The sequence below is a fragment of the Sphingobium bisphenolivorans genome (assembly GCF_000412635.1).
GTDB classification, from domain to species: domain Bacteria; phylum Pseudomonadota; class Alphaproteobacteria; order Sphingomonadales; family Sphingomonadaceae; genus Sphingobium; species Sphingobium bisphenolivorans.
The window spans coordinates 1-54,744 of the sequence record NZ_ASTG01000018.1; the positions used below are offsets into that span (position 1 = coordinate 1).

Here is a 54,744-nt window from a genome sequence, read left to right on the forward strand (position 1 = left end):
GTGATCGCTGCACCATAGCTCGGCGCTTTGTCGGTATTGAGCGTGGCAGGCTTTTCCCAGTGCTTCAGGCCTCGCAGGGCCTTGCCCAGGAACCGCTTCGCTGCCTTGGCGCTGCGGGTCGGCGACAGGTAGAAATCGATCGTGTCGCCCCGCTTGTCGACTGCCCGGTACAGGTAGGTCCACTTGCCCCGCACCTTGACGTAGGTTTCATCCAGGCGCCAGCTCGGATCAAAGCCACGCCGCCAGAACCAGCGCAGCCGCTTCTCCATCTCCGGGGCGTAGCACTGGACCCAGCGATAGATCGTCGTATGGTCGACCGAAATGCCGCGTTCCGCCAGCATTTCCTCAAGGTCGCGATAGCTGATCGGATAGCGACAATACCAGCGCACCGCCCACAGGATCACATCACCCTGGAAATGGCGCCACTTGAAATCCGTCATCGTTCCGTCCGTCCAATCTCCGCCAAGCATGCTCAAGCTTCACGATTTTTGCAACAGAGCCCCGGCGACAGCGCCGCGGGCCTTGATCCCCAAGTGGCGGTCGCCTTCAGCTTCCGCGCCGTGTCGCAATAACGGGCGATGGATTTGCCCGAGCAGTTCTGCCAAAGCGGCGCCATGGACGGCAGGCAGTCAACCAGCGCGCGCATTGAGGACGGGGTCTTCCTGGGCTTCGTCCTGGTGGTCTCGATCGCCTTCGCCCTCGTCATCGAGCCGTTCTTCGCCGCTATATTATGGGGCGTGATCGCTGCGATCCTCTTCGCGCCGCTCAATCAGCGGCTGATGCGGGCGGTGCCGGGACGGCGGAACAGCACCGCAGCGCTGACGCTGCTGCTGATCATCGCGCTGGTGATCGTGCCGGCCATCATCCTCGCGATCGCGCTGGTGCAGGAAGCGACCATCTTCTACGCCAAGGTGCAGTCGGGCGAGATCAACTTCGCCCATATGTTCGCACTGGTTCTGGCCAGCCTGCCTGGCTGGGCTGTCGCCTTTCTGGAGCGGCTGGGAATCACCAACTTCGCCGCCGTACGCGAGATGCTGAGCGAAGGAATTGCATCAAGCTTCCGCCTGGTGGCGGCGCAGGCGCTGCAGATCGGGCAGAGCGCGTTCAGCTTCCTGATGGCGCTGGGCGTCATGCTGTATCTCACCTTCTTCCTGCTGCGTGACGGCCCGAAGCTGGCGGCCATGGTGGATCGGGCCGCGCCGATGCGCAGCAGCTACCGTCGCGCGCTGATGGACCAGTTCGTCATCGTCACACGCGCGACGATCAAGGGCAGCATCGTCGTCGCCATCGTGCAGGGGCTGATCGGCGGGCTCGCTTTCTGGGCGCTGGGCATTCCGGGCGCGCTGCTGTGGGGCGTGCTGATGGGCGCCTTCTCCCTGATCCCGGCCGTGGGTACGGCGCTGGTGTGGGCGCCGGTTGCGATCTACCTGCTTGCGACGGGCGCGCTGGCGAAGGGGCTGATCCTGATCTTCTGCGGCATGTTCGTGATCGGCATGGTGGACAATATCCTGCGGCCGATCCTGGTCGGGCGGGATACGCGCATCCCCGACTATGTCGTGCTGATCACGACGCTGGGCGGGATCGACCTGTTCGGCTTCAACGGCATCATCATCGGCCCGGTGATCGCCGCGCTGTTCATCGCGACCTGGAATATCGTGACCAAGATGCGGCAGGGGGATGACGGGCTGGAGGGGCCGTTGACCGAGTAGGGTCGGACCGAAGAGCTAGATTTCCTCCAGCGCGGCGCTGGCTTCCATCCAGATCTCCTCGGCGCTTTCCAGCTTCTTCTCCACCTCGGCGCGCTTCACCATGAGCTGGGTCATGGTCATCTTCGCCTCCGCGCCGGACGCGGATTTGGGGTCGAACAGGGCCTGATCGATCCTGCTGCGCTCCGCGCTGAGGGTCGCCATTTCCTTTTCCGCCTTGCTGACGGCGTTCTTCGCCGCCTTCTGCTTCTCGCGCCACTCGGCCGCGTTGCGCTTTTCCGCCTTGCGATCGACCTTGGGCGCGTCGCCGCCCGAGCCGTTACCGTCCGCCTTGCGCAGGATGATGTCGGTATAATCCTCCAGGCTGCCCTCGAAGGGCTGGGCCGTGCCGCCGTCGACCAGCACGAGGCGGTCGGCGACCAGCTCTATCATGTGGCGGTCGTGGGAGACGATCACCACCGCCCCCGAATATTCGTTGAGCGCCTGCACCAACGCCTCGCGGCTGTCGACGTCCAAGTGGTTGGTCGGTTCATCGAGGATGAGGAGGTGCGGCGCGTCGCGGGTGATGAGCGCGAGGGCGAGGCGCGCCCTCTCCCCGCCCGACATGGAGCCGACCTTCTGCGTGGCGCGCTCGCCGGAGAAGCCGAAGCGGCCGAGCTGGGCGCGGACGGCGGCCGGCGTCGCTCCCTTCATCACGCGGCTCATATGTTCGAGCGGCGTGTCGGTAACGTCGAGTTCCTCCACCTGATATTGGGTGAAATAGCCGACATTCATCTTGGCCGAACTGTTGATCGCGCCTTCCATAGGCTTCAGCTGCGCGGCGATCAGGCGGGCGAGCGTGGTCTTGCCGTTGCCGTTGCGGCCGAGCAGCGCGAGCCGGTCGTCGGGATCGATGCGCAGGTTGACGCGCCGCAGGATCGGCGTGTCATCATAACCGACCGCCGCCATGTCCATCGTGATGAGCGGCGGGCGCAGCTCGGGCGGGCTGGGGAAGCCGAAATGGAGCGTGGGGTCCTCGATCGCGGCGGCGATAGGCTGCATCTTCGCCAGCGCCTTGGCGCGCGACTGGGCCTGTTTCGCGGTCGAAGCGCGGGCCGAGTTGCGGGCGACATAGTCCTGAAGCTTCTCGCGCTCGGCCTGCTGCTTGGCGCGAGCGGCCTCCTGCTGGGCGAGGCGTTCGGCGCGCTGGCGCTCGAACGCGTCATAGCCGCCGGGATAGAGGGTGACCTTTCCTCCCTCGAGGTGGAGGATGTAATCGACCACATTGTTGAGCAGGTCGCGCTCATGGCTGATCACCACCACGGTGCCGCGATAGCTTTTGAGGAAATTTTCGAGCCACAGCGTCGCTTCGAGATCGAGGTGGTTCGATGGTTCGTCGAGCAGCAGCAGGTCGGGGTTGGAGAAGAGCAAGGCCGCGAGTGCCACGCGCATCTTCCAGCCGCCCGAATAGCTGTCGAGCGGGCGGCCCTGCATTTCCTCATCGAAGCCGAGGCCGACCAGGATGCGGGCGGCGCGCGCCGGCGCGGTATAGGCGTCGATGGCGTTCAGCCGCTCATAGATATGGCCGAGGCGGTCGGGGTCCTCGGTATGCTCCGCCTCCGCCATCAGTGCGGCGCGTTCCTTGTCGGCCTCCAGCACCGTGTCGAAGGGGGTGGCGATGCCGCTGGGCGCTTCCTGCGCGATATAGCCGAGGCGCGTGTCGCGCGGCATGTCGCAGTTGCCCTCGTCGGGGTCTAACTGGCCGATCATTACCTTCATCAGCGTCGATTTGCCCGCGCCGTTGCGGCCGATGAGGCCGACCCGGCTGCGCGGCGGCAGCGCGGCGCTGGCGCGATCAAGGATGGTGCGGCCGCCAAGGCGCACGGTGATGCCGTTGAGATTAAGCATGGGCAGCCCCCCTAGCAGAGCGGATCGGCCTTGTCAGCGCCGAGAAACCTTCAAGTCCAACCGCAAAATGCGGCGAACCGATGTTTCTCACCTCTTACCCGCAACAATATTCAGCGTGGCGTAAGCCGCGCGGCGGCAAATCATCTGCCTAAGATCCCGCTAGGGGGAATTTTCCGGGAGGTTCCATGTTCAAGACCATCCTCACATCTGCGTCGCTGACGGCCGCAGCAATAGCGGGCATCGCTGCGTCGCCCGCGATGGCGCAGAGCCATTATCAATATACCGAGCGCTATGATGGCGATGATGGCAGCTATTATCGCAGCGAAACCTATCATGAGGAGGATGGCGATCGCGGCTACGACCGGGGCTATCGCGACTATGATCGGCGCCCTGTCCATTATCAGGACGGCTATGAGCGCGACGAATATGTGCGCGAGCGCCCGGTGCATCGCGCCCGGCCGCGCTACACCAATTGCTCTTCCGGGACGACCGGCACGGTGGTCGGGGGCGTGCTCGGCGGGCTGCTGGGGCGAGAGATCGGGCGCGGCGGTCGCTGGAACCGGCCGAGCACGACCGGCCTGATCCTGGGCGCGGGCGCGGGCGCGCTGGCCGGCCGGGCGATCGAGCAGGATGGCTGCCGCTGAGATTTGGATGCAATCAGACTGTGTTCCTGCGGGAGCAGGAGCACGTCAGCGGGCAACCGCTTCCGCCGCATAGAGGGTGAACTGGGCGTGCAAGCCGTCGGTGGACGACTGGCCGACCCAGAGGTCGAACGCCCCCGGTTCGGCGATGATGCGGTTGCCTGATCCCACAAATTGCAGGTCGGTGCGGGAGAGGGAGAAGCGGACCGTTTTGCTCTCGCCGGGCCCCAGCGTGACGCGTTCGATGCGCTTGAGTTCGCGGATCGGACGGGTCCGGCTGGCGACGCGGTCGCGGATATAGAGTTGCACCACTTCGCTGCCTTTGCGCTTTCCCTTGTTGGTGAGGCGGGTGGTGATTTCTATGGCCCGATCCCAGCGCAGCGCCGTGTCGGACAGCTTCAGATTGTCGAGTACGAATTCCGAATAGCTGAGGCCATGGCCGAAGGGAAAGCGGGCGCTGTTGTCGGTGGTCGTGTAGCGCGCCTTATATTCGATATTGCTGTCCACCACCGGACGCCCGGTGGATTTGCGGTCGTAGAAGAAAGGCTCCTGCCCCGACTCCCACGGGAAGCTGACCGGTAATTTGCCGCTCGGGTTCTCGCGCCCGAACAGGATGTCGGCGATGGCATGGCCAGTCTGCGACCCCAGGAACCAGGTGGCGAGGATCGCCTGCGCGTTCGCCACGCCGTCATGCAGCGCCAGTGCGCGGCCGTGGCGCAGGAGCACGATCACGGGCTTGCCGATGGCGGTGACGGCCTGCGCCAGCGCCTGCTGCGGCGGCGGGATTTCGATCACGGTGCGGGACTGCGCCTCGCCCGACATGTCCTGCGATTCGCCGAGGGCAAGTATGACGATGTCTGCGGCCTGGGCGGCCTCCACCGCCTGCGCAATACCGCCGTCGATCGGACCGAGGATCTCGCTGCCTTTGGCAACGATCAGCTGCGCCGGGTCAGGCATGGCGGCGCGCAGCCCGGCGGCGACATCGACGCCCTTGCCCTTTTCCGCATAGAAGGCCCATGGTCCGTAGAGGTTCGCGCGATCCTCCCCGAACGGGCCGATCAGAGCGATCTTCTGCCCCTTTGCGGGATCGAGCGGCAACAACCCCTCATTGCGCAGCAGGACGATCGAACGGGCGGCCGCTTCCCGCGACAGGGCCTGAAGGGCGGGCGCGCCGACGCGGGCCTTCTCCATATCTTCGTTGAGCGAGCGCCAGGGATTGTCGAACAGGCCGATGGCGGTCTTCACATAGAGGATGCGGCGGACCGCAACATCGACCGTCTCCATCGGCACCGCGCCGCTCTTCACCAGATCGGGAATGTGGCGGATATAGAGGCCGCTCTGCATCGACATGTCGACGCCGGCGAGAACGGCAAGGCGGGCCGCGTCCCGCTCATCCTCGGCAAAGCCGTGGGCGATCAGTTCCTCGTCGGCCGTATAGTCGGAAAAGACGAAACCGCGGAACTTCATCTCACCGCGTAGCAAGTCGGTCAGCAGATCGCGGTCGGCGGTGGCGGGCACGCCATTAATCTCGCTGAACGCCGCCATGGTGGTGAGCGCGCCCGCCGCGAAGGCTGAGCCGAAGGGCGGCAAATGGGTTTCGCGCAGCGTCTCTTCGGAAATGTCGACGCTGCCATATTCAAGGCCGGCGGCGACCGCGCCATAGGCGGCGAAATGCTTGGGGCAGGCGAGCAAGCTGTCGTCGCGGCGCAGGTCGCGCCCCTGAAAGCCGCGCACCCGGGCGGCGGCAAGCAGGGAGCCGAGATAGACATCCTCTCCCGCCCCCTCGACGACGCGGCCCCAGCGCTGGTCACGGGCGACGTCGACCATCGGAGCGAAGGTCAGGTGCAGGCCGGCCGCCGTGGCTTCGCTCGCCATCGCGCGGGCGGTGCGTTCGGCAAGCGCGGGGTCGAAGGTGGCGGCTTCGGCGATCGGGACCGGGAAAATAGTGCGGAGGCCATGGATGACGTCGCCCGCGAACAGCAGGGGGATGCCGAGCCGGCTGTCCTTGACCGCGATCTGCTGCGCGCGGCGGGCGCCGGCCACGCCGATCCCGTTGAACAGGCAGCCCACCCGCCCTTTGCGGACTTCATCGGCCAGCTGCCTTTCATTCTGGATGCCGACCTGTGGATTGGGCGGGTTGTAGGGGCGGAAACTGTCGGTGAGGCAGGTCATCTGCCCGGCCTTCTCCTCCACCGTCATCCGCGCGATGAGTGCGTCCACCCGCTCGACCTCAGCCGCGGCCAGAGCGCGGCGCGGCAGAGGGAGAGTGAAGACACCCGCAAGGGCTGCGGCAAGGACGGAGCGGCGATCGATGCTCATCAAGGGGAATGTATCAGAATCTGGATGAAAGGCACTTATCCGGTTGGCGTGGGCGATGGCGCAACCGCGGAGAGGCGGGTCGGGGTCTGGGGTCGGTGAATGTCGACCTCCAGCTTAACTCGCGCCCTGCGCCATGCTGAACCTGTTTCAGCATCCATTTCGCGTCACGAGCGGAATAGGCATCAAGGCTCGACGGATGCTATGGATGCGCGCGATTTTCTTAAGCCGGCGCGAACAGCTTCGTGCCCATGACGCCGACGACGATCAGCGCCATGAAACAGGCCTGCACGCCGCTCACCCGATCGCCGAACAGGATCATTCCGCCGATGATGACGCCCACGGCGCCAAGGCCGGTCCAGATCGCATAGGCCGTCCCGGCGGGCAGCCCCTTCATTGCCAGCGCCAACAGACCCATGTTGACGAAGCTGAGTATGATCGGCACGGACGATGCCTGCCAGCTGCCAACCGTCGCGGCCCATTTGAGGCTCAAGGCCCAGCAGATTTCGGTAAACACGGCGATGCCGAGGATGAGCCACGCCATAGCGCGATCCCTTCTTCCTGCGGGCTCGGTCGAGGCAGGCGCGCGGGCCGGAAACCCGTAAGAGGCGGCGCGCCGGATCGCTTCCCTGGGAAGCGATGGTGGACAGGGCTGGATTCGAACCAGCGTACGGGAAACCCGGGCAGATTTACAGTCTGCTGCCTTTAACCACTCGGCCACCTGTCCAGTCGCCTAACCGTAGTCGGGGAAGCCCCGATCGGCTGGAGGGCGCTCCAATGACGAAAGGAGACTTGCCTGTCAATGGCCTCATGTGAAAAGAGCGGCCCATGAAAAGAGGAAATCGCACCGGAAAGGCCAAAGGGACCTTTCCCCGCTTCTATGGGCGCCATGCCGTCATCGCCGCCCTGGCCAATCCGGACCGGGTCGTCCGCAAGATCTGGGGCACGCGCGACGCGCTGAACGCGCTCGACCTGCCGCCGGTCCTGCCCATCGTCTATGCCGATGTCGCTGATCTCGGCCGCATGGTCCCGTCCGACGCACCTCATCAGGGGATCGTCGCGGAGGTCGAGCCGCTGGAAGATGTCTGGCTGGGCGACGCTCTGGAGGCAGGCGCGGATGATAACAGGCCCGTGCTGGTGCTGGATCAGGTGACCGATCCGCATAATGTCGGCGCGATCCTGCGTTCGGCGGCGGCATTTGACGCACTCTGCATCGTGACGCAGGATCGCCATGCGCCGCCCGAATCAGGCGTGCTCGCACGAACGGCGTCGGGCGCGCTGGAGATCGTGCCCTGGGTACGGGTAGTGAACCTCGCCCGGGCGCTCGACGAGATCGCAGAGGCGGGCTATTGGCGCATCGGCCTTGACGGCGGGGCCGACCAGACGCTGGGTGAGGCGATCGGCACCTCACGCGTGGCACTGGTGTTGGGGGCCGAGGGCGAAGGGCTGCGCCACAACAGCATGGCGCATTGCGACATCCTTGCTAAACTGCCGATCAGCCCGCGGATGGAGAGCCTGAACGTATCCAACGCCGCGGCGATCGCCCTTTACGCGGCTGCCAGCCGGTAGCCGCTTGAAGGACCGAACGACCAGGGGGATAATATGGCTGGTTTTCTGCGGGCCGCGGCTGCTCTGGCGACCAGCCTTACGCTCTCCGCCTGCCTGGTGACGCCGGGCAAGTTCGAATCCGCGCTCGACATCAGGGCGGATCGCAGCTTCAGCTTCACTTACGCGGGCGAGATACTGGCGTCGGACATCGGTGAAGGGCTGGGCTCCCTGCCCGGCACTGACGATCCCATCAAAGGCGCCGAACCCCAGACGAGCGGGGACAGCGCGCTGCGCATTGCGCTGGCGAAGAAGGCTGAGGAAGAGCGCTTCGATGTCAAGCAGGGCAAGGGCGACGACGCGCAGATGCAAGCGATCGCAACGGCGCTGAGCAAGGAGAGGGGCTTCCGCTCGGCGCGTTATGTGGGCGAGCACCGGTTCGAGATCGATTATGCGATCAGCGGCAAGCTGACCCACGCCTTTCTCTTCCCCTTCAACAGCGACGCGGAAATCGTGCTGCCCTTCGTCGCGGTGGAATTGCGCAATGACGATCGGGTGCGGGTGAGAGCGCCCGGCTATTCCAGCGGCTTCGACAAGAGCCGCGGACCGGCAGGCGGCGGGAGCGCGAGGGATAATGCCGCCAAGGCGCTCGACGGCGTCTTCACGCTCACCACCGATGCCGAGATCGTGAGCCAGAATCAGGAGGATGGCACGCGCGACATCCCCTTGGGCAAGCAGATCGTCTGGCGCGTGACGCCGCAGACCAGCGAAGCGCCCGCCGCCACTTTGAGGCTCAAGCCATAAGGCGGGCGGGCGAAAAAGCGGTCAGTCTTCCGGCGCGATGGTGATCCGCAGGCCGTCCAGCGCCTCATTGAAGGTCAGCTGGCAAGACAGGCGGCTGGTTTCGTTGCGGTGGTCCGAGCTGTCGAGCAGGTCGTTCTCGTCATCGCTGGCGGCCGGCAGCTTGTCGGCGAACGCGGGATCGACATAGACGTGGCAGGTCGCGCAGGAGCAGCAGCCTCCGCACAGCGCCAGCAGCTCGTCAAAGCCCTTGTCGCGGATGATTTCCATGACCGACAGGCCGTTATCACCTTCAACCGCCTGCTCTTCGCCCGAACGGTTGACCACAATCAGTTTCGCCATGTACCCAGGTCCCTCATACTTGCCGCAGGTCAATACGGACCGGCTGCGGGAAATCAAGGGCCGGCAGCGATTTCATGGTAACAACCGCAGAACAATTGCGCGCCGGCATCGATGCAATCGCGGCGATCGAGCCCGGCTTTGCCGCTGCGCTGGGCCGCGTCGGCTATCCCCTGCCCCGCGTCCGGGCACCAGGCTACGAAACCCTGCTACGGACGATCGTTGGTCAGCAAGTCAGCGTCGCTGCCGCGGCGGCGGTATGGCGGAGGCTGGAGGAGGAACTGGGCGAAGGGTGCGCGCCTGAAACGCTGCTGGCGCGGGACTATGACGCGTTGCGCGCCTGTGGCCTGTCGCGCCAGAAACAGGGCTATGCACGCAGTCTAGCCGAACTGGTGGCGAGCGGCACGATCGATCTGCATGCCCTCCCGGCGGACGATGAGGAAGCGATCGACCTCCTGACCCGGATCAAGGGGATCGGGCGATGGTCGGCGGAAATCTATCTGCTGTTCGCGGAAGGACGGCCGGATATCTGGCCGGCCGGCGATCTCGCCGTGCAGGTTGAAGTCGGGCGCATATTGGGCCTGCCCGAGCGGCCCAGCGAGAAGATGACGCGCAGCCTCGCCGAACGCTGGCGCCCCCATCGCGGCGCGGCGGCGATCATGGCTTGGCATCATTATAACACGGAGGTCCTATAATCCCATGTCCCCGCCCCATGCCCGCTATATCGTCCTGGAACATGAGGGCGTGTGGAAGATCAATCTCGACAATCGTTACTTCGGTCCTTTCAGCGCAAAGGAGGCGGCTGTTGCGAGCGCAACCGATACGGCGCGCAAGGCAAGCGAGGGCGGTTACCCTGCGTCGGTGCTGCTGATGCGGGGCACGGAGTTCGACATTTTGTGGACCAGCGTGACAGAGTAACGCCTTCCCCCCTGTCATCGCCGCCGTGCGGCGCGGCAAAGTTTTTTTCGCGGCTGCGGGAACCGCTTGCTTGCTGGGGTATTTACCTCCTCCAGTTGCGTGGGCCGAGGGATGAGCAAAAAGGTTCTTATCGTCGAAGACGAAATTTTCGTCGCGCTGGAAATCGAGCATATCGTCGAAGATGCGGGATTCACTGTTGGCGCCATTGCGGCCGACCGTGAAGCCGCGCTGGAGGCCGCCAGCGATTGCGATATCGCTCTGGTCGATCTCAACCTGCGCGACGGTCCCACCGGTCCCGGCATCGGCATGGAACTAGCCAGCCAATATGGTATTCGCGTCATCTATGTGACGGCCAATCCCGCGCAGATCGGCTCGGCCTCCGCAGCCGCGCTGGGCGTCATCACCAAGCCGTTTCGCGCTCAAAGCATCATGGCGACGCTGCAACTCGCCGCGACAGAAAGCCCGGAACTGGAAGCGGCGGAAATCGCCGGCTTTACGCCTTTTCCGCCGTCGTCCGGCTCATGGAGCCAACTGGAATCCAGAGGGTAAGGCCCAGACCTTTCGGCCGCCACTCGCGGCTCATCCGGCCACCCAGTTGGCGCTCGACGCTCAACTGCATCAGGCGGCTGCCAAAGCCCTGAAATTTGGTCGGGCCTATAGGGGGACCACCCTCTTCCAGCCATTCGATTCGATAGTCCCCGCCCTCCCGCTGCACGGACAGATGGACGCGGCCTCGGAGGGTAGACAGCGCGCCATATTTAGCCGCGTTGGTAGCCAGTTCGTGGAAAAGCAGCGCAAGAGGGGTCGCCGACCGGTCGTCGATCGCCGGATCTTCACCCGAGAACAGGATGCGGGGCCCCTGCGCATCCCGATAGGGAATGAAAATCTGCTCTAATATGCCGCGCAGCCGACCCTCGCCATCAGGGATCTGTGAGAGGTTATTATGCGGCCGGACGAAGTCATGCGCTCGGCCGAGCGCCATGATCCGGTCGCGCAGATCGTCCGCCACCGCGCGGATCTCGGGATGCTCGCGAGCAGAAAGGCCGATGAGGCCGGAGATCACCGAGAAGATATTCTTGATACGATGGGACAGTTCGTGCGCGATGACCTCCCGCTCCTCCACCATCGCAATCTGGTCGTTGATGTCGGTGCAGGTGCCGATCCATCGCGTGATACGCCCCTCCGCATCCCGGATCGGCAGGGCGCGGCCAAGCGTCCAGCGATAGGCGCCGCTATGGTGCCGCAGGCGATATTCGATTTCGTAGGGCTCGCCTGTTTCGAGGCTCTGCTGCCAGCGTTCCCGCGCCCGCTGTTGATCGTCGGGGTGGAAGATGCCGTTCCAGCCGTCACCATCGGTGGACCCGAGCGGCACGCCGGTAAACTCATACCAGCGGGCGTTGAAATAATCATGATAGCCGTCCGGCAGTGTCGACCAGACCATCTGCGGCATGGTGTCGGCAAGCGTGCGAAACAGGCGGTCGCTGTCCGCCACCGCCTGCGCATCCTGGTGTTGCTGAGCGATGAGGTCGCGGTCGCGCCGCCGTCCCTCCAGTTCCGCCATAACCTGCCGCGCGAGTAGCAAAAGGCCTTGCCGTTGGAGCGCACTCAGGTCCGGTCGGGGCTTGTCGCTGATGACGCAGAGTGCGCCCAACGCAATGCCCTCATGACCGATCAGCGGGACTCCCGCGTAGAAGCGAATGAAGGGTGGTCCGGTCACCAGCGGATTCTGCGCGAAACGCGAGTCAAGGGAAGCATCGGACACGACGAAGATGGCATCGCTCAACATCGCCTGCGTACAGAAGGAGATGCTGCGCGGTGTTTCTTCGGCATCGGTGCCCGTGCGGGCGAGAAAGCGCTGTCGATCCCCGTCGACAATGCCCACCAGGGCAATGGGAGCCTCGCATAAGGCGCACGCGAACGCCGTAACCTGGTCGAGCGTCGTGAAGCCGCCGGCATCGAGATCATAGCGCGCGATCAGCGCCGCGCGATCCGTCTCAAGTCCGGGCCTGTCAGCCATCGCTGACACGCTCGATATCGGCGCCGACGGCCGAGAGCTTCTCCTCCAGCCGTTCATAGCCGCGGTCGAGATGATAGACGCGGTTGACCTGCGTCTCGCCCTCCGCCGCCAACCCTGCGAGGATGAGGCTCATCGAGGCGCGCAGGTCGGTCGCCATGACCGGTGCGCCGACCAGCCGATCGACCCCGCGTACGACGGCCGTGCGCCCATTGACGCCGATGTCGGCGCCCATGCGCGCCAGTTCGGGCACATGCATGTAGCGGTTTTCGAAGATCGTCTCGGTCAGCACCGAGGCGCCGTCCGCCTTGGTCAGCATCGCCATGAACTGCGCCTGCATGTCCGTCGGGAAGGCGGGGAAGGGCGCGGTCGAGAGCGTCAGCGGGCGCAGCTTGCCATCGGCCGACACCCTGATGCCGTCCTTCAGTTCCTCGACATGGACGCCCGCGTCCCGCAAGGCCGCGAGGATCGCGTGCATGTCGTCGGCACAGGCCCCCGCCAGTTCCAGCGAGCCGCCCGTGATCGCAGCGGCGCAGGCATAGCTGCCCGCCTCGATCCGGTCGGGCATGACGCTGTAGGTCGCGCCGTGCAGCCTGCCGCGGCCGTGGATGGTCAGCTTGTCCGATCCGACGCCTTCAATATCGGCGCCCATTGCGATCAGCAGCTTGCAAAGATCGACGATCTCCGGCTCCCGCGCGGCATTCTCAAGGACGCAACTGCCCTTGGCGAGGACCGCCGCCATGATCGCGTTTTCCGTCGCGCCGACCGACACGACGGGGAAGGTGTAGATGCCGCCCGGCAGGCCGCCATCGGGCGCGCTGGCGCGGACATAGCCGGCGTTGATCTCTATGATCGCGCCGAATGCTTCCAGCGCCTTCAGGTGGAGGTCGATCGGCCGGTTGCCGATGGCGCAGCCGCCGGGGAGCGAAACCCGCGCTTCGCCAGCCCGGGCCAGCAGCGGCCCCAAAACCAGGATGGAGGCGCGCATCTTGCGGACGATGTCATACGGCGCTTCGGTAGAGGTGATACGGCCCGCGCGGAGCGTCATGACCCGGCCGAAATCCTCCGGCCGTGCGCCTTCGATCATGGTCGAGGCGCCAAGCTGGTTGAGCAGGTGACCAAAACTGTCCACGTCGGCCAAGCGCGGCAGGTTGCGCAGCGTTACCGGTTCGTCCGTCAGCAGCGCGCAAGGCAGCAGCGTCAATGCGGCGTTCTTCGCGCCGGAAATGGGGAGGCGGCCTTGCAGCACTTTGCCGCCGCGAATGTGAATGCGGTCCATCGGCTGGGTCTTAACGTTAATTACGCTTCACGCAAGGCGGCAAGGGCACGGCGGAGGGTGTGCAGCGATCCCGCAACGTCGGGGCGAGCAAAGATTTGCACCTCTACTGACATGAAATTGATCGAGTTTAGTGCAGCCCCCAAAAATGCAGCCAAAAGGCCCGTGGGGCGTTTTGCCACCGTAACGACAATTTGAGATGAAGGTGCTGTTGGTGGCGACAAGTTGTTTCGCGGACAAGCTGGCCAAGCATGTGCCGCTTTCCGATGCGGAAAAGGGAGCGCTTGCCAAGCTTGAGGAGAATCCGCGCAAGGTGAAGCGTGGCGGAATGATCCAGCGGGTGAATGACACGATCACCGAATTGTTCGTGCTGCGCGAAGGCCGGGTGATGAGCTTCGTCATCTTGCCCGACGGCAGCCGCCAGATTTTACGCGTCTATTTTCCCGGCGACTTCATCGGCTCGGCCAGCACCATCTACAGCAAGGCACCCGAATCGCTGATCGCGCTCACGGATTCGGTCATCTGCCCCTTCGACAAGAATGCACTCCGCCGTTTGCTGGAGGAATTTCCGCGTGTTGCTGCCCTGCTGTTCCTGCTGTCCAATGCCGAGCGCGTATCGCTGACGGACCGGCTCGCGTCGCTGGGTCGCACATCGGCCAAGGCGCGGGTCGCCGCCTTCCTGCTCGATATCTTCGATCGGCTGCGGATCACGGACGATGGCATCGTCGACAGCTTCGACCTCAAGCTGACGCAGGAAGAAATCGGCGATGCGATCGGCCTCACTTCAGTCCATGTGAACCGCATGATCCGGCAGATGGAGCAGGAAGGGCTGATCAGCCGGTCGAACGGACGGATCACGCTGCTGGACATGGCGCGGCTGGAAGAGATCGGCCATTACACGAACCGGCACAAGGATATGGACCTGGATTGGATACCAGGGCTGAGCTGAGCCTATCTGCGGTTCGGCGTGCTCCTGCGCACACAGGGTTACGCGAGAAGTTCCACGTCCCAATAAAGCCAGTCGTGCCAGCTTTCATGCAGATAGTTGGGCGGGAAGGCGCGGCCGTTTTCCAGCAATTGCCAGCTGGTCGGGCGGATCGGGATCTCGTGCAGATGCATATGCGCCTCCCGCGGCGTGCGCCCGCCCTTCTTGAGGTTGCATGGCGAGCAAGCCGTCGCGACATTTTCCCAAGTCGTCCGGCCACCAGCCCGGCGCGGAATGACATGATCGAAGGTCAGGTCGTGGGTCGATCCGCAATATTGACAGGCGAACTTGTCGCGCAAAAACAGGTTGAAACGGGTGAAGGCAGGATGCTCCGAGGGCTTCACATATTGTTTGAGCGCGATGACGGAGGGAATCTTCATCTGGAGGCTGGGACTGTGCACCTCCCGCTCATAGCTGGCGACGATGTCGACCCGATCCAAAAAGACCGCCTTGATGGCGGTCTGCCAAGGCCAGAGGCTCAAGGGATAATAGCTGAGCGGCGTATAGTCGGCGTTCAGAACCAGCGCCGGGCAGCTTTCCGGATGTGGTATCAGGTCGGGATGGTACATAAGAACCCTTCAACCCCTTGGGCCACGCTCTGATCCACCAGTAACGTGACGGCAGCATGACAGCATTAACCACCCCCGCCCGTCAAGGGCCTGTATGACAGAGGCAGCTGAACCACAGCATATAGTAACTCGCTTCGCGCCAAGCCCCACCGGTAGATTGCATGTCGGGCATGGCTGGTCCGCGCTGATGGCCTGGGACATGGCGCGTGCTCATGGCGGCGTGTTTCGGCTGCGCGTCGAGGATATCGACGGCACCCGCAGCAGGCCGGAACATGTCGCCGGGATTGTCGAGGATCTGCAATGGCTTGGCTTGGACTGGGACGGCGACATCATTTTCCAGTCGCGGCGATTGGGCCAATATGACGCGGCCCTCAAGCGACTGAAGGAGATGGGGCTCACCTATCCCTGCTTCTGCACGCGCGCGGACATCGCGGCGAGCGGCAGCGCGCCGCATGGAGCCGAAGGACCGGTTTACCCGGGCACATGCAGGCGACTGAGCGGCGAGGAACGGCAAGGGCGCATCGCGGCGGGAGAGCCGCATGCCTGGCGCATCGACATGGCGCGGGCGACAGCTCAGGCCGGTCCGCTGGCATGGCAAGCCGGCACATTCCCGTTCGGCAAGCCTGGGGAAACCTCGATCGTCGCCGCTCATCCGATCACGGCGGGCGACGTGGTGCTGGCGCGCAAGGATGCGCCGGCGAGCTACCATCTCTCCTGCACGCTAGATGATGCCGCGATGGGCGTCACCCATGTACTGCGTGGAGCAGACCTGCGCACAGCCACCGACATCCACCGGCTGATCCAGACCCTGCTCGCCCTGCCTACCCCCATTTACATCCACCATCCGCTGCTGGTCGACGCAGAGGGGCGGCGGCTCGCCAAGCGGAGCGGGTCGATCGCGCTGGCAGATCTGCGTGCCCATGGCGCCGATCCGGCACAGCTTGCCGCCGATTTGCGCGCCGGACGCTTCCCCATTGGCATTTCAGTCGCACAGGCCTAGATTTCCATTCATGAACACCGTGCTCGTCATCGCCCTGATCCTCGCCATGGGCGCCACATTGTTCGCGCTGATCCGCGGCATCATCGCCTTCCTTCAGGCGGCCAAGGAAGAACTCAACGCGCCCGATGGCGTCCCGCGACCATCCAGCCTGAAGCAGAACAAGATGATGATGAACCGCATCCTGTTCCAGGCGGCTGCCGTCATCATCGTCGCGATCCTGCTGTTGATGAAGAGCAACGGCTGATCCGCCGATGGTCAAGCTCAACAAGATCTACACCCGCACGGGCGACGCGGGCACCACGGGACTCGTCGACGGATCGCGCCTGCCCAAATATGCGCCGCGCATGCAGGCGGTCGGCGACGTCGATGAGGCGAACAGCGCCATCGGGCTCGCTATCGTGGCCATGGGGAGCACGACGGAAGCGCAATCGCTGACGGTCATCCAGAATGATCTTTTCGACCTGGGCGCCGATCTCGCCACCCCTTTGCCGGAGGGCGCAGACGAGCCATGGGCGTTGCGTATCGTCGCCAGTCAGGTCAAGCGGCTGGAAGACGAGATCGACGTCATGAATGCAGAGCTGCAACCGCTCGACAGCTTCATTCTTCCGGGCGGATCGGCGGCCGCTGCCGCGGTGCATCTGGCGCGAGCCGTCACCCGGCGGGCCGAACGGAGCGCGACTGCGGCGGCAGCGGAGGTGGGGTTGAACCCGCAGGCGCTCGCCTATCTCAATCGGCTCTCCGACCTGCTATTCGTGCTCGCCCGCCGGCTGAACGGCAATGGCGCCGGCGACGTCAAATGGGTGCCAGGCGCGTCTCGCTAACGCGGTGTTAGGGGCGGTCCGCACCCGTTAACCTTCTTCCTTCATCCCGGCTTTACCCGGACGCCCAATTTTGCACCGTTCCTCCAGAGCGGGCGCCCGGATGCACCTTGATTTCGCAAGTTCCGCCGATTTGGCGCGCCCGCTGCGCTTGCGGCTGCTCGCGCTCTGCTGCCTGGCGAGCCATCTGCCGCTGCTATTCTACATGGGCTGGGGTCTTGCGACCGGCCGCGTCGCATCGGCAGAAATCATCATCCTGCTGCTCGGCAGCTGGGCGGGCGCTGCCATCCTGCTGCGCGGGATCGCGGCGCTGATGAACCGGAGCGACAACGAGGAGCGGCATCAGGGGCTGTTCGCGGTTATGCGCCAGATCGTCGCACGGCGGGACCGGATGAGCGAGCCAGTCAGCCTGCCGTTGGAAGATGCGCTCACCGGCCTGCCCAACCGGCGCGGCTTTCTGGCGCGGCTGGACGCATTGCCGGCCGAGCAGAGGCAGGGGTGCATCGCGCTCGTCGCCGTCGACCGGCTGGCCGATCACGCGCTTGACGGCGGGGCGGGGGACACATTGTTGCAGGCGTTCGGCCACCGCCTGTCCTCGCGCATTCGCCGCATCGACCTGATCGCCCGCTGGGACAGCGAGGAGTTCGCCATCTTCTATCCCGACGCGATCGAGGATGAAGCCAGCTGGTCGCTGGCGCGGATCGCCGCGCAGCTTCGGCACGAACCCCTGACGGCGACCGATGGCGAGCCCCTCACCTTCTCGGCGGGGCTTTGCCGCTGGCGTGGCGAGCCGATCGCGGCCGCCATCTACAAGGCCAAGGCGGCGCTCGCCAACGCGAGCAATTCCGGTGGCGATCAGGTGCAGCGTGCCGGAAGCGCGTCGCTGCGCGTCTCTGCCCGTTTCTGACCGGCTTTTCGGAACATTAGCGCCATTCCGGCGCTTCTTTGCTGCGAGAGCGATACAAACGCATCGAAGGGCAAGATGGTCAGAAGCCGGACAGCATTGAACCAGAATGAGCTGTTGGGCCGCTACCGGGAGGTTCGAGCGCTCAGCGAAGCGCTCGCTTCCCCCCTTTCCGACGCGGACGCAACGGTGCAGTCGATGCCCGACGCCTCGCCGGCCAAATGGCATCTGGCGCATGTCACCTGGTTTTTCGAGACCTTCGTGCTGCGCGACCATGTCGAATGGTACAGGCCGTTCGATCCGCGCTACGCCTTCCTGTTCAACAGCTATTATGAGGCGGAAGGGCCGCGGCATGCCCGACCCCTGCGTGGCATGCTAACGCGTCCCAGCCTGGAGGACATTCGCGCCTACCGCGCCCATGTTGATACGGCGCTGGCCACGGCGCTGCCGATGCTGCCGCCAGAGGCGCAGGCCATGGTGCTCCTGGGGCTGCATCATGAGCAGCAGCATCAGGAATTGCTGCTGACCGATATCCTGCACCTGCTTTCGCTCAATCCGCTGGAGCCGGCGCTCTACGACGCCGCCAACGACCTGCCCGCGCCGGTGCCAGGGCCGCTGCACTGGATCGAAGGGCGGCAGGGGCTGGTCGAGATCGGCGACGATGGCAGAACGGATTTCGCCTTCGATTGCGAAGGGCCGCGCCACAAGGCGCTGCTGCATCCCCATGCACTGGCGCACCGTTTGATCACAAATGGCGAATGGACCAGCTTCATCGAGGAAGGCGGCTATGGCGACCCTTCGCATTGGCTGTCCGACGGATGGGATTGGGTACAGGCGGGCGGCATAGTGGCGCCGCTTTACTGGCAACGCACCGATCAGGGCTGGACCCGATTCGGGCTCGACGGCCGCAAGCCGGTCAACCCTGCAGCACCTGTCGGGCATATCAGCTTTTATGAGGCGGACGCCTATGCGCGCTGGGCGGGCGCAAGGCTGCCCACAGAGGCTGAATGGGAGAGCGCCGCGCAGAATGTCGCGCCGACCAGCGGCAACCAGTTGGACGATGGAGCCTGCCCCCGTACCCGCGCGGCCGACAGCGGCTCCGCCCTGACGCAGATGTTTGGCGATGCGTGGGAATGGACCGGCAGCGCCTACCGCCCGCATCCCGGCTTCCACCCTGTAGAGGGAGCGGTGGGCGAATATAATGGCAAGTTCATGTCCGGCCAGTTCGTACTGAAAGGCGGCAGCTGCGCCACGCCGCGCGGCCATATGCGGCCGAGCTATCGTAATTTCTTCCACCCCCATCAGCGCTGGCAGTTTACCGGACTGCGGCTGGCGAAGGACCTGTAGAGCCATGTTGCTGACGCAAGATCCGCCACGGGCCGGTCATGAGATCGACCCTGCCTTTCGCCGCGACATATTGGACGGGCTGTCGCATATCCCCAAGGCTACGCCGCCGCTCTGGTTCTATGACCGGCGCGGGTCGGAGCTGTTCGAGGCGATCACGGACCTGCCCGAATATTATCCGACACGAACGGAGACGGCCCTGCTGGAGCGGTGTGGGGACGAATTTGCCGAAGCGATCGGGCCGGGCCGCGCGGTGATCGAATTCGGCGCGGGCAGCGCGCGCAAGACGCCGCATCTGCTCCGCGCTGTCGATCCCGCCGCTTATGTGCCGATCGACATCAGCGGCGACTTCCTGCACCTGAGCAGCCGCGCGCTGTCCTCCGCCTTCCCGGACCTTCCGGTGCTGCCTCTGGTCGGGGATTTTCATCAGGAGCTCACGCTGCCCGCTGCGATCGCAGGACAGCCGCGACTGGGTTTCTTCCCCGGCTCGACGGTCGGTAATATGGAGCCGGATGCCGCAGTCAATCTGCTACGCGCCATGCGGCGCCTGTTGGAGGATGGGGCCATGCTGCTGATCGGCATGGACCGAATCAAGGACGAGCGCCGCCTGATCGCCGCCTATGACGATGCGGCCGGCGTGACGGCCGATTTCAACCTCAACCTTGTCGCGCGGATCAATCGCGAGCTCGACGGCGACCTGCCGCTGGACGGCTTCGCGCACCGGGCGATCTGGAACGATGACAAGGCGCGGATCGAGATGCACCTGCAGGCCGTGCGCCCGCTGCATTTTCACGTCGCGGGCCAATGTTTCAACATGGCCGCGGGGGAGACGATCCATACCGAAAGCAGCCACAAATATGGTCCGCGCGATGCCCGGCTGCTGCTGCGGGCTGGCGGCTGGGAGCCTGTGCGCGAATGGAGCGACGAAGAAGGGCTGTTCTCGTTGATCCTGGCAGAGGCCGCATAAGCGCTATTCCGTCACCCTGGCGGACCAGGTCGTGATCCAGTGCCAGGCGCCGCGGCATTCGCCCATGGCACTGGCTTCGGCGAGCCGGAATGCCTTTCCGTCCCAGACATAGGATTCGCTGCCGCCGCAATCACCCAGGCCCCGTCCTTTTGCATAGCTTTGCAGCGTCGAGGTGAGCGGCGCCCAGTCGACATTCACCAGCATGGGATGGGCGGCATCCTCGCTCCAACCCGGCTGATAGTCGAAGCTGGCGAAGCGAAACGCCCGCCGGCCCGCTATCCCGGTCGCGATCACCGGCACGGACGAGAAATTATAGGCGCCAGCGCCGCACGGAACGAGCACCAAAACCCCCGTTTTGGAGAGCCGATGCAGTTCGGGCGGGGCGGCGTCCTTCATCTCGTCGGCGCAGCCGGTGAACTTGCCCAGCGCGGCCAGTTCCTCGCGCCACAGGGCGGGCGGCTCGGCGCCCTTGGCGATGAGGGCGCGGCGGATCGAGGGCGTCGCTGGCGCGGCACGGGAAACGCTGCGGGCGAGCGGCCCGGTCGCAACCAGAGCGGCCATCGTGCCCGCCCTGCCCTGCCGCGCGTCCATATAGCGAAGCGCGGCTGCGGAGCCGGCAAGCGACGGACGGGCGATAGGTTTCGTCGCGGCGCGCACTTCCAGGGTCGTGCCGCGAGCCATGGCGAAAGCGAGCGCCGCGGCCTGCGGGCCCTGGAGGCTCGTTTCGCCATCCACGCTGGAAGCAGCCGCGATCTTGCGGCCGTCGACGAAGAAGCTCAGTTCCTCCCGTCCCTTGGCATCGCGGCTCACCCAGATTTCCGGATCGGCCGCTGATCCTGCCTCGCGCGTGATTCCCATCATGACAGGCGCGTCGGGCCAGTCGCCACCCTCCGGCAGCAAGGACACCGCCTCGCACCGGTCGCGATTGTCGCAGCCGATGGTCCAGTCCTTGTAGGTTTCCAGCTTGCCCGGCCGGGGCGTCTGCGCGCTGGCCGATGACATAATGAATGCCGACAGCGCCGCTGCCAGCGCGATTATGTGTTTTGCCCCCATGGGTTAACTATAAGGCGGTTAAGGGGAGGATGGTAGAGGGTTGGTTTCGGCACAAGTTCATATGAGAGCTCTCCACCCTACTTCGTCGCCCCGACCTTGAGCCGGGGTCCCGCTTGTTGAGGTCAGGCTCGCCTCATGATGAGCGGGACCCCGATCAAGTCAGGGGTGACGGATGGGATAGTCAGTCGCTCTCCCTCTACCCTTGCCTCGGGTTCACGGGTGAGGCGCGTCGCCACAAAAAAGGCCGGCGTCTCACGACACCGGCCCCTTCGCTTGTCCTGGCAATTCCGACTTATGCAGCCTTCGCCCGCGCCATGCGCTTGCGCTCGTTGGGATCGAGATAACGCTTGCGAAGACGGATCGACTTCGGGGTCACCTCGACCATTTCATCGTCGTCGATATAGGCGATCGCCTGTTCCAGCGTCATGCGCTTGGGCGGGGTCAGGCGGACAGCGTCGTCCTTGCCGCTGGCACGGAAATTGGTGAGCGCCTTGGACTTCATAGGGTTAACCTCAAGGTCTTCAGGCTTGGCGTTCTCACCGATCACCATGCCTTCGTAGAGCGCTTCGCCTACACCCACGAACAGGATGCCGCGTTCCTCAAGCGGGCCCAGCGCATAGGCGTTGGCCTCGCCCGCGCCGTTCGAGATGAGAACGCCATTCTTGCGGCCTTCGATCTTGCCCTTGTGCGGCCCATATTTCTCGAACAGCCGGTTCATGATGCCGGTACCGCGCGTGTCGGACAGGAATTCGCCATGATAGCCGATAAGGCCGCGCGACGGCGCCGAGAAGGTGATGCGGGTCTTACCGCCACCCGAAGGACGCATGTCGGTCATCTCCGCCTTGCGGATGTTCATCTTGTCGACGACCGTGCCGGAGAATTCATCGTCCACGTCAATGACGACGGTTTCATAAGGCTCGGTCTTGCCGCCATTCTCATCCTCGCCGAACAGCACGCGGGGACGCGAGATGCCGAGTTCGAAGCCTTCGCGGCGCATCGTTTCGATGAGGACGCCAAGCTGGAGTTCGCCGCGTCCCGCGACTTCAAAGCTGTCCTTGTCGTCGCTCTCGGTCACCTTGATCGCAACGTTCGATTCGGCTTCGCGGGCGAGGCGATCGCGGATCATACGGCTCGTCACCTTGCTGCCTTCACGACCGGCCATCGGCGAATCGTTCACCGCAAAGCGCATCGAGAGCGTCGGCGGATCGATCGGCTGCGCCTGGATCGGCTCGCTGACCGACGTGTCGCAAATGGTGTTGGCGACAGTCGCGACAGTGAGGCCCGCGAGGCTGATGATGTCGCCCGCTCTGGCTTCGTCGACCGGCACCCGATCCAAGCCCTGGAACGACATGATCTTCGATGCGCGGCCGGTTTCGATCACCTTGCCGTCCATGTCGAGCGCATGGATCGCTTGGTTCACCTTGACCGTGCCGGACTGGACGCGGCCCGTGAGGATACGGCCGAGAAAGTTGTCGCGGTCGAGCAGCGTGACAAGGAAGCTGAACGGTGCGTCCTGCTCCAGCGACGGCGGCGGGACGTGATCGACGATCTTCTGGAACAGCGGCTCCAGCGTGCCTTCGCGGCGCTGCGGATCTTCGCTGGCATAGCCGTTGCGGCCCGAGGCGTAGAGGACGGGGAAGTCGAGCTGCTCGTCATTGGCTTCGAGCGTCACGAACAGGTCGAACACTTCGTCCAGCACTTCCTGGATGCGCTCGTCGGGGCGATCGACCTTGTTGACGACGACGATGGGCTTAAGGCCGAGCGCCAGCGCCTTGCCGGTCACGAACTTGGTCTGCGGCATTGCGCCTTCCGACGAATCGACCAGCAGGATGACGCCGTCGACCATGGAGAGGATGCGCTCCACCTCACCGCCGAAGTCGGCGTGGCCCGGCGTATCGACGATGTTGATGCGGGTGCCGTTCCATTCGACCGAGGTGGGCTTTGCCAGAATGGTGATGCCGCGTTCCTTTTCTAGGTCGTTCGAATCCATCGCGCGCTCCTCGACGCGCTGATTGTCGCGGAAGGTGCCGGACTGGCGGAAAAGCTGATCGACGAGCGTGGTCTTGCCATGGTCGACGTGCGCGATGATCGCGATATTACGCAGGGACATGTTGTGCCTTTGGGATTCATGTTTTCCCGGCCGGCACCGCGCCTGACCAGACTATCGCGCGCGCCCCTACAGGAAATGACGCAATGCGGCAAGTTTGAAGGCTCGCCTGCAGCCAATCCCATTCCGTTCGCTGAGTGGTGGGGTGAGTTTCAGTAGCGCAGCTTGGGATACCAGTCTGCGGGGCGCCCTGCCGGCGTCAGGTCGAGGACCGACCAGAGCGAGGCGATGTCCGGCGCGTCCCGCGGGTCCTGCCCCGGATCGGCCATGTCGAAGCCCATCTCGCTCATCCAGAAGAGGCGCACCTGATCGCCGTCCTTGCGATAGACGACCAGCGCCGGATATTCGCCATCCTCCTTGAGCAGCCCGAGGTCGCGGGCATAATCGTCGCCCACCGTCTGCACGAAGTCGAGGTCGCGCCAGCCACGCTCCTGCGCAAAGGCGGACTGCCGCTCGACAGGGCTACGACCGAGAATCTTCAGCGCAACCTGTTGCTTGATGTCGGCCGCGTTGCCGTTCACCGCGCCCAGCCAGTTGGTGCACATCGGGCATGGGCGTTCCCGCTCCGGCCCATACATCCAGAAGTAGGTGACGAGCGCGTCCTTGTCGCCAAACAGCTGGCTGAGGCCAACCTCAAACCCTGCTCGTCCTTGAAGCGATACTCCTTCTCGATCACCGGCCCCGGTGGCAAGGCCTGCCGCTGCTCGACGAGACTGGTCATATGGCGGCGAAACGCGATCTCTTCCTGCAACAGCGCTTGCCGAGCCTGCGCATAGGCTTCGCTCTCACCGGGAAAGCCGGGGCGGCGCAAGGCCGCCAGTTCCACTGCGGGCTTCAGTGCGTCCATGGTCGCTCTCCTGCCAGTGATTGCCAATGAAGCGCCTCAGGCCCTATACCGTTCCCGATGCGCTTGCGCTTTTGGTGTCATAGCCACATATAACAGCTTGACCCACCGACACGCGACCGGGAGACGATATGGCCAGCACCGCGCCGACCACCACGACGACCGCCGACACGCTCAACCTGACCCCGCCCGACCCGGTGCCGGCGGTTGCGCCGGAGAAAGCTGCGGGCCTGGTGCCACTTGACGATGACAAGCGGTCGAAGCTCGACGAGAAGGTCGATGCCTTTATCGACGACCTCGTCGCGCAGGACGCCAATTCGCCTGAGTTCGGCGCGCGTGTGGACCAGCTCACCAATATGGGGCGCAAGGAGATTGCGGAGGCGGCGAGCCATAGCAACCGCTTCCTCGATCGACCAGTCCGCGCCATGGACAGCGACAACAAGGTCGGCGCCGATCTCGCCGAACTGCGTCGGACGGTGGAGGGCCTCGATCCGGGCAAGCGCGGCAATCTGCTGACGCCCAAGAAGCTGTTCGGCATCATCCCCTTCGGCAACCGGATGCGCGACTATTTCGACGGCTATAAGAGCGCGCAGGGCCATATCAATTCGATCCTCGGCAGCCTCGCCAGCGGCAAGGACGTCCTCATCAAGGACAATGCCGCGATCGATGTCGAGCGGCAGAATATGTGGGCGACGATGGGGCGCCTTGAACAGATGATCCACATCTCGAAGACGCTGGACTCCCGGCTGGAGGCGAAGGCGTTGGAACTGGATTCGACCGACCCTGCCAAGGCGAAGGCGATCCGGGAAAGCGCCCTCTTCTACATCCGCCAGCGCACCCAGGACCTGCTAACGCAAATGGCGGTGACGGTGCAGGGCTATCTTGCGCTCGATCTGGTCAAGAAAAATAATGTCGAACTGGTGAAGGGCGTCGACCGCGCCAGCACCACCACGGTCGCGGCGCTGCGCACCGCCGTCACCGTGGCGCAGGCGCTCGCCGGGCAACGGCTGGTGCTGGAACAGATCACGGCTCTTAACACGACAACCGCGAACATGATCGATTCGACCGGCGAGATGCTGAAGAACCAGACCGCGCAGATCCATGAGCAGGCGGCGTCCAGCACCATCCCGATCGAGACGCTGCAGCGCGCCTTCCAGAATATCTACGATACGATGGACAATATCGACACGTTCAAGCTGAAGGCGCTGGAGAATATGAAGACGACGGTGAACACGCTGTCGAACGAGGTCGAAAAGTCGAAGGGCTATATCGCGCGGGCCGAGGGGCAAGCGCAGGCGGCGAGCGAGGCGCGGGCGGAAAACCCGCTGCTGAGCGCGGTCGAGGGGTGAGGATGACCGCGGTCCTTGAGCAGGTTTGGGCGATATGGGCATGACACGCCCCGACCGCGTGCTGGCTGATGCCGAAGCGGTACTGCGCCGCCACAGCGAGCGGCGGCAGAGCCTATCCGCTCGCGCGCGGCAAAGACGCAACGCAGCGATGATGCGAAAGGCCAAATATGCGTTCTGGGCGGTGCTGGCCGTGCTGATCGGCAGCGCGGTCGCCGGGTTCGTGACGCCCCTTGGCACGAGCGGTGTCATGATCGCGCTGGGCGTGGCGCTGGCAGCGCTGCTGCTGATCGCGGTGCTGCCTGCGGAAAGACGCGTGAGGCCCGAAGCGCTGGCGGACAGCGAATTGAAAGCCCTGCCGCTGCAGACCGAAATCTGGCTCGAAAATCAGCGCAAGGCCCTGCCCGCGCCGGCCGTCACGCTAGTCGACAGCATCGGCGTGAAGCTGGAGGCGCTTGCCCCCCAGTTGGAGCGCTTGGGTGAGCAGGAGCCGGCGGCGCAGGAAATCCGCAAGCTGCTGTCCGATCATCTGCCGGAACTGGTGACCGGATATCAGTCCATCCCCGAGCCGCTGCGGCGCGAGGAGCGCAACGGGCGCGTGCCGGAAAAGCAGCTGGTCGAGGGACTTGGGGTAATCGATTCGGAATTGTCGCGGATGAGCGAGACGCTGGCGAGCGGCGACCTCGACAAGCTGGCGGTCCAGAACCGCTTTCTCGAGCTTAAATATCAGGAAGCAAAGGAACTTGGGCAGTAGCGCCCGATTTCCGTCCCCATGATCCACCTGACCTTGATCATCGTCGATTTCCTGACCGGGCTGCTCGCGGCCGGCGCATGGGCGCTCGCATCGGCTGGCGGCGCGATCGCGGCGGTGGTGGGAGGCGGGCTGGTCGGCGCCTCGCTGTTCCGGCGGTGGCGGCGCAAGAGCTGATCAGGCCGGAAAATCAGGACCGCATCGCGCAAGGAATGACAGAGCGCGGATCGGGCCGCGCGGTGCTGCGGCGGAAGCGCGCGATATAGCCGCCGGCGGTCGGCTTTGGCACCAGTTCAACAAGGCGAAAGCCCATGGCCGCGAATTCGCAGGCGAGCAGGCGCGGCGGCGTGCCATGCTGGACCGTGGGCCGGTTCGCATCGACCACGATCAGTTCGCCGTCGGGCTTGAGCGCGGGGCTGAGGTTCCAGAGGAAGGCGTAGGGCTCGGCGATCTCATGATACATATGGACCATGAAGATGCGGTCGAAGCTGTTTTCCGGCAGCCTCGGATCCTCGGGCGCGCCCAGCTTGACGCTGACATTGCCCCAATCCTCTCGCGTGATGCGGCGGGACAGCGCCTCTATCACCTCGGGCATGATGTCTTCGGCAAGGACACGGCCCTTGGGACCGACGCGGTTTGCCAGCCGGACGGTATAATAGCCTTCGCCCGCCCCGATGTCGGCCACGGTCATGCCTGGCCGGATGCCGGCGCGATCCATGATATCTTCCGCCTCGTTAAGGCGGTCGCGCGCCTCCTCGCTCGACCAGCGGGTGGAGACGATCGGGGCAACGGGACGGTCGGCGCGCGGGAAGGCGCGGGCCGCCGCTGGGCGGTCATGGTCCTTGTCCGACGCGAAGGGGCCGCAGCCCGCCAGCAGGAGCAAGCAGCCCGCCAGCCCCCGAAGCTGCATCAGTCGACATCCTCCACATCGACCTTTTCGCCCGTCACCTTCTGGCTGAGCGCGGCCGCCATGAACGGATCGAGCGCGCCGTCCAGCACATCGTCGGGCGAGGTGGAGGTGACGCCGGTGCGCAGGTCCTTCACCAGCTGATAGGGTTGAAGGACGTAAGACCGGATCTGGTGGCCCCAGCCGATTTCGGTCTTGGCCTGATATTCGCCGGACGCCGCCTCCTCGCGGCGCCGCAGTTCCGCTTCATAGAGGCGCGCCTTCAGCATGTTCATCGCCGTCGCGCGGTTCTTGTGCTGCGATCGGTCATTCTGGCTGGCGACGATGATGCCCGAGGGAACGTGGGTGATGCGGACGGCAGAGTCGGTCGTGTTGACGTGCTGCCCGCCCGCGCCCGAGGCACGATAGGTGTCGATCTTGAGATCGCTTTCATTGACCTCGATCTCGATATTGTCGTCGATCACCGGATAGACCCAGACGGACGAAAAGCTGGTGTGGCGGCGCGCCGAACTGTCATACGGGCTGATGCGGACCAGGCGATGCACGCCGCTCTCGGTCTTGGCGTAGCCATAGGCATTTTCGCCCTTGAACAGGAAGGTCGCCGACTTGATGCCCGCCTGATCGCCTGCCTGATAATCGACCAGTTCCACCTTGTAGCCGCGCCGTTCGGCCCAGCGGCGATACATGCGGCTCAGCATCTCCGCCCAGTCCTGGCTTTCGGTGCCGCCCGCGCCTGCGTGGATTTCCAGATAGGTGTCGCTGGCGTCGGCCTCGCCAGCGAGCAACGCCTTGATCTTGTCCTCATCAGCGCGATCCGCAAGCGCCTTCAGGGAGGCGATGGCTTCGGTGACCATGTCCTCATCGCCCTCGGCCTCGGCCATTTCGATGAGTTCGGCCGTATCGGTCTTTTCCGTGTCGATCGCGCGGGTGGCGCCAATCGCGGCGTCCAGCCGGGTGCGCTCGCGCATCACTTCCTGGGCTTGTTTCTGATTTTCCCAGAGCGTCGGATCCTCGACGCGGGCATTCAGCTCATCAAGCCGGCGAAGGGCGCGATCCCAGTCGAGGAAGCGGCGCAGCAGGTCCAGCGCGGCATCGATACGGTCGATATATTGCTGCGCTTCGGCGCGCATGGGAACTCTCCAGAAAATTCGGGGCGCTGCGTGAAACGCGCTAAACGCTGCCCCTATCCGAGGGCGGCGAATTTGGAAAGGTTCAATCCTCCCGTCCTCCTCGCCACATCCGTTCACCCTGGCCTGCCGAAGCGCGCGCGCGAACTCCGCCCCTTCAGTATATCCCGCCCTGGTCCTGCAGGAAGTCGCTGTCGCTGCGCTGGCGCCGCTGGATGACCGCGTCGGCCCGGGCGGCGGCCTTTTCCTGCGCGGCGACTTCTTCCTTGCGGATCGAGCGGCGCGGCTCGCTTTCCGGCTTGAAGGCTTCCCATATCACGGCGGGCTTGGGCTCGTCGGTCGGCCATACGCCATAGACGCGCTTGCCCGAGCGGCGGTCGATCGTAACCATGCGGATACCGGCCGGGGCGACGAAGGGCGTCTTGGGCATGGTTTCCAGCACCGGCGCCATGGCCGCCTTCCAGATCGGCGCGGCGACGCGGCCGCCCTGCGCCCAGCCGCCCAGGCTGCGCGGCTGGTCATAGCCGACATAGACGCCTGCGACGAGGTCGGGCGAACCGCCGACGAACCAGACATTGGTCGGGCCGTTGGTGGTGCCAGTCTTGCCGAACAGCGGGCGCTTGAGGTCGGCGAGCACGGTCGCGGTGCCGCGCTGGATCACGCCTTCTGCGATGTGGACGACCTGATAGGCGGTCATCGGGTTCATCACCTGCCGTCCCTCGAAGCCGAAGCGCGGCATGGGCTTGCCGTCCCAGTTCGCCATGTTGCAGCCGTCACAGGCGCGCCAGCGGTGCGGCCAGATCACCTTGCCGCGGCGGTCCTGCACATAGTCCATGACCTTGGGGCTAAGCTGGCGCCCCTGATTGGCCAGCATGGCATAGGCGTTCACCATGCGCTCGACTGTGGTTTCGCCGGCCCCCAGCGCGAAGGAGAGATAGGGCTGGTAATCGCCGATGCCCATCGCCTTGATCGTGCGGACGACACGTTCCATGCCGGTCTGCGACGCGGCGCGCACCGTCATCAGGTTGCGCGATTGCTCTACGCCCCAACGCATGGTCTGCGGCCCGGCGCTGCCGCCGGTGAAGTTACGGAAGCATTTTTGCCCGAGCCCCGCGCCCTGATAGACGCACAACGGGCCATCGACGATGATCGAGGCGGGGGTCATGCCATTGTCGAGCGCAGCGGCATAGACGAAGGGCTTGATCGTCGAACCCGGCTGGCGCATCGCCTGCGTCGCGCGGTTATAGGAAGACAAGCGACTGTCGAACCCGCCCTGCATGGCGAGGATGCGGCCGCTATGCGTCTGTTCGACCACCATGCCGCCGGACACTTCGGGAACGTTGCGCAGCGCCCAGCTGGAGCCGTTGCGCGCGACGACGATCAGATCGCCCGGCTTCATCGAGGCGAAGGCGGGTCCGCCAGCCTTGCGATAGGGAAGCTGAGCAGCGTCGGCCGGGAGCGTGCCGGTGGTGCCGTCGGAGAAGCCGATCTGCGCCGAGGAGGAACTGCGGCTGATCACTGCCGCGACGCGCCACCCGGCATAATCGACGCTGATGTAGCTCGCCGCCAGTTCGCGTTCCCAGCCGCGGTCCATGTCGATCTTGCCGACGGGACCAGACCAGCCCTTGCCCGCGTCGAAACGCAGCAGGCCGTTGCGGAGCGCCGTGGCCGTACCCTCCTGCATCTTCGGGTCATAGGGGCTGCGCACCCAAAGGCCGCCTGCATAGACGCTGTTGGCCCCATCAGACGCCTTTTCCCCGAACAGCTGGATCAGGCGACGACGCACCTCCTCCATATAATAGCCGCCGGCGCGCGCGTCGAAGCCAGAGCCATGCGCGGCCACGGTGCCGAGCGGCTGGGCGATCGCCTCGTCCCGCTGCGCCTGCGTGATCCAACCGTTTTTGTACATCTCGCCGAGCGCCCAGTTGCGGCGTTCCAGCGCGCGTTCATGGCCGGTCGGGCTTTCGGGGCGGTAATTGGCCGGCCCCTTGGGCAGGATCGCCATGTAGGCCATCTCATGCAGCTTCAGGTCCGCCACGTCCTTGTCGAAATAAGCGCGGGCCGCGGCCTGCACGCCATACGCATTGCGACCGAGGAAGATCTGGTTGAGGTAGAGTTCCAGAATCTGCTGCTTCGTCAGCACGCTCTCCATGCGATAGGCCAGGATCATCTCCTTGACCTTACGCGTGGGGGAATATTCGTCACCGATCAGCAGGTTCTTGGCGACCTGCTGCGTGATGGTGGAGCCGCCGCGCGCGCGCTGGCCCGAGCCGATCTTGGTCGCATAGTCGAACACCGCACCAACGAAGCCTGGGATATCTACGCCATGATGCTCGAAGAAGGTCTTGTCCTCGGCCGCCAGATAGGCCCGGATCAGCAATGGCGGATAATCGCTATATTGCAGCTGGACGCGGCGTTCGCGCGCATAGCTGTGCACCGGCTGGCCGTTGATGTCGCGCACGATGGTGGGCAGCGGCGGCTCATATTCCAGCAGCGTCGCCGCATCGGGTAGCCCGCGCGCGAAGATCAGCCAGAAGAGGAAGATCGCGACAAGGAAACCACCCATCCCGATGGCGAGCCAGCGGAACCAGCGGCGGTCCCAGTGGGGCGCGAGGCGCTCCCGAAAGCTGCTGCTCCCACGGCGCAGGCGGTGGGCGAGGGACGGTGCGGCGTTTTCGGGGCGAGCCTCTTCCATGATGTCGCAGGCTCTAAGGACAAAAGAGCTTCAGCGCCAGTGCGGATCGACAGGCCGATTCAGCCACCCCCGCCAGCGCCGCGCAGGGCCAGACGGCGCGCGAAATGCACCTCAATGGCGCGCGCGAGGCCGCGGGCGATGTTCGCCTGCCCTTCCTTCGATGCCAGGAACGCGGCATCATCAGGGTTGGAGATATAGCCTGTCTCGAACAGCACCGATGGCGTGTCGGGCGCCTTCAGCACCATGAGTGAGGCGAACCGGTGATAGGCGGCGCGGAAAGGCACAAAAGGCGCGGCTTCCCGCTGCAGCAGGCGCGCGAAGCTGACGGAAACATTCATCGACTCCCGCTGCGTCAGGTCGATGAGGATCGAGGACACATCGCTTGATTGCCCGCCGAGATTGACCCCATTCAACACGTCCGCCTTGTTTTCCCGCGCAGCCAGGCGAGCGGCCTCCCTGTCGGAGGCGGTTTCGGACAGGGTATAGACGGTCGCGCCCCGCGCCTGGTCGTTGTCAGCCGAATCCGCGTGGATCGAGATGAACAGGTCGGCATTGAGTTGCCGCGCTATACCGTAACGTTCCTGCAGCACGAGGAAGCGGTCATCGTCGCGCGTGAGCGCCACGCGGATGCGGCCGGACTTGAGCAGCTGGTCGCGGACCTGCTCCGCGATGGCGAGGGTCACATCCTTTTCCCGCTCGCCCGCCTTTTCATTGACGGCGCCCGGATCATGGCCGCCATGACCGGCGTCGATCACCACCAGCGGACGCGATGTGTCGCGCGGGCCCTCGACGCGCGGCAGGGTAACCCCACGCGCGACGGGCGGAATAGGCACGGTGATGCTGTGCAGGCGCTTTCTCGGACGGGGCGCCATATAAACTGCCAGGTCGAAATGCGTCACCGCCCGATCAGCTTTGATCAGCGCGGGAGTGTCGGGTTGTGCGGGAACGCCGGGCAGGACTATGCCTGCAAGCGCAAGACACTGGAGCATGGCCGCTTTTGCAACGCGCCTGCTACGCCCGTCCAGCCCTATTTCAGGGCGCCTGCCTGACGGGAAACAATATTTCTCGGAGCCGTTGCCCCTCCGCTTTTTGGCTGCTACCCATTCACATTCCTGAAAGCCTTGCCCATATTGGGCCTGGCTCATCTCAGGAGCTTTCACGATGGCATCGGCCGGCATCTCGCCCAGCCAGATGCACGAACAGGTTGACGCTGCATGAGGCATGATTTCCAACCCACGCTGGGCCCGGTACCGGGCGATGCGGCGTGGCTGGTCGTGTCCGGCTCCATGTCCGGCCCTGCCGACGCAGCAGACACAAGCATTTTCCTTGAAAACCGGGCGATGCAGCAACTCGCGCCGCCCCCCTACTATCGCGTGGCAGCGCGGCCCAGCGCCGCTGGCCGCCCACGCCGGAGACTATTAAATGACAATGCGTATGCTGATCGATGCGCGCCACCGGGAAGAAACCCGGGTCGCGGTCGTCAAAGGTAACCGGATCGAGGAGTTCGACTTCGAATCGGCCGAGCACAAGCAGCTCAAGGGTAATATCTACCTCGCCAAGGTTACCCGCGTAGAACCGTCGCTGCAGGCGGCTTTCGTCGATTACGGCGGCAACCGCCACGGCTTTCTCGCCTTCAGCGAAATCCATCCCGACTATTATCAGATCCCCCGCGAGGACCGCGAAGCGCTGCTGCGCGAAGAACGCGAGCACGCCGAGGAAGAGGCTGCCCTTCGCGCCGATTTCGAGGATGACGAGGAGCATGGCGCATCCGACGACGGGCTGGAGGTCGTAGAGGCCACGCACCATCATGACGATGAGGAGCATGAGGGCGAAGGCAACGGCGCTGAAGCAGCCGAGAATGGTAATGGCAACGGCCGGGGCCGGGGCCGTCGCGGTAAGGGCGACGAAGCCGCCGACGAGCTGCGCCGCAAGCGCATGGCGCTGCGTCGTCGCTACAAGATCCAGGACGTCATCAAGCGCCGCCAGGTGCTGCTGGTGCAGGTCGTCAAGGAAGAGCGCGGCAACAAGGGCGCGGCGCTGACCACCTATCTCTCGCTCGCCGGCCGCTATTGCGTGCTGATGCCCAACACCAGCCATGGCGGCGGGATTTCGCGCAAGATCAGCAACGCGGCCGATCGCAAGCGGCTGAAGTCGATCATCGCGGAGATGAACCTGCCCTCCACAATGGGCTGCATCGTCCGCACCGCCGGTCTTCAACGCACCAAGCCGGAGATTAAGCGCGACTTCGACTATCTCGCCCGCCTGTGGGACGAAATTCGCGAAAACACGCTGAAGTCCGCCGCTCCCGCGCTGATCCACAATGACAGCGACCTCATCAAGCGGGCGATCCGCGATATCTATAACAAGGATATCGAAGAGGTCATCGTCGAGGGCGAATATGGCTACAAGGCCGCCAAGGACTTCATGAAGCTGTTGATGCCCAGCCATGCGCGGCGGGTGCAGCAATATGCCGACGCGGTGTCGCTGTTCCAGCGCGCGGGCGTCGAGGATCAGTTGGCGGCGATGTACAATCCCGTCGTGCAGCTGAAGTCCGGCGGTTATCTGGTGATCAACCCGACGGAGGCGCTGGTGTCGATCGACATCAACTCCGGCCGCTCCACCCGCGAACATGGCATCGAGCAGACCGCCGTCGCCACCAATCTCGAGGCCGCGCGCGAAATCGCCCGCCAGCTGCGCCTGCGCGACATGGCGGGCCTGGTCGTCATCGACTTCATCGACATGGAGATGAACTCCAACATCCGTAAGGTCGAAAAGGCGATGAAGGAGGCGCTGAAGGACGATCGCGCCCGCATCCAGGTCGGCCGCATTTCGGGCTTCGGCCTCATGGAAATGAGCCGCCAGCGTCTGCGCACCGGCGTATTGGAAGCCTCGACCCGCCAGTGCCCGCATTGCGAAGGCACGGGCCTTGTCCGCACAGCTTCGTCGGCGGGCCTTTCCGCGCTGCGCATGCTGGAAGAGGAAGCCGCGCGCGGTCGCGGCAACCTGGTCACGCTGCGCGCGAGCCAGGAAGCCGCCTTCTACGTCCTCAACAACAAGCGCCGCGAGCTGGACGAGATCGAGCAGCGCTATGGCGTCACCATCGCGATCCTGCCGGATGGCGAGGTTGAAGGCGCGCGCATGTCGGTCGAAGCCAGCGGTCCGCGTCCGGAGCGGATCGTCGAATATGCGCCGCTCGTCGAGGACGATGACGATCTCGATATCGTCGAGGAACTGGACGAGGAAGAGGTCGAGGAAGTCGAAGCCGCGCGTGAAGAGCGTGCCGATCGTGGCGAAGAGCGCGAAGGCCGCCGTCGCCGCCGCCGCCGCCGCCGCCGCGGTGGTCAGCGCGACGAGCAGCATGCCGAGGCTGCGCATGAGGCCGAGGCTGGCGACGAAGCCGAAGGCGGCGACGAAGAGGCTGAAATCGAGGACGATGCCGAGGCTGAGGCTGCTCCGGTCGAGGCGGTCGCCGAGGGCGAAGGCGAAGGCCGCCGTCGCGGCCGGCGCGGTCGTCGTGGCGGACGCCGCCGCCGCGAGGCGGGCGAAGGCGTGGCTGAGGAAGCCCTGACTGAGGGCTCGGCCGCCAGCGATGAAGCGGTGGAGGCCGTTGACGCGGAAACTGCTGCTCCGGAACCTGCTGCCGAGACAACGCCCGAAGTGTCGTCCGAGGAGGAGGCGCCCAAGACGCGCCGCCGTCCCCGGGCGCGCAAGGTGAAGGAAGCCGCCGCACCTGCTGCCGAGGCCGTCGAGACGGAAGTAAAGGTTCCGGCGGAAGCGCCTGCTGCCGAAGCACCGGCTGAGGAAGCCCCGGCCAAGCCCAAGCGCGCCCGCCGCAAGAAGGCGGAGCCCGCTGTCGAGGAAGCCGCCGAAGCAGCGCCTGCTGTCGATGAAGTCCCGGCCAAGCCGAAACGCACCCGCCGGAAGAAAGCCGTGGAAGCTGCTGAATCGGCAGTAGAGGCCGTTCCCGCTGATGCCGCTCCGGCGGAAGCTGCGCCTGCTCCCGAAGCAGCGGCCGAAACCGCCTCGCCGGAAGCGGAAGTGGCGACCGTAAACGGTGCCACCGAAACCGACATGGCCGAAGAAGAAGGCGGCGCCCCGCGACGCGGTTGGTGGCAGCGCACCTTCGGTCAGTAACTTCGGCTGACGCCATGAGGAGCGCCGCCCCCTTTCCAGTGCGCTGGTCAGGCGGGCGGCGTTCCCGCTTCAGCCCGAGTTCATGCGCTTGGCCGCACCCGGTCTGCACGATGCGCTTCTCTCACCTCTCCCGGATGGCTGCGGCATGAAAGGTCGCTGGCTTCGCATGGCCGCGATCGCCGCAGCGTCGCTGGCGATGCTCGCACGTCCGGTGGCGGCGCAGCAGATCCTGCGCGACGCCGAGACGGAGGCCTTCATGGCCGAAATGTCGGGACCGCTGGTGCAAGCGGCCGGCATGGAGCCACGCAATGTCCAGGTGCTGGTCCTCAACGACCCGGAGATCAACGCATTTGTCGCTGGCGGGCAATATGTGTGGGTGCATAGCGGCCTGATCGCCGCCGCCGACAATGTGAACCAGCTACAGGGCGTGGTCGCGCATGAGCTCGGCCATATCGAGGGCGGCCACATCATCCGCTCCGCAGAGGGAATGAAGGCGGCTACAGGCATCACCCTGCTCAGCCTGGTGCTGGGCGCCGCCGCCATAGCCGCAGGCGGCGCCGAGGCCGGCATGGGCATTTTGGGCATGGGCCAGCAGGCGGCGATGGGCAAGTTCCTCGCCTTTTCCCGCGCGCAGGAAAGCTCAGCCGACCTTGCCGGTGCGCGCTACCTCAGCAAGGCGGGATTATCGGGCAAGGGCAGCCTCGACTTCTTCAAGAAGCTGCAAAATCAGGAATATCGCCTCGCCATACCGCAGGATGACAGCTATGGCCGCACTCACCCGCTTTCGGGCGAGCGCATCCAGGTTTTGCGGGAAGTCTATACGGTCGATCCGGCTTGGAACAAACCGGTCGATCCGAAACTGGAGGCCCGGTTCGAGCGGATCAAGGCAAAACTGTACGGCTTTGTGTCCGAACCGAACCAGACGCTGAACAAATATCCGGAAAGCGACCAGTCGGCCCCTGCCCATTATGCCCGCGCCTATGCCTGGCACAAAAGCGCCTATCCGCAGAAGGCGCTGGATGAGGTGGACGCGCTGCTCGCGTCGGCGCCGCACGACCCTTATTTTCTGGAGCTGAAGGGCCAGGTTCTGCTGGAGAGCGGCAAGCCTGCCGAGGCCATTCCCCCGCTGCGCGAGGCGGTGCGTGCCACCAACCAGCCGCTGATCGCGACGCTGCTCGGCCATGCCCTGATCGCGACGGAGGATGAGGGCAATTTCGCCGAGGCGGAACAGGTGCTGCGAAACGCGATCGCCCGCGACCGCGAAAATCCCTTCGCCTGGTATCAGTTGGGCGTCGTCTATGAACATCGCGGCGACACACCCCGCGCGGCACTGGCGACGGCGGAACGTTATGCGCTCATGGGACAGGACGAGATGGCGCTGCGCAGCGCTGACGCTGCCATGCAGGGGCTGAAAGCCGGCACGGTTGACTATCTGCGCGCACAGGATATCGCCATGGTTTCACGTGCAGCCGTCGAGCAGAAGCGGAAGAAGAGATGACCGAAACCCGGCCCGGCTTTCGCGCGGCGCTTTCCAACAGGACCGTACAGATGACCATCGGCGTTCTCGCCTTCATCGCCGCGACCGCGGCTGGCGCCGCTCTGGGCACCCAGAGCACAGGCCGCGTGGATGTCAGCGACAAGGCCGCGATCGAAAAGATCGTACACGACTATATCCTTGCCCATCCGGAGATCATCCCGCAGGCGGTCGAGAAGTTGCAGGCCAATCGCGTTGCGACCTCTATCGATTCCAGCCGGCCGGCGATCGAGACACCCTATGCCGGCGCATGGGAAGGCGCTGCGAACGGCGATGTGACGGTGGTCGAATTCTTCGACTATGCCTGCGGCTATTGCAGGGCCTCGCTTCCAGACCTCGCCAGACTGGTGGGAGAGGACAAGCGGCTGAAGATCGTCTATCGCGAGCTGCCCATCCTGTCCGACGACAGCATCGACGCCGCCAAGGTGTCGCTGCTGGCGGCGGAGAAGAACCAATATATGCCGTTTCATCGCGCGCTCTACGCCGCTGGGCGCGTGACGCATGATACGATCCTGGCTGCGGCAGCCAAGGTCGGGATCGATGCCAGGGCGGCGGAAGCGGCCATCGCCAACAAGAAATATGATAGCGAGATTCAGTCGAATATCGCCCTTGCGCAGAAGCTGCAGGCGACCGGCACCCCGACGTTCGTGATCGGGAATCAGGTGCTGAACGGCGCTGTCGGCTATGATGCGCTGAAGACGGCAGTGACGGCGGCGCGGGAGAAGTAGGGGCAAAAAGCCAAGCTTCTCCCCACGCGTCGCGCCGGGCTCGACCCGCGCTCCCGCCTCCTTGTCCAGGCGACGCCCTCTACCAGCCGCACCTTGGATCAACTCCAGGGTGACGATTTCGGCGATGCCCGTTACCTTGCCGGTTCAGCCTGTCGTCAAAGCCGCTTCTGCCATTGACTCGCCCAGCCCTTTTGCCTATCGGACGCCCCCTGACATGCGGCCGCCTGCCCGGCGGCCCTTTTTTGTCACGTCCGATTCTTAGTATATTTAAGGAATGAACGATGAAGCGCACCTATCAGCCGAGCAATCTGGTTCGGAAGCGCCGTCACGGTTTCCGCGCTCGCATGGCGACCCCCGGCGGCCGCAACGTGCTGCGTGCTCGTCGTGCCCGCGGCCGCAAGAGCCTCAGCGCCTGAACGACGCGCCGCTGAACAGCGCGCCTGCGGTCATGGCCCGGCGCGCCGATTTTCTGGCGGCGAATCGTGGGCGGCGCGCGCCGATGCCGGGCTTCGTCCTGCTGGTGCGCGAGCGTGGTGACGGCGATCCGGCGATGCGTGTCGGCATCACGGTCACGAAAAAGATTGGCGGCGCTGTCATCCGCAACCGGATGAAGCGCCGCTTTCGCGTTCTGGCGCGCGAGTTGCTGCCGGTCCATGGCGTGGCTGGTGCGGACCATGTGCTGATCGGCCGCGCAGAGGGCATCGAGCGCGACTTCGGCCTGCTCCGCACCGAGCTGGAGAAGGCGCTGCGCAAGGTGATGAGCCGGCCGGTGGGTGAGGCGCGTTCGCCTTCCCGGGGAAGATCCGCGCGGCCCAACCCCAGGAGCAACCTGCTCCCGAGAAGGCACTCGGCGGACACCGTTGGCTCGGGAGAGCCCGGTGCGAATGGTGAGATGTCCAGCGACGGCGGAACCGGGTTCCTCCCTTCGCAGGAACACGGGTCGGACAAGCCGTGATTGGGCGCCTCCTCATCCTGATCGCGCGCTTCTGGCAACTCGGCCCGTCGCGCGTTCTCCCGCCCTCCTGCCGCTATGCCCCCTCCTGCTCCCAATATGCGATTCAAGCGATCAGCAAATATGGCGCTCTCAAGGGTAGCTGGCTGGCGACGAAGCGGCTAATGCGATGCCACCCTTGGGGCGGTTCGGGCTACGACCCGGTCCCCTGAAGAGCAGAATTTCCAGATACGGCGGAGCCGATACGCGTGGACGACAAGAAGAATATCATTCTGGCGGTGATCCTGACCGCCGCGATCCTGTTTGGCTGGCCCTATGTCTCCAAACATTTCTTCCCGGCCGCGAACCCGCCCGTGACGAAGATCGAGGGCGGCAAGACCAAGACGGTCGCGCAGCCCGGCGCCGATCCCACGACCGACCAGAACGCCGCTATCCGCGATCGCGCTCTGGTGCTGAAGGAAAGCCCGCGCGTCGCGATCCGCACGCCCAAGCTCACCGGCTCGATCAACCTGAAGGGCGCGCGCATCGATGATATCGTGCTGCCCACCTATAGCGAGACGATCGCGAAGGATTCGCCTTCGATCCGCCTCTACAGCCCGTCGGGCACCAAGGACGCTTATTTCGCCGGTTTCGGCTGGCAGGGCGAAGGCCTGAAGACGCCGGACAACAACACGGTCTGGACCGCCGAAGGCAAGGAACTGACGCCGACCACGCCGGTCACGCTGCGCTGGAACAACGGCGCGGGGCAGACCTTTGAAATCCGCCTGTCGGTCGATGAAAATTACATGATCACCGCGCAACAGAAGGTGTCGAACAGCGGCACCGGCGCGGTGGGCGTGAAGCCCTATGGCTATATCAGCCGGGCGCATCCTTCGGCCGATCCCGACACCTGGACCATTCACGTCGGCCCCATGGGCGTGTTCAACGGCGCCGCCAATTACGACGTGAACTACAAGGATTTGGCCAAGGGTCCGGCAACCCAGGGCTTCCAGTCGACTGGCGGCTGGCTGGGGTTCACCGACAAATATTGGCTGTCGGCCATGATCCCGGATCAGAAGTCTGCTTTTACCGGCCAGTTCCGCAAGGGCGCCGGGACCCAATATCAGGCCGATTATGCGCTGGAGCCGACCATGCTCGCGCCCGGCAAGGCGATCACGCAGACCGCCCGCCTGTTTGTCGGCGCCAAGGAAGTGAAGACGCTGGAAGCCTATCAGGATGCAGGCGTTCCGCTGTTCGACCGGGCGATCGACTGGGGCTGGTTCTACTGGTTCGAAAAGCCGATCTTCGCGCTGCTGCACTGGCTGTTCGAGACGCTGGGCAATTTCGGCGTGGCGATCATCTGCCTGACCTTCGTGGTGCGCGGGCTGATGTTCCCGGTCGCCCAGCGCCAGTTCGCCAGCATGGCGGCGATGCGCGCGGTACAGCCCAAGATGAAGGCGCTGCAGGAAAAGCATAAGGACGACAAGCAGAAGCTCCAGCAGGAGATGATGGAGCTTTACAAGCGCGAGAAGGTGAACCCGCTCGCCGGCTGCCTGCCGATCTTCATCCAGATCCCGATCTTCTTCGCCCTGTACAAGGTGCTGCAGCTGACGATCGAAATGCGGCACCAGCCCTTCGTGCTGTGGATCAAGGATTTGTCCGCACCCGATCCGCTGCATATCCTCAACCTGTTTGGTCTGCTGCCCTTCACGCCGCCCTCCTTCCTGGCGATCGGCGTGCTGGCGCTGCTGCTGGGCATCTCCATGTACTTCCAGTTCAAGCTGAACCCGGCGCAGATGGACCCGATGCAACAGCAGGTGTTCGCGATCATGCCGTGGATGATGATGTTCATCATGGCGCCCTTCGCAGCAGGCCTGCTGGTCTACTGGATCACCAACAATTGCCTCTCGATGCTGCAGCAGTGGTGGCTGTACCGCCGCCACCCGCAGTTGAACACCGCGGTAGCGAAATAGGGTCGTCCAGCGCCCGTTCGGTTCGAGCTTGTCGAGAACGGCGCGCATGGTTCTCGACAGGCTCGAACCGAACGGATGTAATGTGGACGAGCAGCAACAAGCCGAACTGATCGAGGAGGCGCGCAGGGCCTTCGCCGGGCCGATCGCCTTCCTCAAGTCCGCGCCCGACCTCAAATTCCTGCCTGACATGGCGGTCAATGAGGTCGCCTTCGCGGGCCGGTCTAATGTCGGCAAATCGTCGTTGCTGAACGCGCTCACGAACCGGAACGGCTTGGCACGCACGTCCAACACGCCGGGACGGACGCAGGAGCTGAACTTCTTCGACGTCGGCGACCCGCTGCGCTTCCGGCTCGTCGACATGCCTGGCTATGGCTATGCCAAGGCGCCCAAGGACATGGTGCGCAAGTGGCGCTTCCTGGTGAACGACTATCTGCGCGGGCGGGCCAACCTCAAGCGGGCGCTGGTGTTGATAGACTGTCGGCACGGCATCAAGGACGTCGACATCGACATGCTCGACATGCTGGATGCCGCCGCGGTCAGCTATCGCATCGTCCTCACCAAGGCGGACAAGGTGAAGGCAAGCCATCTTGCCGAAGTCCAGCAGGCAACCGCCGAGGCGATTCGCAAGCGTCCAGCCGCGCATCCGGAGATCATTCCCACCTCGAGCGAGAAGGGCATGGGCCTCCCCGAGTTGCGCGCGGCGGTGCTGGAGAGTGTCACGCTAGGTTGAGGGCGATACGAACCGGTTTTTCGCTGCGAGCCAAAGTTCATCACCCTGGGGCCAAGCCTTGGGTGGCGATCGAAGCGGTCAGTCTCTCCGGCTTTTGAGGCATGTCATCAAAACAGCTGATATTGGGCGCTGCCCTTGAGCGGCCAGGTGCCCAGAATGTCGTGTCGGCTATGACCGACATGGCTGCAGATCAACGTGAATTGCTCGACGCGCCAAAGGAAGCCCTCAACCGGCCGTTGTTCCGGCCGGCTGTCACGATAGAAGAGCGTCTGATGCGGGCTGAAGCTCCAATCGGGGCGCGGAGCTACTCCAGCCTCCTTCATCGCCGCAGCGATTTCCTTCTGCAAGGCGTTCAGCGGTGGCACGGCGCGCGACGGGCGTAGAGCGGCAGAGCGATTATTGATGCTCAGCTGATCAAGCGAAAGGTCGAACGGTTCTGCCATCACGCGTGTGCCGGCACGCAGCAGCGCCTTGATCACCGCATAGGGATAATCCTCATAGTCACAGGTGATGCCGAGCGTGATATGCTGATGCTCCCGCGCAACACGCCGGACGGCGGGGTCCAGGGTCTCGGCGAAGTGGTCACTCTGGCGGGCGACCGCAGGGCTCGGCTTCAGTCCATAGAAAAGCCGGAACAGCGGCTTGGTGGTGCGGGCATGCATAGGGTCCTCCTGCGAATCAATGGTGATTTGTTCATGATATGTTCTTTCTCTTTGCGAGGCGAGTCCGCTGGAGCTACAAAGCTGTTCATGCGTTGAACGACGGCACTTTGACGGAGCAGTGACATGGTTCAGTTGACGCTCGCCACGCTGGCGGAGAAGATGAAGGACATCGATTTCGCGATGCTCTCTACCCACGCCGAGGATGGGCAGATCGGCGCCCGGCCGATGAGCAACAATCGCGATGTGGCCTATGGCGGCGACAGCTATTATTTCACGACCGAAGACACGATGATGGTGAAGGATATCGAGCGCGACCCCCGCGTCGGGCTGTCTTTTCAAGGCAGCAGCGGGCTGCTGAAACAGAAACCGCTCTTCATCGCGGTGGAGGGGCGCGCGGATCTGATCCGCGACCGCGACGAGTTCGAGGCACATTGGAACAGCGACCTGCAGGGCTGGTTCGCGCAAGGCCCCGACACGCCGGGCCTGGTGATGATCAAGGTCCATGCCGAGCGCGCCCATTATTGGGACGGCGAGGATGAGGGTGAGTTGGAACTTTGAAGCCCGTTGCGGCGGCTGAGGGCGATAGCAGCGCGGAAACACGGCCCCGCCGAATTGCCCGGTGGGCACTTTCCGCCGCCTATGGTTTTGCCGGACTTGTGCATTTGACGCGCCCAGCCGGCTTCGTGGCGATCACGCCATCCTGGGTGCCGCAGCCGGAACTGGTCGTCGCCCTCACCGGGCTAGCCGAAGTTGCGGGCGCCGCAGGGCTTCTGATCGCGACGTTCCGAAAAGCGGCTGGCGTGGGACTGGCGCTCTATGCGCTGTGCGTGTGGCCGGCCAATCTCAACCATGCGGTGAACGACATCGCACTGAGCGGCGTCCATCTCAGCTGGTGGTATCATGGCCCGCGCCTGGCTCTGCAGCCGGTGATCATCTGGTGGGCGCTATGGGCCAGCGGCGTGACGGACTGGCCGTTTCCCGGCAAGGGAAGACACGACTGAGCGCGGATCGGCGGTTGTCTTTGCAGAAGCGTCCCCTACTGTGACGCTCCCTCCTATCAGAACATGCAGAGAGAGCCTGTGACCCGCCACATTCCATGGATCCTGATCGCGATCGTCGGCGCCGTCGCGCTTTCCGTGGTGGCAGTCTCGCGCGGCGAACCGATCAACGCGCTGTGGATCGTGGTCGCAGCCGTCAGCAGCTTCCTGGTCGCCTATCGCTATTATGCGCTCTACATCGCGCGCCATGTGATGCGGCTCGACCCGGCACGGCCGACGCCTGCGATCCGGCGGGCCGACGGGCTGGACTATGTGGCGACCGACCGAACCGTCCTGTTCGGCCATCATTTTGCGGCGATCGCCGGTGCGGGACCGCTGGTCGGGCCGGTGCTGGCGGCGCAGATGGGCTATCTGCCCGGCACCATTTGGATCATCGCGGGCGTCGTGCTGGCGGGCGCGGTGCAGGACTTCATGGTCCTCTTCATATCGATGCGGCGCGACGGCAAGTCGCTAGGCGAGTTGATCCGCCTGGAAATGGGCCAGGTCGCGGGGACGATCGCACTGTTTGGCGCCTTCATGATCATGGTGATCATCCTGGCGGTGCTAGCGCTCATCGTTGTAAAGGCGTTGGCGGAAAGTCCGTGGGGCATGTTTACCGTCGCGGCGACCGTGCCGCTCGCCATGCTGATGGGCATCTATACCCGCTGGATCAGGCCAGGGCGAATCGGCGAGGTGTCGCTGCTGGGCCTGGTCGGGCTGCTGGCGGCGATCGTCTATGGGCAGAGCATCGCACAGTCCCCGGTCTGGGGCCCCGTCTTCACCTTCACGCCGCTGCAGCTTTGCTGGCTGCTGATCGGCTATGGAGCGGTGGCTTCGGTCCTGCCGGTGTGGCTGCTGCTGGCGCCGCGCGACTATCTGTCGACCTTTCTCAAGATCGGCGCGATCGCGGCGCTGGCGATCGGCATCGTCATCATGGCGCCGCCGCTCAAGATGCATGCCGTGACCCAGTTCGTGAACGGCAACGGGCCGGTCTGGTCGGGCGGGCTCTTTCCCTTCCTCTTCATCACCATAGCTTGCGGCGCGGTGTCAGGCTTCCACGCGCTGATCGCCAGCGGCACCACACCCAAGCTGATCGCCAGCGAAGCGCATGCGCCGATCATCGGCTATGGCGCCATGCTGATGGAGGCGTTTGTGGCGATCATGGCGCTGGTCGGCGCCTCCATCCTCGATCCCGGCATCTATTTCACGATGAACAGCCCGGCGGCGGTGATCGGCAAGGATGCTGCGAGCGCGGCAGCGGCCGTCACGGCGATGGGCTTCCCAATCTCGCCCGAACTCATCCTCCAGACCGCGAAGGATGTCGGGGAGCATAGCATCATCTCGCGCGCAGGCGGCGCCCCGACCCTGGCGGTCGCGATGGCGGAGATATTCTCCCATGTCGTGGGTGGGCCGGCGATGAAGGCCTTCTGGTATCATTTCGCGATCCTGTTCGAGGCGCTGTTCATCCTGACCGCCGTTGATGCGGGCACGCGCGCGGGCCGGTTCATGCTGCAGGACCTGATCGCGCTGGTTGTGCCGAGCTTCAAGGAGGGCAAAAGCATGGCCCCAGGCATCATCGCCACCGCGCTCACCGTCGCAGCCTGGGGCTTCTTCCTCTATCAGGGCGTCACCGATCCGCTGGGCGGGGTGAACACGCTTTGGCCGGTGTTCGGCATTTCCAACCAGATGCTTGCGGCCATCGCGCTGATGCTGGCGAGCGCGGTGCTATTCAGGATGAAGCGCGACCGCTTCGCCTGGGTGACGATCGTGCCGACCGCATGGCTGCTGATCTGCACCCTGTCGGCGGGGTTCCTGAAGCTTTTCTCGGCCGATGCGAAGGTCGGCTTCCTCGCTCATGCCGCCCGCTTCAGCACGGCGGCAGACAAGGGCGAAATACTCGCACCTGCCAAGTCGATGGGCGAGATGCAGCAGATCATCTTCAATGATTATGTCGATGCGGGGCTGGTCTCCATTTTCCTGCTGGTCGTGCTGGCGCTGATGGTCTTCACCATCCGAACTTGCCTCAACGCACGGAGGGTCACGGCGCCCACCGCACGGGAGATCCCTGCGCAACTGGTGCCGGCGGAATGAGCCTGTTTCTCCACCAGCTGCGGCAGATGGCGCGCATGATGGTCGGGGTGCCCGACTATGACGCCTATCTGCGCCACATGCGGGATCATCACCCCGACCGGTCGCCGATGGATCGCACCGCCTTCTTCCGCGATCGGCAGGAGGCTCGCTATGGCGGCAAGAATGGGGGCAAATGCTGTTAGGCCGCAGTTGGTGCTAGACCAACCGCCGTCCCGTCCAGACCACCCGGCCGACGATCACCACCAGCGCCGGATCGATCTCGATCCAGTCGGGATAATGCGGGTTGTCGCTGAGCACTGAGAACAGCCCCCGCCGCGGGCCGAGCGCGATCCGCTTCACCATCAGCACCCCGTCCAGCCGCAGCACATAAACGCCGTCGCGCAGCCTTGCGGCATCGTCATCATGATCGACCATGATCTCGTCACCGTCATTCAGCGTCGGCGCCATCGATTCGCCATCGACCCGGATGATCGAGACGCGCTGAGGACGGACGCCAAGGTGCCGCAGCCAGTTCGTGTCGAACGCCATCACGCCGGCTGTGCGTTCATCTTCGTCCAGAGAGCCCGAGCCGGCCGAAGCCCCGAGCGCAAGGCGCGGCACAGTCACGACAGCGGGCAGAGAACGCCCCTTGCGCAATGAGGGCGCGGGTGCCGCCGAGCCGCCCAGCACCTCCTCCGCCACACCGAGATATCGGGCGAGAATGCGCCGGTCCTCCTCATCCAGCTTGCGCGGCGTGCCACGCTTGATGAACTGCTGGATATAGGCGGGGTTACGCTTCAGCAGGCGCGAGAGGTCGGTATAACTCTCCCCCCGCTCGGCAATCAGCCGCTCCAGCGTCACGCGCGGGTCTTCTCCGTCATTCACCATATTTCATCCATACTCATAGGATTTTTCCTAGACAAGTAGGAAATAGGGAAACACATAGGCAATCATATCGGTATTCGCAGGGCGCGAGTCGAGTCGCTTGAGGAGAAACGGGGGAATGCTGTTGCGGGCGGTGGAGAAGTTTTTGCGGGAAAGTGGCATCGCGGCAACGCGCTTCGGCCGGGAAAGCGTGCGCGACCCACGGCTGGTATTCGACTTGCGGCGCGGCCGGGAGCCGGGCGATCGGATCAAAAGACGTATAGAACATTTCATGAACACATATCGCAGGAGCATGGGACAATGACAAGCATCGACTCGCCGATCACCAGCGTGAACCGCCTTCAGGCTCCGCAGAACGCCGCCAAGATGCGCGACCCGCTGCCGCGGCTGCTGCTTCAGTTGACCGCGCGCGCTGGCAATCCCGTGATCGTGGAGCGGGCGACGAGCCGCCCCTGGGCCAGTGCATTATTTCAGGGCAGGCGCCATGTCATTGCGCTACAGATCAGCGGCGTGGATGCCGCCGAACGGCGCAGGCGATTTGCGGACGGTATCGAGGACGCGGAATGGGCGCTGGGCAGCCACTTCGTCGCCGATATCACGATCGACGATCATCATGCGTCGGCTGAAGGGGAGTGGATTGAATTGTCGGCGCTCACCATCGAGGACTGGTGAGTGAGGGCACGCGCGCCCGCTACGGCGCGCGTTGCTCCATGTCAGCGGCTACGGCCTGCCATGGAGCGCAACGTGCCCAGAGCCGCGCGCAGCGCCTGATCCACATCCTGCTCGACATGGTCGCGCACCGGAACCGGCCGCTCGACCGGCATGTCCGCGATGACGGCAGCGGTACGCCCGGTCCGCTTGCGCTCGGCCAGGCCCCGCTCCAGCCGCTCTGTCAGTTCGGCGATCGAAAGATTTTGCGGGCTCGGCCGAACAGGTGCAACTGGCTCCGCCTCGACGGCCTGGATCTCCTGCCCGGCCCTCTGTGCAGCAGGGAGCGGAGCAAAGCCCTCTTCCTCTGCCGGTTCCGCGATCGCCGGAATCGCAAGCGCGGCAGTGTCCGCCTGATCGCGCGCAGCGGCAGTTCGCGTGAAGATGTCGAGCCCGCCAAAATCCTTGCTGGCGAAGATCGGCGTGCGTGCGGGTGCGTCGGGGTGCGCGTCCGCCCTGCGCAGCGCCGGTCCTCGCGCGGATGGCGATCCCCTGCGGCCGCGTGAGAGCCAGCCCAGCTTCGACAATGCAAAACCCATAATGTCCACTCCCGACGCCCGTCCCGGGCGTCCTTTCTGCTGAGGCGACGGTGCGCCCCGTTGAACCCTTTGTCTGTCCTCCCCGGCCCAGATCAGGCCGAGCGCCATCGCCGCGCCGAAGGCGGACAGGATCGCCCGCGCCTTCCATCCAAGCGGCGGCGCCGCGGCCGGCAGCGCCTCACTCAAACCACTGGACGCGACCAGTGTTTCAATCAGCCCAACCGGCGTCGCCAGCAGGATCAGGCTGGCTGCCACCGCGGCCAAAAGCGTCCGCTTCCGCCATCTCCGCTGACCTGCCGCCATCGCTGGTGCGACACCCGTCAGGCGGCGGCTTGCGCACACGGGGCGCGCGCCAGCAGCCGCTGATACACCGGCTCATAACGTAGAATATTTGACGACCAGTTGCGCTCCCGCTCGACAAAGCTGCGCGCGACGGCACGCCGCTCATCCCAGAAGCTGCGGTCGGCGAACATGCCGGCGAGCGCGCTTGCAAGTCCGGCGGGGTCGGCTGGCGCAAACAGCGTGCCGGTCACGCCGTCTTCAATCAGTTCACGATGGCCGCCGACGCTGGATGCAGCGACCAGGCGGCCTTGCGCCATCGCCTCCAGCGGCTTCAGGGGCGTCACCAGATCGGTGAGGCGCATCGCCTTGCGCGGATAGGCGAGGATATCGACCTGCGCATAATAATTCTCAACCTGATCGTGCGGCACGCGGCCGACGAAGACGATATGATCGGCGAAGGGAGACGCCATCGCCTGATCGCGCAGCGCCTGTTCGCGCGGCCCGCCGCCCACGAGCAGCAGCTTCGCCTTGGGCCGCGCACGCACCAGACGGGGGAGCGCGGCGATCAGGTCGTCCAGCCCCTCATAATCGTAGAAGCTGCCGATGAAGCCGACCACGTCTGCCCCCTCCAGCTCCAGTTTCGCAGTCAAGGCAGGATCGCGCGGCACCGGCGTCCCGAACTGATCCATGTCGACGCCGTTTGGTGACACGATGATCTTCGCGCCGTCGATACCGCGCGCGATCAGGTCACTGCGCAGCCCCTCGCAGATGACCGCGACCGCATCGGCCGCGCGCACGGCATGGGTTTCCAGCTGCCGGGTCAGCCAGTAGCGCGGATTGCCCTCGACGCCCGTACCATTACCGACGGCCGCATCCTCCCAGAAGGCGCGGATCTCGTAGACCGTGGGGATGCCGTGGCGCTTCGCCACCCGCTGTGCCGCCATCGCATTGAGTACCGGCGAATGGGCGTGGATAATGTCGGGTCGCCACTCGGCAATGAGCGATTCGATGCCATCAGCCTGCGCGGCGATGTCCCGCCATTCGCGCAACAGTGGATTGCCGCCGGCGGACTTGCCCGGCGTGCGGTGAAATTGCAGGCCGTCCACCTCCTCCTGCATCGCTCCGGATGCGCTATGCCGCCTTCCGGTGATGCCTCGCACCTCCCAGCCCCGCGCCATCTGCGCCCGCAGAATCGCGCGGGTGCGGAATGTATAGCCGCTATGCATCGGCAAGCTGTGGTCCAGCACATGAAGTATGCGTGTCATGGCCTGATTCTCTGCCAGAAAAGGTTTAACGGCCCGTCAACTCTGATCGGTTAGAGCGATGCTGCTCAGTCGGCGGCGCGCCGTGTTCCTGCGAAGGCAGGAGCCTGGCCCTGCCGTTGAACTGGGCTCCTGCGTTCGCAGGAGCACGGTGGAAAGATACGGATAATCTACTCACAGGATGATCGACGCCCTCTCCCTCCTCATCAGCCATGGCGTCATCCTGCTCGCGGCCTGGCGGCTGCTGTCGCGGGCTGAACTGGACCGCGATCCCGAAGGAGCGGGCGAGGATGCGTGATCTTTTCTTCGTCGCCTTTCTCGGCGCCTTCTTCCTGCTCGGCTTCCGGCGGCCCTTCCTGCTAATCGCGGTCTACGCTTATATCGACATCGTATCGCCGCAGCGGCTGTCCTATTTTCTGCTCAACAGCATCCCCATCTCCTTCATCGCCTTCGTCGCCGCGGTGGGCGCGTGGCTGCTGGTCGACGACAAGAAGGATTGCCGCTTTTCCGCACGGCAGGTGCTGTTGCTGATCCTGCTCGCCTGGTGCGGCTATACGACCGCGACGGCGGATTTCCCGATCAACGCGGCGACCAAATGGGGCTGGGTGTGGAAGGCGATGATCTTTGCGGTCTTCCTGCCGATCACGTTGCGAACCCGGCTGCGAATCGAGGCATTGGCGCTCTTCATGGTGCTGTGCGCCAGCACGATCATCATCAATGGAGGCATGAAGACGGCGCTGTCCGGCGGCGGCTATGGCGTGCTGAACCTGATGGTCGACAACAATAGCGGGCTTTACGAAGGGAGCATCATCAGCTGCGTCGCCATCTCGCTGATCCCGCTCATCCTGTGGCTGGCGCAGCATGGCACCATCTTTCCGCCCGACTGGCGGGTGAAGACGTTTGCCTATGCGCTTTGCTTCGCCTGCCTGCTGATGCCGATCGGGACGGAGGCGCGCACTGGCCTAGTCTGCATCGCCATCCTGGCCGGCATGATGCTGATCCGGTCGAAGCGGCGTTTCATCTATGGGCCGTTGATGGCAGTCGCGGCGCTGGCCGCCATCCCCTTCCTGCCGGCCAGCTTCACCCAGCGCATGTCGACGATCGAGAACCACCAAGGGGATGAGAGCGCCTCCACCCGCCTCGCCGTGTGGAAGTGGACGCTGGACTATGTGAAGGAGCATCCGGGCGGCGGCGGCTTCGACAATTATCTGCAAAACAGCTTCACCTATATGATGCAGGAGCGGGTGACGGACGCCGCCGGATCGCGGATGGAACGGCGCATCATCACCGACAAGGGCCGCGCCTATCACAGCGCCTATTTCGAGATGCTGGGCGAGCAGGGCTATTTCGGTTTCCTGATCTGGGCGCTGATCCACCTCATCTGCTTCATCCGCACGGAAGCCATCCGGCGGCTGTACCGACATAGCCAGAAGCCTGAAGAAGCCTGGATCGCGCCCTTCGCCCTGGCGCTGCAACAGGGGCATGTCATCTACATGATCGGTTCGCTGTTCGTCGGCATCGCCTATCAGCCGTTCATCTTCATGATGCTGTCGCTGCAGATCGGCCTCGACACTTATCTGGCGCGTCGACGCAAGCTGAGCGCGTGGCAGCCGTTATTCCCTCCGTCATCATCGGACAAGGCACAAGGAAGCATGGCATGAAGGGGGAATTGCGGGTGCTCAGCCTCGCTCATGGGCTGCTGCTGGGGCTGGTCCTGGCATTGCCGATGATCGCGCCGCCGCTGCTGCCATGGGGTGTCGAGGCGCTCTTCATCCTCGCCGCCTTCCAGTTGCGCCTCGCCGATCGGCGGTGGGAAGGGCGCGCCGGTCTGCGGGGCTGGACCAGTCATATCCGCATGGCGCCTCAGCGGCTGGCGCCCTGGGCGGCGATCGCGGTGATGGCGGTGATCGCCGGGCCGGAACAGATCAAGCTCGCGCAGGCGACCCTCATCGCGGTGGGTATCGGCGAACTCCTGCTCTATCCCGTCGGCGCGAACCTGCTCGGTCGCCTGCCGCGGCGCGGGCTTGCCGGGGTCATCCTGCTGCTGATGATGGGCTGCGCACTGGCGGAGGTCGGACATCCCGCCCGGCTCGCCATGGGCTTTGCGCTGGGGGTAAGCGGGTGCGTCTTCTGGCTGCGCGGACCGGACGGGGAAAGCCGGTCCATCCTGCTGGCGCTGACCGGCGCTTTGACGGCGAGCCTCTGCATCCTGCTCCTTCCCGCGGTTCGGCCCGCCGCCTTCCCGGCGGCGCTGCTTTGCACCGTCCTGACGCTCGCCCACCTCTCCGTGCTGCGCCGCCGGCCGCTGCACTGGCGGCTCAGCAGCACCGGCTGACGCGATTTTACGCGTGACAATCTGGCGCAAATCGCCTAGGGCGCGCCGCAGCGGACCTTAACGGGTCCTCCGTCCGAGACAGTTGGTGAAGGGAATCTGCCCTTCTTAATGTCCAGCCTAGACGGGGAAAAGTTCTTTACCGGCCGGGCCTTTGCCTGTCCGGGTCTGCTTGTTCCCACAGGGATGCGGGCCAGTCGATCTCTCCCCTTCGGACCAATGCCCCGCGATTCGTCGCGGGTTTTTGCCGTTCGCTCGGATCTTCCGCGCGAACATGAAGTGGAGAATGGCATGGATCGTAATCAGAAAGCTGAGGTCGTTTCCGCGCTGAACGCACATCTGGCCGAAGTCGGCGTGGTCGTCGTGACCCGCAACCTCGGGCTGACGGTCGCCCAGTCGACCCAGCTGCGCCAGAAGATGCGCGATGCCGGCGGCACCTACAAGGTTACGAAGAACCGCCTCGCCAAGATCGCCCTTGAAGGCACCAGCTATACCGGCATCAGCGACCTGCTGACCGGTCCGGTTGGCCTCGCCTCCTCGGCCGATCCGGTGGCTGCCGCCAAGGTTGCCGTCGAATTCGCCAAGACCAACGACAAGCTTGAGATCGTTGGCGGCGCGATGGGCGAAGTGCTGCTGAACGCGGAGGGCGTGAAAGCGCTCGCCTCGATGCCGTCGCTGGATGAACTGCGCGCAAAGCTCGTCGGCCTTATTCAGGCCCCGGCGACCAAGCTCGCGACCGTCACCCAGGCACCGGCTGCGCAGCTCGCGCGGGTCTTCAACGCCTATGCGGAAAAGAACGCGGCCTAAAGCCACGGTTTTTCCAAAGAGACACGTTTTCAACTCTTGATTTAGGGGCATGTGCCCCGCCCAGAAGGGAATATTCAACATGGCAGATATCAATGCTCTGGTCGACCAGCTATCGGCCCTGACCGTCCTCGAAGCCGCTGAGCTGTCGAAGGCCCTGGAAGAAAAGTGGGGCGTTTCGGCCGCTGCTGCTGTGGCTGTTGCCGGCCCGGCCGGTGGCGCTCCGGCGGCTGCTGCTGAAGAAGTCAAGGACGAGTTCGACGTCGTTCTGACCGGCGACGGCGGCAAGAAGATCAACGTCATCAAGGAAGTCCGCGCCATCACTGGCCTCGGCCTCACCGAAGCCAAGGCGCTGGTCGAAGGCGCTCCGAAGGCTGTCAAGGAAGGCGTCGGCAAGGACGAAGCCGAAAAGCTCAAGAAGCAGCTTGAAGAAGCCGGCGCGACCGTCGAACTCAAGTAAGTTCGCGGGTCTGGCCCTGCGCAATCAGGGCCGGCTTTACCGGCCTTGTGCTGGAGAATTCAGGGCGGTGCCGTCATGGCGCCGCCCTTTTTCTTTGGGGTCAAAGGGCGGAAAAGGAAGTAGGGTGCCGGTCGAGCTTGGCATGACGAAAGGGGAATGGCCGAAATCGACCGAAGCGGACCTAACCAACCGTCACTCCAGACTTGATCCGGGTCCCGCTTCTTCATCGCCGCAGCTGTGTTCAGAGAACAGCGGGGCCCCGGCTCAAGGCCGGGGTGACGAGTGTCGGAATGGTGTGAAACCACCCAAGTCCTACACCTCTCTCCCTCGCGGCGAGAGGTGTCGTGGATTACCTCAAAAATCCAGTTCCGCGCGCCAGCCGACGACATCGACGCCATAGTCGTTGCGCCCGCCGGCCAGGATCGCAGCATCCGTATAGTCAAGATGGGCGTAGTTGACGTTGAAGCGCAGGAACTCCACCGGCGTCCACACCAACGCCGCGATGATGCCGCTCTGCGTGCCGCCGGTGATGTCCTTGTCGTCGAGGCTGAGATAGTCGTAGCGAACCGTCGCCTGGAGCGCGCCCCAGCCGCCGCTGCCCACCGGATGATCGGGCTTCACAATGCCGAATATGCCATTCTTGTAGCTGCGGCTTTCCCCGGTCAGCACATAGCCGACCTCCCCATAGCCGCCGAAGAAGGTCGGATCAGCGAGGCCCGGCCGCGACACGCGCAGCCAGTGCGCCTCGCCCGCCGCCCAGAGAGGGCCGCGCTCCGCCGCCAGTTCCACGCCATAATGGCTCTCACCGTCCGCCGCGATGGCGGGCGTCGCAAGAATGCGGCTGTTGGCGGTGTGGAGATAGGCGCGCTGGCGATAGCGCTGCGGCACTTCCGACAGGCGCTGGAAGTCGCGCCAATGACCTGACAGCCCGAAATGCAGCTGTGTCTTGCCGAACTTGGGCGCCAGCACGATGCGGCCATCTACGCCATAGCTGTTATTTTCATCGCCGCCGTTCGGCCCGTCCGCGCTGTTGGTCAGCGAATCGGCGCTGTCGGAGAAGATCCCCGCCTGCGCCAGCAGCATGCCGGAGCGATATTGCGCCGACAGGCCAAGCCGCCGCTCGAAGGCGAAGGCATCCGTAAAGGCCGCGCGCTCCATCACCGAACCGGCGGTGTCGCTGATCAGCTCGTCCAGCGACTGGAAAGCGTTCTGATTGCCGAGCGTGACCAGCCACTTGCCCTTTTCATAGGTGATATAGGTATCGACAAGATCGACGCTGTTGTCCGACAGTTCCACTTCCAGCTTGTAGCCGAAGCCGCCGCCCAGCTGGCCCTCGCCGCCCAACCGCAGACGGCGCAGCTCGTTGGAATAGCCCCTCGCCCGGTCGGGAGTGGCGGCACTGCCGAACGGCTCGGGCGTCATCAGGAGCCCGGCGTCATATTGGATGCGGCCTTTCACATGGAAGCTGGCGCCGCCCTTGGAAAAGACCGGCCCACCCTTCCAGCTGACATCCGTAGACGATCCGGTCTTGGCGGGCTGAGCCGCCGTGGGGGCTGCTGGCGCGACGGGCGTGGTGGCGCTCGCCACCGCCACGGCCGAAGTGCTGCCGTTCAGCCGCGTTTCCAGCCGCTCGACCTGCGCCTTCAGCGCGCTGATCTGAGCGCGCAATTCCTGCGCCTCGGCCTCGCTGATCGCCTGCGCTGCGGCGGGCGAAGGCAGAAGGCACAGCGCCAGACCTGCAGCCAGTGAAGAATTTCGCATCGTGACATCCCTGCAATGTGCCAGCCTTTAGGCCAAGCAACCCGGTGACGCCGTTATGAAGCTTTTCTTACAGACGCACGTCACTTCGATGACGTTTTTGTGACAGCAACAAACTGGACACATAAATGCAACAGACGGGTTCCGCGTCCCGTCTTGATATGCATGGCTTTCAAGTCTTGATGATGAAACGGGCCGGCGCAGCCTTATTCTGCCGCCAGGGCATATCCGGTTCGCGGCATTTCCTGTGAAAGCGCTTCCACCACCGCTGCAACGAGCGCCCGGGTCCGTTCCAGCCCGGGGCCCGGCTGATCCAGTGCTTCGTCCAGATAGAGACGGCGGTCGAGTTCCAATTGCATCGCGTAAAGACCCTCATTCGGCCTGCCATGCTGCTCTATCATATGATCGCCGGCATAAGGATGGTTTTGCGCGGCGACGATGCCGTGACCCGCCGCGACGTCGACCGCAAGGGTCATGAGCCGCGCCGTCGCGGTTCGGCCGAATCGGTCGCCGAGCACCATTCTCGCAGGCTTCTGCCCTGCGGCCGGCGGCGGCAGAGGCGGCATGGAGTGCAGGTCGATCAGGATGGCATGGCCGTAAAGATCGCGTGCAGCCCGCATCAACTGTGCAAGCGCGCTATGATAGGGACGATGGAACTGGTCGATCCGGCGCCGCACCTCCGCCCATTCGAGCGGCCGCTGCCAAAGCTCCTGAGCGCCGGGCATCCTGCGAGGAATGAGGCCAAGGCCGCCGCGCAGCTTGGCGCTGCTCTGAAGCGGCGTGTCGCGCGGAATGCCGGTCACCATCGCCGGGTCGATTTCCCGTTCATGCCGATTGAGGTCGATCACCGCCCTCGGCGCCCGTGCAACCAGCACCGACGCGCCCCGTGCAGCCATCGGCAAAGCCAGCAAGTCGGCCCAGCGATCCTCCAGTCGCTGCAACATCTCCGGACGGACCCTCGCCGCCGCGAGCAGGTCAGCGTCATAGTGGCGGCCGGCATGCGGGACCGACAGGATCACCGGCCCCATCGGCTGGGCTGGCCCATAAAGATCATA

At 64.5% G+C, this 54,744-nt stretch carries 54 protein-coding genes, 1 tRNA gene and 2 pseudogenes (1 of these 57 only partly in view); 35 read left to right on the plus strand and 22 right to left on the minus strand.

Translation table 11 applies throughout. The features are described from left to right. A pseudogene (locus L858_RS0113460) lies at nt 1–440 on the minus strand (IS6-like element IS6100 family transposase); the annotation flags it as partial. A gap of 174 nt (nt 441–614) precedes the next feature. Here L858_RS0113460 and L858_RS0113465 point away from each other — a divergent pair. Next, complete coding sequence (locus L858_RS0113465) at nt 615–1,709, plus strand: AI-2E family transporter (protein WP_028056118.1); 1,095 nt, start codon at nt 615–617, stop codon at nt 1,707–1,709. Nucleotides 1,710–1,724: 15 nt separating this feature from the next. Here L858_RS0113465 and L858_RS0113470 read toward each other — a convergent pair whose 3' ends face one another. Further along, nucleotides 1,725–3,593 (minus strand): ABC-F family ATP-binding cassette domain-containing protein, encoded by a 1,869-nt coding sequence (locus tag L858_RS0113470; RefSeq protein ID WP_022683679.1) that lies wholly within the window; start codon nt 3,591–3,593, stop codon nt 1,725–1,727. A 185-nt stretch (nt 3,594–3,778) separates the two neighbouring features. Between L858_RS0113470 and L858_RS0113475 the strand changes: the two genes are divergently transcribed. Then, entirely contained in the window at nt 3,779–4,237 is a 459-nt protein-coding gene (locus tag L858_RS0113475) for a glycine zipper 2TM domain-containing protein (RefSeq protein WP_022683680.1), read from the plus strand. Nucleotides 4,238–4,282: 45 nt separating this feature from the next. Here L858_RS0113475 and L858_RS0113480 read toward each other — a convergent pair whose 3' ends face one another. The 3 genes from L858_RS0113480 to L858_RS0113490 all read right to left on the minus strand — a co-directional run bounded on the left by L858_RS0113480 (nt 4,283) and on the right by L858_RS0113490 (nt 7,277). After that, complete coding sequence (locus L858_RS0113480; protein WP_022683681.1) at nt 4,283–6,553, minus strand: glycoside hydrolase family 3 N-terminal domain-containing protein; 2,271 nt, start codon at nt 6,551–6,553, stop codon at nt 4,283–4,285. Between the two features lie 220 nt (nt 6,554–6,773). Then, a complete protein-coding gene (locus tag L858_RS0113485) occupies nt 6,774–7,094 on the minus strand; it encodes a DMT family transporter (RefSeq protein ID WP_022683682.1) in 321 nt (106 codons plus the stop codon). Between the two features lie 96 nt (nt 7,095–7,190). Further along, nucleotides 7,191–7,277, minus strand: a tRNA-Tyr gene (locus tag L858_RS0113490). Nucleotides 7,278–7,378: 101 nt separating this feature from the next. Here L858_RS0113490 and rlmB point away from each other — a divergent pair. Together rlmB and L858_RS0113500 are read left to right on the plus strand one after the other, a co-directional pair. Then, nucleotides 7,379–8,119, plus strand: a complete 741-nt coding sequence (gene rlmB / locus L858_RS0113495; protein WP_022683683.1) for a 23S rRNA (guanosine(2251)-2'-O)-methyltransferase RlmB — start codon at nt 7,379–7,381, stop codon at nt 8,117–8,119. Nucleotides 8,120–8,152: 33 nt separating this feature from the next. Beyond that, nucleotides 8,153–8,899 carry a hypothetical protein gene (locus L858_RS0113500; RefSeq protein ID WP_022683684.1) on the plus strand — a complete coding sequence of 249 codons (747 nt, stop codon included), beginning with the start codon at nt 8,153–8,155 and terminating at the stop codon, nt 8,897–8,899. 21 nt (nt 8,900–8,920) lie between these two features. Here the strand turns inward: L858_RS0113500 and L858_RS0113505 are convergent, their stop codons facing one another. After that, a complete protein-coding gene (locus tag L858_RS0113505; RefSeq protein WP_022683685.1) occupies nt 8,921–9,238 on the minus strand; it encodes a 2Fe-2S iron-sulfur cluster-binding protein in 318 nt (105 codons plus the stop codon). Between the two features lie 74 nt (nt 9,239–9,312). Here L858_RS0113505 and L858_RS0113510 point away from each other — a divergent pair, with 74 nt between their 5' ends. The 3 genes from L858_RS0113510 to L858_RS0113520 all read left to right on the plus strand — a co-directional run bounded on the left by L858_RS0113510 (nt 9,313) and on the right by L858_RS0113520 (nt 10,702). Then, nucleotides 9,313–9,930 carry a DNA-3-methyladenine glycosylase family protein gene (locus tag L858_RS0113510; protein WP_028056119.1) on the plus strand — a complete coding sequence of 206 codons (618 nt, stop codon included), beginning with the start codon at nt 9,313–9,315 and terminating at the stop codon, nt 9,928–9,930. Between the two features lie 4 nt (nt 9,931–9,934). Further along, on the plus strand, nt 9,935–10,153 hold the full coding sequence (locus L858_RS0113515) for a hypothetical protein (protein ID WP_022683687.1): 219 nt from the start codon (nt 9,935–9,937) through the stop codon (nt 10,151–10,153). A 111-nt stretch (nt 10,154–10,264) separates the two neighbouring features. Beyond that, nucleotides 10,265–10,702, plus strand: a complete 438-nt coding sequence (locus L858_RS0113520) for a response regulator (protein WP_022683688.1) — start codon at nt 10,265–10,267, stop codon at nt 10,700–10,702. On the opposite strand, the gene L858_RS0113525 is transcribed toward L858_RS0113520, so the two are convergent. Beyond that, nucleotides 10,647–12,170, minus strand: a complete 1,524-nt coding sequence (locus tag L858_RS0113525; RefSeq protein ID WP_022683689.1) for a sensor histidine kinase — start codon at nt 12,168–12,170, stop codon at nt 10,647–10,649. The two genes, L858_RS0113520 and L858_RS0113525, sit on opposite strands and share 56 nt — an antisense overlap. Beyond that, nucleotides 12,163–13,446, minus strand: coding sequence for a UDP-N-acetylglucosamine 1-carboxyvinyltransferase (gene murA / locus L858_RS0113530; RefSeq protein WP_022683690.1), 1,284 nt, complete (start codon nt 13,444–13,446; stop codon nt 12,163–12,165). The genes L858_RS0113525 and murA overlap by 8 nt, the downstream gene beginning before the upstream one ends. Nucleotides 13,447–13,642: 196 nt before the next feature. Here murA and L858_RS0113535 point away from each other — a divergent pair, with 196 nt between their 5' ends. Then, entirely contained in the window at nt 13,643–14,392 is a 750-nt protein-coding gene (locus L858_RS0113535; protein WP_022683691.1) for a Crp/Fnr family transcriptional regulator, read from the plus strand. A gap of 38 nt (nt 14,393–14,430) precedes the next feature. Here the strand turns inward: L858_RS0113535 and L858_RS0113540 are convergent, their stop codons facing one another. After that, a complete protein-coding gene (locus tag L858_RS0113540; protein ID WP_022683692.1) occupies nt 14,431–14,997 on the minus strand; it encodes an HNH endonuclease in 567 nt (188 codons plus the stop codon). Nucleotides 14,998–15,091: 94 nt separating this feature from the next. On the opposite strand from L858_RS0113540, the gene gluQRS reads away from it, so the two are divergent. The 6 genes from gluQRS to egtD all read left to right on the plus strand — a co-directional run bounded on the left by gluQRS (nt 15,092) and on the right by egtD (nt 20,030). Continuing rightward, entirely contained in the window at nt 15,092–15,997 is a 906-nt protein-coding gene (gene gluQRS, locus L858_RS0113545; RefSeq protein ID WP_028056121.1) for a tRNA glutamyl-Q(34) synthetase GluQRS, read from the plus strand. Between the two features lie 10 nt (nt 15,998–16,007). Further along, nucleotides 16,008–16,241, plus strand: coding sequence for a twin transmembrane helix small protein (locus L858_RS0113550; protein WP_022683694.1), 234 nt, complete (start codon nt 16,008–16,010; stop codon nt 16,239–16,241). 7 nt (nt 16,242–16,248) lie between these two features. After that, nucleotides 16,249–16,818: a cob(I)yrinic acid a,c-diamide adenosyltransferase gene (locus L858_RS0113555; protein WP_022683695.1), complete on the plus strand. Its 570-nt coding sequence runs from the start codon at nt 16,249–16,251 to the stop codon at nt 16,816–16,818. A gap of 100 nt (nt 16,819–16,918) precedes the next feature. Beyond that, nucleotides 16,919–17,722, plus strand: a complete 804-nt coding sequence (locus L858_RS0113560; protein ID WP_022683696.1) for a GGDEF domain-containing protein — start codon at nt 16,919–16,921, stop codon at nt 17,720–17,722. Nucleotides 17,723–17,797: 75 nt separating this feature from the next. Then, nucleotides 17,798–19,066, plus strand: coding sequence for an ergothioneine biosynthesis protein EgtB (gene egtB, locus L858_RS0113565; protein WP_028056122.1), 1,269 nt, complete (start codon nt 17,798–17,800; stop codon nt 19,064–19,066). Nucleotides 19,067–19,070: 4 nt separating this feature from the next. Further along, a complete protein-coding gene (egtD, locus tag L858_RS0113570; protein ID WP_022683698.1) occupies nt 19,071–20,030 on the plus strand; it encodes an L-histidine N(alpha)-methyltransferase in 960 nt (319 codons plus the stop codon). Between the two features lie 3 nt (nt 20,031–20,033). Here the strand turns inward: egtD and L858_RS0113575 are convergent, their stop codons facing one another. The 3 genes and pseudogenes from L858_RS0113575 to L858_RS20165 form a co-directional block, all read right to left on the minus strand. Further along, a complete protein-coding gene (locus tag L858_RS0113575) occupies nt 20,034–21,083 on the minus strand; it encodes a DUF1176 domain-containing protein (RefSeq protein WP_022683699.1) in 1,050 nt (349 codons plus the stop codon). Between the two features lie 292 nt (nt 21,084–21,375). Then, entirely contained in the window at nt 21,376–23,193 is a 1,818-nt protein-coding gene (gene typA / locus L858_RS0113580; protein ID WP_022683700.1) for a translational GTPase TypA, read from the minus strand. 149 nt (nt 23,194–23,342) lie between these two features. Further along, a pseudogene (locus L858_RS20165) lies at nt 23,343–24,037 on the minus strand (DUF899 family protein). Nucleotides 24,038–24,165: 128 nt separating this feature from the next. Here L858_RS20165 and L858_RS0113590 point away from each other — a divergent pair. From L858_RS0113590 to L858_RS22000, 3 genes are read left to right on the plus strand one after another with little or no spacing between them, the layout of a single operon-like run. Continuing rightward, nucleotides 24,166–25,383, plus strand: a complete 1,218-nt coding sequence (locus L858_RS0113590) for a toxic anion resistance protein (RefSeq protein ID WP_022683701.1) — start codon at nt 24,166–24,168, stop codon at nt 25,381–25,383. A 40-nt stretch (nt 25,384–25,423) separates the two neighbouring features. Continuing rightward, entirely contained in the window at nt 25,424–26,134 is a 711-nt protein-coding gene (locus L858_RS0113595; RefSeq protein WP_028056123.1) for a hypothetical protein, read from the plus strand. Between the two features lie 18 nt (nt 26,135–26,152). Beyond that, complete coding sequence (locus tag L858_RS22000; RefSeq protein WP_022683703.1) at nt 26,153–26,308, plus strand: hypothetical protein; 156 nt, start codon at nt 26,153–26,155, stop codon at nt 26,306–26,308. Between the two features lie 13 nt (nt 26,309–26,321). Here the strand turns inward: L858_RS22000 and L858_RS0113605 are convergent, their stop codons facing one another. From L858_RS0113605 to L858_RS20170, 4 genes are all read right to left on the minus strand, one after another. Continuing rightward, the gene (locus tag L858_RS0113605; RefSeq protein ID WP_022683704.1) at nt 26,322–27,041 is read right to left on the minus strand and encodes a class I SAM-dependent methyltransferase; all 720 of its coding nucleotides are present in this window, start codon (nt 27,039–27,041) and stop codon (nt 26,322–26,324) included. Then, the gene (gene prfB, locus L858_RS0113610) at nt 27,041–28,168 is read right to left on the minus strand and encodes a peptide chain release factor 2 (RefSeq protein ID WP_022683705.1); all 1,128 of its coding nucleotides are present in this window, start codon (nt 28,166–28,168) and stop codon (nt 27,041–27,043) included. Before prfB ends, L858_RS0113605 begins: the two co-directional genes overlap by 1 nt. 154 nt (nt 28,169–28,322) lie before the next feature. Beyond that, complete coding sequence (locus L858_RS0113615) at nt 28,323–30,860, minus strand: penicillin-binding protein 1A (protein WP_022683706.1); 2,538 nt, start codon at nt 30,858–30,860, stop codon at nt 28,323–28,325. A 59-nt stretch (nt 30,861–30,919) separates the two neighbouring features. Beyond that, entirely contained in the window at nt 30,920–31,849 is a 930-nt protein-coding gene (locus L858_RS20170; protein ID WP_022683707.1) for an N-acetylmuramoyl-L-alanine amidase family protein, read from the minus strand. Nucleotides 31,850–32,282: 433 nt separating this feature from the next. Between L858_RS20170 and L858_RS0113625 the strand changes: the two genes are divergently transcribed. The 8 genes from L858_RS0113625 (at nt 32,283) to yihA (ending at nt 40,890) form a co-directional block, all read left to right on the plus strand. Then, entirely contained in the window at nt 32,283–34,994 is a 2,712-nt protein-coding gene (locus tag L858_RS0113625) for an Rne/Rng family ribonuclease (RefSeq protein ID WP_037504778.1), read from the plus strand. Nucleotides 34,995–35,139: 145 nt separating this feature from the next. Beyond that, nucleotides 35,140–36,492, plus strand: coding sequence for a M48 family metalloprotease (locus tag L858_RS0113630; RefSeq protein WP_022683709.1), 1,353 nt, complete (start codon nt 35,140–35,142; stop codon nt 36,490–36,492). A gap of 50 nt (nt 36,493–36,542) precedes the next feature. Then, a complete protein-coding gene (locus L858_RS0113635) occupies nt 36,543–37,256 on the plus strand; it encodes a DsbA family protein (protein ID WP_028056124.1) in 714 nt (237 codons plus the stop codon). A 281-nt stretch (nt 37,257–37,537) separates the two neighbouring features. Continuing rightward, nucleotides 37,538–37,672 (plus strand): 50S ribosomal protein L34, encoded by a 135-nt coding sequence (rpmH, locus tag L858_RS0113640; protein WP_007683189.1) that lies wholly within the window; start codon nt 37,538–37,540, stop codon nt 37,670–37,672. Nucleotides 37,673–37,704: 32 nt separating this feature from the next. After that, nucleotides 37,705–38,211, plus strand: coding sequence for a ribonuclease P protein component (gene rnpA / locus L858_RS20175; protein ID WP_420801833.1), 507 nt, complete (start codon nt 37,705–37,707; stop codon nt 38,209–38,211). After that, complete coding sequence (gene yidD, locus L858_RS21310) at nt 38,208–38,420, plus strand: membrane protein insertion efficiency factor YidD (RefSeq protein WP_081643359.1); 213 nt, start codon at nt 38,208–38,210, stop codon at nt 38,418–38,420. Before rnpA ends, yidD begins: the two co-directional genes overlap by 4 nt. A 36-nt stretch (nt 38,421–38,456) precedes the next feature. Further along, nucleotides 38,457–40,160, plus strand: coding sequence for a membrane protein insertase YidC (gene yidC / locus L858_RS0113650; protein ID WP_022683712.1), 1,704 nt, complete (start codon nt 38,457–38,459; stop codon nt 40,158–40,160). Between the two features lie 46 nt (nt 40,161–40,206). Beyond that, nucleotides 40,207–40,890, plus strand: coding sequence for a ribosome biogenesis GTP-binding protein YihA/YsxC (gene yihA / locus L858_RS0113655; protein ID WP_022683713.1), 684 nt, complete (start codon nt 40,207–40,209; stop codon nt 40,888–40,890). A gap of 107 nt (nt 40,891–40,997) precedes the next feature. On the opposite strand, the gene L858_RS0113660 is transcribed toward yihA, so the two are convergent. Beyond that, nucleotides 40,998–41,552, minus strand: coding sequence for a 2'-5' RNA ligase family protein (locus L858_RS0113660; protein WP_022683714.1), 555 nt, complete (start codon nt 41,550–41,552; stop codon nt 40,998–41,000). 123 nt (nt 41,553–41,675) lie between these two features. Here L858_RS0113660 and L858_RS0113665 point away from each other — a divergent pair, with 123 nt between their 5' ends. The 4 genes from L858_RS0113665 (at nt 41,676) to L858_RS0113680 (ending at nt 44,862) form a co-directional block, all read left to right on the plus strand. Beyond that, complete coding sequence (locus L858_RS0113665) at nt 41,676–42,110, plus strand: pyridoxamine 5'-phosphate oxidase family protein (RefSeq protein ID WP_022683715.1); 435 nt, start codon at nt 41,676–41,678, stop codon at nt 42,108–42,110. Between the two features lie 53 nt (nt 42,111–42,163). Beyond that, nucleotides 42,164–42,553, plus strand: coding sequence for a DoxX family protein (locus tag L858_RS0113670; RefSeq protein WP_152639832.1), 390 nt, complete (start codon nt 42,164–42,166; stop codon nt 42,551–42,553). A gap of 78 nt (nt 42,554–42,631) precedes the next feature. Beyond that, nucleotides 42,632–44,680: a carbon starvation CstA family protein gene (locus L858_RS0113675; RefSeq protein WP_022683717.1), complete on the plus strand. Its 2,049-nt coding sequence runs from the start codon at nt 42,632–42,634 to the stop codon at nt 44,678–44,680. Continuing rightward, the gene (locus L858_RS0113680) at nt 44,677–44,862 is read left to right on the plus strand and encodes a YbdD/YjiX family protein (protein ID WP_022683718.1); all 186 of its coding nucleotides are present in this window, start codon (nt 44,677–44,679) and stop codon (nt 44,860–44,862) included. The genes L858_RS0113675 and L858_RS0113680 overlap by 4 nt, the downstream gene beginning before the upstream one ends. Nucleotides 44,863–44,875: 13 nt before the next feature. Here the strand turns inward: L858_RS0113680 and L858_RS0113685 are convergent, their stop codons facing one another. Further along, nucleotides 44,876–45,547 (minus strand): S24 family peptidase, encoded by a 672-nt coding sequence (locus L858_RS0113685; protein WP_022683719.1) that lies wholly within the window; start codon nt 45,545–45,547, stop codon nt 44,876–44,878. A 115-nt stretch (nt 45,548–45,662) separates the two neighbouring features. On the opposite strand from L858_RS0113685, the gene L858_RS0113690 reads away from it, so the two are divergent. Both L858_RS0113690 and L858_RS0113695 read left to right on the plus strand, forming a co-directional pair. After that, nucleotides 45,663–45,848, plus strand: coding sequence for a hypothetical protein (locus L858_RS0113690; protein ID WP_022683720.1), 186 nt, complete (start codon nt 45,663–45,665; stop codon nt 45,846–45,848). Further along, nucleotides 45,845–46,216, plus strand: coding sequence for a hypothetical protein (locus L858_RS0113695; RefSeq protein ID WP_022683721.1), 372 nt, complete (start codon nt 45,845–45,847; stop codon nt 46,214–46,216). The genes L858_RS0113690 and L858_RS0113695 overlap by 4 nt, the downstream gene beginning before the upstream one ends. Nucleotides 46,217–46,257: 41 nt before the next feature. Here the strand turns inward: L858_RS0113695 and L858_RS0113700 are convergent, their stop codons facing one another. Both L858_RS0113700 and L858_RS0113705 read right to left on the minus strand, forming a co-directional pair. Then, nucleotides 46,258–47,046 (minus strand): hypothetical protein, encoded by a 789-nt coding sequence (locus tag L858_RS0113700; RefSeq protein WP_420801834.1) that lies wholly within the window; start codon nt 47,044–47,046, stop codon nt 46,258–46,260. Between the two features lie 65 nt (nt 47,047–47,111). After that, on the minus strand, nt 47,112–48,338 hold the full coding sequence (locus L858_RS0113705; protein WP_022683723.1) for a TIGR04063 family PEP-CTERM/XrtA system glycosyltransferase: 1,227 nt from the start codon (nt 48,336–48,338) through the stop codon (nt 47,112–47,114). Nucleotides 48,339–48,625: 287 nt separating this feature from the next. Here L858_RS0113705 and L858_RS0113715 point away from each other — a divergent pair, with 287 nt between their 5' ends. The 4 genes from L858_RS0113715 (at nt 48,626) to rplL (ending at nt 51,931) form a co-directional block, all read left to right on the plus strand. Continuing rightward, on the plus strand, nt 48,626–49,996 hold the full coding sequence (locus tag L858_RS0113715) for a putative O-glycosylation ligase, exosortase A system-associated (RefSeq protein ID WP_022683725.1): 1,371 nt from the start codon (nt 48,626–48,628) through the stop codon (nt 49,994–49,996). Continuing rightward, nucleotides 49,993–50,670, plus strand: coding sequence for a hypothetical protein (locus L858_RS0113720; protein ID WP_022683726.1), 678 nt, complete (start codon nt 49,993–49,995; stop codon nt 50,668–50,670). Before L858_RS0113715 ends, L858_RS0113720 begins: the two co-directional genes overlap by 4 nt. 288 nt (nt 50,671–50,958) lie before the next feature. After that, nucleotides 50,959–51,474, plus strand: a complete 516-nt coding sequence (gene rplJ, locus L858_RS0113725; RefSeq protein ID WP_028056129.1) for a 50S ribosomal protein L10 — start codon at nt 50,959–50,961, stop codon at nt 51,472–51,474. A gap of 79 nt (nt 51,475–51,553) precedes the next feature. Continuing rightward, on the plus strand, nt 51,554–51,931 hold the full coding sequence (gene rplL / locus L858_RS0113730) for a 50S ribosomal protein L7/L12 (RefSeq protein ID WP_028056130.1): 378 nt from the start codon (nt 51,554–51,556) through the stop codon (nt 51,929–51,931). 354 nt (nt 51,932–52,285) lie between these two features. On the opposite strand, the gene L858_RS0113735 is transcribed toward rplL, so the two are convergent. Both L858_RS0113735 and L858_RS0113740 read right to left on the minus strand, forming a co-directional pair. After that, nucleotides 52,286–53,692: an OprO/OprP family phosphate-selective porin gene (locus L858_RS0113735; protein WP_022683729.1), complete on the minus strand. Its 1,407-nt coding sequence runs from the start codon at nt 53,690–53,692 to the stop codon at nt 52,286–52,288. A gap of 203 nt (nt 53,693–53,895) precedes the next feature. Further along, nucleotides 53,896–54,744, minus strand: partial view of an N-formylglutamate amidohydrolase gene (locus tag L858_RS0113740; RefSeq protein ID WP_028056132.1) — the 3' portion only. 45 nt of this gene lie beyond the right edge of the window; only the last 849 of its 894 coding nucleotides appear in the window; its start codon lies beyond the right edge, outside the window; it ends in the stop codon at nt 53,896–53,898.

Excerpts from the sequence above, each read along its gene's own strand:
- rlmB (WP_022683683.1), top strand. The coding sequence starts at position 7,379 with ATGAAAAGAGGAAATCGCACCGGAAAGGCCAAAGGGACCTTTCCCCGC.
- L858_RS0113660 (WP_022683714.1), bottom strand. The coding sequence starts at position 41,552 with ATGCATGCCCGCACCACCAAGCCGCTGTTCCGGCTTTTCTATGGACTG.
- L858_RS0113690 (WP_022683720.1), top strand. The coding sequence starts at position 45,663 with ATGCTGTTGCGGGCGGTGGAGAAGTTTTTGCGGGAAAGTGGCATCGCG.
- L858_RS0113505 (WP_022683685.1), bottom strand. The coding sequence starts at position 9,238 with ATGGCGAAACTGATTGTGGTCAACCGTTCGGGCGAAGAGCAGGCGGTT.
- L858_RS0113520 (WP_022683688.1), top strand. The coding sequence starts at position 10,265 with ATGAGCAAAAAGGTTCTTATCGTCGAAGACGAAATTTTCGTCGCGCTG.
- murA (WP_022683690.1), bottom strand. The coding sequence starts at position 13,446 with ATGGACCGCATTCACATTCGCGGCGGCAAAGTGCTGCAAGGCCGCCTC.
- L858_RS20170 (WP_022683707.1), bottom strand. The coding sequence starts at position 31,849 with ATGCTCCAGTGTCTTGCGCTTGCAGGCATAGTCCTGCCCGGCGTTCCC.
- rplJ (WP_028056129.1), top strand. The coding sequence starts at position 50,959 with ATGGATCGTAATCAGAAAGCTGAGGTCGTTTCCGCGCTGAACGCACAT.
- L858_RS0113685 (WP_022683719.1), bottom strand. The coding sequence starts at position 45,547 with ATGGTGAATGACGGAGAAGACCCGCGCGTGACGCTGGAGCGGCTGATT.
- prfB (WP_022683705.1), bottom strand. The coding sequence starts at position 28,168 with ATGCGCGCCGAAGCGCAGCAATATATCGACCGTATCGATGCCGCGCTG.
- L858_RS0113535 (WP_022683691.1), top strand. The coding sequence starts at position 13,643 with ATGAAGGTGCTGTTGGTGGCGACAAGTTGTTTCGCGGACAAGCTGGCC.
- L858_RS0113615 (WP_022683706.1), bottom strand. The coding sequence starts at position 30,860 with ATGGAAGAGGCTCGCCCCGAAAACGCCGCACCGTCCCTCGCCCACCGC.
- L858_RS0113510 (WP_028056119.1), top strand. The coding sequence starts at position 9,313 with ATGGTAACAACCGCAGAACAATTGCGCGCCGGCATCGATGCAATCGCG.
- rplL (WP_028056130.1), top strand. The coding sequence starts at position 51,554 with ATGGCAGATATCAATGCTCTGGTCGACCAGCTATCGGCCCTGACCGTC.
- yihA (WP_022683713.1), top strand. The coding sequence starts at position 40,207 with ATGGTTCTCGACAGGCTCGAACCGAACGGATGTAATGTGGACGAGCAG.
- L858_RS0113705 (WP_022683723.1), bottom strand. The coding sequence starts at position 48,338 with ATGACACGCATACTTCATGTGCTGGACCACAGCTTGCCGATGCATAGC.
- egtD (WP_022683698.1), top strand. The coding sequence starts at position 19,071 with ATGTTGCTGACGCAAGATCCGCCACGGGCCGGTCATGAGATCGACCCT.
- L858_RS0113665 (WP_022683715.1), top strand. The coding sequence starts at position 41,676 with ATGGTTCAGTTGACGCTCGCCACGCTGGCGGAGAAGATGAAGGACATC.
- L858_RS0113680 (WP_022683718.1), top strand. The coding sequence starts at position 44,677 with ATGAGCCTGTTTCTCCACCAGCTGCGGCAGATGGCGCGCATGATGGTC.
- L858_RS0113735 (WP_022683729.1), bottom strand. The coding sequence starts at position 53,692 with ATGCGAAATTCTTCACTGGCTGCAGGTCTGGCGCTGTGCCTTCTGCCT.
- rpmH (WP_007683189.1), top strand. The coding sequence starts at position 37,538 with ATGAAGCGCACCTATCAGCCGAGCAATCTGGTTCGGAAGCGCCGTCAC.
- L858_RS0113475 (WP_022683680.1), top strand. The coding sequence starts at position 3,779 with ATGTTCAAGACCATCCTCACATCTGCGTCGCTGACGGCCGCAGCAATA.
- L858_RS0113500 (WP_022683684.1), top strand. The coding sequence starts at position 8,153 with ATGGCTGGTTTTCTGCGGGCCGCGGCTGCTCTGGCGACCAGCCTTACG.
- typA (WP_022683700.1), bottom strand. The coding sequence starts at position 23,193 with ATGTCCCTGCGTAATATCGCGATCATCGCGCACGTCGACCATGGCAAG.
- L858_RS0113540 (WP_022683692.1), bottom strand. The coding sequence starts at position 14,997 with ATGTACCATCCCGACCTGATACCACATCCGGAAAGCTGCCCGGCGCTG.
- L858_RS0113470 (WP_022683679.1), bottom strand. The coding sequence starts at position 3,593 with ATGCTTAATCTCAACGGCATCACCGTGCGCCTTGGCGGCCGCACCATC.
- rnpA (WP_420801833.1), top strand. The coding sequence starts at position 37,705 with ATGGCCCGGCGCGCCGATTTTCTGGCGGCGAATCGTGGGCGGCGCGCG.
- L858_RS0113515 (WP_022683687.1), top strand. The coding sequence starts at position 9,935 with ATGTCCCCGCCCCATGCCCGCTATATCGTCCTGGAACATGAGGGCGTG.
- L858_RS0113635 (WP_028056124.1), top strand. The coding sequence starts at position 36,543 with ATGACCATCGGCGTTCTCGCCTTCATCGCCGCGACCGCGGCTGGCGCC.
- L858_RS0113525 (WP_022683689.1), bottom strand. The coding sequence starts at position 12,170 with ATGGCTGACAGGCCCGGACTTGAGACGGATCGCGCGGCGCTGATCGCG.
- L858_RS0113695 (WP_022683721.1), top strand. The coding sequence starts at position 45,845 with ATGACAAGCATCGACTCGCCGATCACCAGCGTGAACCGCCTTCAGGCT.
- L858_RS0113715 (WP_022683725.1), top strand. The coding sequence starts at position 48,626 with ATGCGTGATCTTTTCTTCGTCGCCTTTCTCGGCGCCTTCTTCCTGCTC.
- egtB (WP_028056122.1), top strand. The coding sequence starts at position 17,798 with ATGGTCAGAAGCCGGACAGCATTGAACCAGAATGAGCTGTTGGGCCGC.
- L858_RS0113590 (WP_022683701.1), top strand. The coding sequence starts at position 24,166 with ATGGCCAGCACCGCGCCGACCACCACGACGACCGCCGACACGCTCAAC.
- L858_RS0113575 (WP_022683699.1), bottom strand. The coding sequence starts at position 21,083 with ATGGGGGCAAAACACATAATCGCGCTGGCAGCGGCGCTGTCGGCATTC.
- L858_RS0113485 (WP_022683682.1), bottom strand. The coding sequence starts at position 7,094 with ATGGCGTGGCTCATCCTCGGCATCGCCGTGTTTACCGAAATCTGCTGG.
- L858_RS0113480 (WP_022683681.1), bottom strand. The coding sequence starts at position 6,553 with ATGAGCATCGATCGCCGCTCCGTCCTTGCCGCAGCCCTTGCGGGTGTC.
- gluQRS (WP_028056121.1), top strand. The coding sequence starts at position 15,092 with ATGACAGAGGCAGCTGAACCACAGCATATAGTAACTCGCTTCGCGCCA.
- L858_RS0113605 (WP_022683704.1), bottom strand. The coding sequence starts at position 27,041 with ATGCAGCTTCGGGGGCTGGCGGGCTGCTTGCTCCTGCTGGCGGGCTGC.
- L858_RS22000 (WP_022683703.1), top strand. The coding sequence starts at position 26,153 with ATGATCCACCTGACCTTGATCATCGTCGATTTCCTGACCGGGCTGCTC.
- L858_RS0113595 (WP_028056123.1), top strand. The coding sequence starts at position 25,424 with ATGACACGCCCCGACCGCGTGCTGGCTGATGCCGAAGCGGTACTGCGC.
- L858_RS0113560 (WP_022683696.1), top strand. The coding sequence starts at position 16,919 with ATGCACCTTGATTTCGCAAGTTCCGCCGATTTGGCGCGCCCGCTGCGC.
- L858_RS0113550 (WP_022683694.1), top strand. The coding sequence starts at position 16,008 with ATGAACACCGTGCTCGTCATCGCCCTGATCCTCGCCATGGGCGCCACA.
- L858_RS0113720 (WP_022683726.1), top strand. The coding sequence starts at position 49,993 with ATGAAGGGGGAATTGCGGGTGCTCAGCCTCGCTCATGGGCTGCTGCTG.
- L858_RS0113555 (WP_022683695.1), top strand. The coding sequence starts at position 16,249 with ATGGTCAAGCTCAACAAGATCTACACCCGCACGGGCGACGCGGGCACC.
- L858_RS0113625 (WP_037504778.1), top strand. The coding sequence starts at position 32,283 with ATGACAATGCGTATGCTGATCGATGCGCGCCACCGGGAAGAAACCCGG.
- L858_RS0113465 (WP_028056118.1), top strand. The coding sequence starts at position 615 with ATGGACGGCAGGCAGTCAACCAGCGCGCGCATTGAGGACGGGGTCTTC.
- L858_RS0113630 (WP_022683709.1), top strand. The coding sequence starts at position 35,140 with ATGAAAGGTCGCTGGCTTCGCATGGCCGCGATCGCCGCAGCGTCGCTG.